The following is a 55,462-nucleotide window of genomic DNA, read 5'->3' on the forward strand; positions in this document are numbered from 1 at the left end:
CGATCCGGTGCTCCAGCCCGGCGGTGCCGGGGATCGCCCACGGCCGGGCCAGGGTCTCGGTGTCCCGCTTGAACGGCAGGAACGTGCCGTCCTCGCCGTTGGGGGCGGTGGTGAACTCCTGCGAGATGTCCGGCAGGTCGGACACCTCCGGCAGCCGCCACGGCTCGGAGCCGTTGGCGAGGTAGCCGTCGGAGAGCAGCATGACCGGGGTGCGGTACTTGACCGCGATCCTGGCCGCCTCGATGGCGGCGTCGAAGCAGTCGCTCGGCGACATCGGCGCCACGACCGGCACCGGGGACTCGCCGTTGCGGCCGTACAGCGCCATCAGCAGGTCGGTCTGCTCGGTCTTGGTCGGCATGCCGGTGCTCGGCCCGGCCCGCTGCACGTCCACGATGATCAGCGGCAGCTCGGTGGTGACCGCCAGACCGACCGTCTCGGCCTTCAGCGCCACACCCGGGCCGGAGGTCGTGGTCACGCCGAGCGCGCCGCCGAACGCGGCCCCGAGCGCCGCGCCGACGCCGGCGATCTCGTCCTCCGCCTGGAAGGTACGGATGCCGAACCGCTTGTGCTTGGACAGCTCGTGCAGGATGTCGGAGGCCGGCGTGATCGGGTAGGAGCCCAGGAACAGCGGCAGCTTCGCCTGCACGCTCGCCGCGATCAGGCCGTAGGCGAGAGCCTGGTTGCCGGAGATGTTGCGATAGACGCCGGGCGCGAGACGGGCCGGCTTGACCTCGTAGGAGACCGAGAACGACTCGGTGGTCTCGCCGTAGTTCCAGCCCGCCTGGAAGGCCGCGATGTTGGCCTTGGCGATCTCGGGCTTCTTGGCGAACTTGTTCTCCAGGAACTTGATCGTGTGCTCGGTCGGCCGGTGGTAGAGCCAGCTCAGCAGGCCGAGGGCGAACATGTTCTTGGAGCGCTCGGCGTCCTTCTTGGACAGGTCGAAGCCTTCGAGCGCCTTGACCGTGAGCGAGGTCAGCGGGACCGCGTGCACCCGCCACTCGGCCAGCGAGTCGTCCTCCAGCGGGTTGGTCGCGTAGCCGACCTTCTGGAGGTTGCGCTTGGTGAACTCGTCGGTGTTGGCGATGATGTCCGCGCCTCGCGGCAGGTCGCCGAGGTTGGCCTTGAGCGCCGCGGGGTTCATCGCGACCAGCACGTTGGGTGCGTCGCCGGGGGTGAGGATGTCGTGGTCGGCGAAGTGGAGCTGGAAGCTCGACACGCCGGGAAGGGTCCCCTGCGGGGCGCGGATCTCGGCCGGGAAGTTGGGCAGCGTCGACAAGTCGTTGCCGAACTCCGCCGTGCCCGCCGTGAATCGGTCGCCGGTGAGCTGCATGCCGTCGCCGGAGTCGCCGGCGAACCGGATGATCACGCGGTCGAGTTGCTGGACCTGCTTTGCCACAGCCGCTCAGTCCTCCTCGACGCGCCGGGGCGCGGTTGCATTGGGCGCGTTCTCTGTTTCCATGCTAGATCCTCGAAAGGGTCACGCGTTTGCAAGCCGCTGAACGCGGGTAAACGCGGTGGGAGTCAGGGTGAGATCGGAGAACGTCGACGACACAGCCCGGACGCGAGCCTGCAGAGGTCGACATGCAGGCGGGCGAACAGGACGGTACGGGTCACGAGCGCCAACTATACGTCCCTCCGACACATGGCCTAATTCAGGGGCTGCTTGCGTGACGGCTCACTCCCTGACCTGTACAGGCGTCCGGCCTGCATGCCGGCAGCTCCGTACAACTCTGGAACGGTGACGAAGGTGTAACCCTTCCCGCGCAGCCGCTTGACGATGTCCGGGACCGCGGCCACGGACTCCTGGTGGATGTCGTGCAACAGAATGATCGCACCCGGATGCGCGCCGCGCACGCTTCTGTCCACGATGTCCTGGGTCGCGCCGCCCTGCTGGTCGAAGGCGTCCACGTCCCAGGTCACCAGCGGGAAGCCCTGCTCCCTCGCCACGTTGCGCAGCGTCCCGCTCACGGCCCCGTACGGCGGCCGGACCAGCGTCGGGGCCTGGCCGATGGCCGCGGCCACCACGTCACGGGTGCGCTCCAGCGAGTCGGCGATCTTGGCGGTGCCCGGCTTCGACAGGTCCGTGTGCGACCAGCTGTGGTTGCCGACGAGGTGGCCCTCGTCGCTCATGCGGCGCAGCAGGTCCGGCTGGGCGGCCGCGTTGCCGCCGACGACGAAGAAGGTCGCGCGGGCGTCCTCGCGCTTCAGGCTGTCCAGGAGCTCGGCGGTGTGGGGGCCGGGGCCGTCGTCGAAGGTCAGGGCCACGCACTTGGTGGCGGCGCAGTCGACGGTGCCGGCGCGGCTGCTGGCGGCGGGGGAACGCGGCGGCGCGGCGAACGGCCCGCCGGAGGTGTTGTCGGGTGTGCTGCCGGGCGTGTCGTTCCGCGGGCTGTCCGGCCCGTCACCAGCTGCGGTGGCGGTCAGTGGCGCGGTGCCGGTGGCGCGGCCGCTGTGGGCGGTGCCGTCGAGGGTCGCCTGCTGGGCCCGGTGGCCGAGCTCCGACAGCAGCGGAGCCGCCCGCCCCGCGGGCACGGCCACGGCGAGCCGGCCGAGCCCGCACGGCGTCAGCTGGCAGTCGTCGAACTCGACCACCAGGTCCCCCGCGCGGTTGAAGGCCATCGAGTCGAACTGGTCGTCGTCGGCCGTGACCGCGTCCCGCTCGACCTGCGCGCCGCGGTCCTTGAGCTGCTCCTTGACCAGCGTCACCAGCCGCCGCCTGGCGTCGTCGCCGGCGAGCAGGGCGGTGGAGCCGGTGGTCCTGCCGGAGCGGGGGTCGTACCAGAGGGTGCGGGTGGAGTTCTCCCAGCGCGCGCCCGTGAACTCGCCGGTGCGCAGCCGCACCGCGACCGCCTCGGGGGAAGCGGCGGCGAGCTGCCATTCGACGTTCAGCTCGGGCCGCGGCTCGGAGATCTCGTCGCCGGTCCGCGTACGGAAGTCGTGAAGCTGCCGCCGCGCCTGCTCGCGCAGCGTCTGCGCGAGCGCGGGCGCGCCGGCCAGCGCGGGATAGGTGATGTGCACGTAGCGCGGTCCGCGGGAGGCGTGGCCCTCGGTGAGCGTCTCGGCGGACAGGCCGGGGACGGCCGCCGGGTCGACGAAGTCGATCAGCGTCGGCTCTGCCGGGACCAGGACGTTCCGCTCGGGGCCGGCGGCGGCGGCGAGGCCGCATCCGCCGGTCGAGAGGGCCAGCAGAGCGATTCCGAGGACGAACCGCTTGTTGTGCATGAGTGTCACACTATGGTGCTGATCATCCTCTTTGGGGTGATTTGTAGGGAAGTGGCGGGGACTTTGACGGGTCTTGGGTTTAGCCGGCCTTCTGACGGACGCGGGCCCTGAGTTCCGTGGACGAGGGCCCTGGGTTCCGCGGACGCGGCGGGCTACGATCGCGATATGGACGGCTATTTCGGGTCGTACGTGCTGGTCGCCGCGCTGTTCGCCATCGGCGTCGCCATCGTGGCGGGGGCCCTCATGGCCAACCGCCTGCTCCGCCCGACCCGTCCCACGCCCGAGAAGCTGACCACGTACGAGTGCGGGGTGGACCCCGTCGGCGAGGGCTGGGCGCAGTCGCAGGTCCGCTACTACGTCTTCACCTACCTCTACGTCGTCTTCGCCGTGGACGCCGTCTTCCTCTTCCCCTGGGCCACGGTCTTCGACGCGCCCGGCTACGGGCTGACGACGCTCGCCGAGATGTTCGTCTTCCTCGGCTTCATCGCGCTCGGCATCGTCTACGCCTGGCGCAAACGCGTCCTCACCTGGACCTGAAGTCCCGGGGTCACCTTTGCGGCGCGGTCGATCCGCGCGAGAATGGATGACATGGCAGCGACGGATCTCCCGATGCCCACCGTGGGCCCGGTCTCGCGGCTGGCGCCCAAGCCGATGCGCTTCGTGCTCAACTGGGGCCGCCGCTACTCCCTGTGGGTGTTCAACTTCGGGCTGGCGTGCTGCGCCATCGAGTTCATCGCCACCTCCATGAGCCGGCACGATTTCATCAGGTTCGGGGTCATCCCGTTCGCCAACGGGCCGCGCCAGGCCGACCTAATGATCGTCTCGGGCACGGTCACCGACAAGATGGCGCCCGCCGTCAAGCGTCTCTACGAGCAGATGCCCGACCCCAAATACGTCATCTCGTTCGGCGCCTGCTCCAACTCCGGCGGGCCCTACTGGGACTCCTACTGCGTGACGAACGGCGTCGACCAGATCATCCCCGTCGACGTCTACGTCCCCGGTTGCCCGCCCCGCCCCGAGGCCCTGCTCCACGGCATCATGAAGCTGCAGGAGAAGATCGCCGGCGAACGGCTGAGCGACCGCTACGTGTGGTCCAGGTCCCACGGGGAGGAGGCGTGAGCGATCTTCTCGCCCGCCGTTTCGGCGATCGGGCGACCAGCACCGAGTCCTACGGCGAGCTCACCGTCGACGTCGCCCCCGCCGACTGGATCGAACTGCTCACCTTCGCCCGCGACGACCTCGGCCACGTCTTCTTCGACTGGCTGACCGGCGTCGACGAGCCGCCCGACACCTTCGTGATCGTCGCCCACGTCTACAACCCGGCCGCCCACGAACGCCTGCTGCTGCGCACCTCCGTCCCGCGCGCCGACCCCCGCCTGCCGAGCGCCGTCGGCGTCTACCGGGGGGCCGACTGGCACGAGCGCGAGACGTACGAGATGTTCGGCGTCGTCTTCGAGGGCCACCCCAACCTCGTGCCGCTGCTCCTGCCCGACGGCTTCGAGGGCCATCCGCTGCGCAAGGACTTCGTCCTCGCCGCCCGCGTCGCCAAGGCGTGGCCCGGCGCGAAGGAGCCGGGGGAGTCCGGCCACGGCGCACCGAGCCGCCGTAAGACCCTGCCGCCGGGCGTACCCGCCGATTGGGGCACGCCGCCCACCTGACCCCCGCTGGGAGCCGCCCGATGCTGCTGCACGTGGTGTTGAGCTTCGCCGTCATCATCGTCGTGTTCCTGGTGCTGCCGCTCATCGTCGGGCAGACCGAGCACAAGGTCATGGCCCACATGCAGTCGCGCCTCGGCCCCATGTACGCCGGCGGCTTCCACGGCTGGGCGCAGCTCATCGCCGACGGGGTGAAGTTCGCCCAGAAGGAGGACGTCATCCCGGCCGCGGCCGACCGCCGCGTCTTCATGATCGCGCCCGGGGTGGCGCTGGTGCCGTACCTGGTCGTGCTCGTCGTCATCCCCTTCGACCGCGACTTCGTGGCCGTGGACCTCGACCTCGGGCTGTTCTTCGTGCTGGCGGTCATGGGCGTCGGCGTGCTGGGCGCGATCATGGCGGGCTGGGCGTCGGCGAACAAGTACTCCGTGCTCGGCGGCATGCGCGCCGCCGCCCAGCTCATGTCGTACGAGCTGCCGCTGGTCCTCGCCGCCTCCTCGGTCGCGATGGCCGCCGGCACGCTGTCGATCCCCGGCATCGTCGAGGCGTGGCAGTGGTGGTGGCTGCCGTGGCAGGCGGTCGGGGGCGTGGTGTTCTTCGTGGCCGGGCTGGCCGAGCTGCGCCGGCCGCCGTTCGACATGCCGATCGCCGAGTCCGAGATCATCATGGGGCCGATGACCGAGTACACCGGCATGCGCTTCGCGCTGTTCATGCTGGCCGAGTACGCCGGGATCGTCGTGCTGTCGTTCCTGACCGCCGTGCTGTTCCTGGGCGGCTGGCACGGGCCGTTCCTGCCGGGGTGGCTGTGGACGCTGCTGAAGGTGTTCGCGCTGGCGTTCGTGGTGATCTGGCTGCGGGTGACGTATCCGCGGCTGCGTGAGGACCAGTTGCAGAAGCTCGCGTGGGTGGTGCTGGTGCCGCTGGCGTTGGGACAGCTCGCCCTGACCGGAGTGGTGAAGGTCCTGCTCTGAAGCCTTCCGCCGCTTTCGGACGTACCATCCTGAAAAGAGGACGAACGAGCTGGACTGGGGGGTGAAACCGCCCCCGACGATCATTGACGTGCACGGCTCACGGGCCGGCACAAGACGGCTCAGGGGGTGGCGGCGAGGTGCGCGAACTCATCCCGGCGACCGGCGCGACAGCCAGGAGCAGGCGTCCCCGACTCTCGATGACCGCCGACGCGGGCACCCTGACCGTCACCGACCGCGCCTCCGGCGAGACGGTCCAGGTCAGGCCCGCCACTCTCTACCTCTACCACTACGAGCGCCCCGGCTCCGAGAAGCTTTATGGCGTGGCCGCCCTGGACGCCGACGGCCTCGTCCTGCTCGACCTGCCCGGCGGCTGGCACGCCCCCAGCCTGAAGGAGTTCGCCGCGCAGGCGGGGATCCCGGTGTCGGGGAGCCGCTACCAGAGCCCCGCCCACATCGGCGCGAACCTCGCGGCCCGCGCCCCCGGCTGGCGGCGCTTATCCGGCCTGCCCCGCCGCCGCCGGTTCACGATGGGGCACAAGGTCGCGGTCGTCGGCGCGGGAGTGGCCGGCCTGGCCGTGATGACGATCCTGGCCGTCAACGGGATGTGGTTCGCCTGGCGCGGTGTGTCCACCCTGGGCCGGATCCTCGTCGAGCTGCTGGAGGTGAAGTGGCTGTTCCTCGCCTTCTTCAGCCCGCTCCTCCTGGTGATGCGTCCCATCACCGGGCGGCTGCACCGCCGGCGGGTGGGGCAGGGCTCGATCGTCGGCCCGCCGTCGGGGCCGTACCTGGTGGGCCGGCAGCCGAGCACCCTGGAGGTCGCCGGGGGCGGGCAGACCCTCGCCACCCTGCGCCGGGGCCGCGCGCCCGGCCAGGCCAATGGGCTGCTCCTCTACCGCCACGAGGACCTGACCGGCCTGTTCATCCTGGACAGCCTCGGCAAGGCCCTCCACCACCTGCCCGGCCCGTGGCCGACGACCGACCTCGACCGCTTCGCCAAGCGCAACGACCTGACGCTGGCCGTGCACGGGTTGACGCACGACGAGTACAAAACCCTCGCCAAATCCACCAACTCCGGCACCCCCTGATGCCGGCCCCTGACACCGGCCCCGCTCTGGGTCCGTCGCCCCCGCCCCCGCCCCCAGCTTGGGCCGCCCCCAGCTTGGGCCGCCCCCAGCTTGGGCCGCCCCCAGCTTGGGCCGCCCCCAGCTTGAGCCGACCCCAGCTTGAGCCGACCCCAGCTTGAGCCGACCCCGGCCGCCTTCAGGCGATGATGGCCAGCATCACATCCGAAGCCGACGGCCGTTCGTCCGGCCGCTTGTTGAGGCACGACCCCACGATCCCCCGCAACCCCGGCGGAAGCGGCGACAGATCCGGGTGGACCGTGAGCACCCGGTTGAACACCGCCGGCACCGTGTCCTCCCCGAACGCCGGCCGCCCCGTGGCCGCGAACATCATCGTCACCGCCCAGCTGAAGACGTCCGAGGCCGGCCCCACGGCCTCGCCCGTGAGCTGCTCCGGCGACATGTAGGGCGGTGTCCCCACCATCTTCCCGGCCGTCAGCGTCACCTGGTCGAGCCCGCGCGCGATGCCGAAGTCGATCACCCGTGGCCCGTCCGGCCCGATGAGCACGTTGCTCGGCTTGAAGTCCCTGTGGACGACGCCCGCCTTGTGGATGGCCGCCAGCGCACCGGCTGTGGATAACGCCAGCCGCGTCAGCCCGTCCTCGTCCCGGGGCCCGTGCTTCTTGACCAGCTGCTCCAGCGAGGGCCCGTCCACGAACTCGCTCACGATGTAGGGGAACCGCCCGCTGATGTCGACGTCCAGGACCCGGGCCGTGGAGAACGTCGCCACCCGCCGTGCCGCCTCGACCTCACGGGCGAACCTGGCCCGTGCCGTCTCGTCCACAAGGTCGTGCAGCACCTTGACGGCGACCCGCGTCCCGTTGGGCGCCGCCGCGAGGTAGACCGCTCCCTGCCCGCCCCGCCCGAGCGACCTGAGAACCCGATAGTGCCCGATCCACTCGGGCTCGCCGGGCCGGCGCTGGTGGGTGGGCTCGGTGCCGCGCTGCTGAACGTTCATGGGCGGCGGCGTCGGGTGCTGGCCGCCCATGCCCGGAACGTGCCGTTGATCTCCCATGACCGGCATGTGCCGCTGACCGCCCATAGGGGACACCTGCGTCGGACGCTGATGCAGGGGCGGATACATCGGTGGACGCAGCCGCGCCCGGACCATCCTCGGCACCAGCACCGCCGAATGGACGACGCCGCCGAACCACGCCACGACCAGCCCCAGCGACACCAGGAACTCGAGCGGCTGCGGGATGTCCTCGATGTTGTCGTACGAGAGCGCGCCGATCACGAAGGAGCCGATGCAGACGAGGTAAACCGAGGCGGCGACGGCCTGGAGGGCACTCCGCAGCCAGTATGCGGCGAACCCGATGGTGAACGGGGTCGCCAGCCCGCACGTGAACAGAGGCAGGCAGGCCCACACGACGGCGGCCGCCCACGCCCCTCCGCTCGGACGGACTGCTTGGCTGTGCTGCATGGCGGGAAGACTATCGCCCCGTCGTGGTTCATACCGGGCATGCGCTCAGCTTGTGGATAACCACCCCTCATTCTGTGGATGGCTGTGGAAAACCTGTGGACAACGCCCCCGCTCATTCACGTGCGCGCCCACTTGCGCCATGATGTTGAACATGGGGCGAGTACCAGGAGTGGGACTGGTGAAGGGACTGTCCATCACCCTTCGCCACATGCTGCGCAAATCCGTGACGCAGCAATACCCCGAGGTCAAGCCCGCCCTCCCGCCCCGCAGCCGAGGCGTCATCGCCCTGGTTGAGGAGAATTGCACCTCTTGCATGCTGTGTGCCCGGGAATGCCCGGACTGGTGCATCTACATCGACTCCCACAAAGAGACCGTCCCGGCTCCCGAAGGCGGCCGCCCGCGCCAGCGCAACGTCCTCGACCGGTTCGCCATCGACTTCGCCCTGTGCATGTACTGCGGCATCTGCATCGAGGTCTGCCCCTTCGACGCGCTGTTCTGGTCGCCGGAGTTCGAGTACGCCGAGGGTGACATCCGCAACCTCCTGCACGAGAAGGACCGGCTGAGCACCTGGTCGCAGACCGTACCGCCGCCGCCGTCCCACGACCCGGGCGCCGAACCCCCGAAGGAGCTCACGGCCGCTCCCCGCCGCCCCGCCGGCCGAGCCACCCCAGGCACCCCCACCCCTGCCGACCGCCCCGCCCGCGAATCGCGCGCCGCGAAGACGTCACACCCGCCCACACCCACCGACACGCCCGCTCCCTCTCCCGGCCCGGCGACACCACCGCCCGCCGTCACTCCCGAAGCTCCCTCCGGCGCCCTACACGCCGAAACGGCCCCGCCCCAGCAGCCGGACGCGGGTACCGGCGGCACAAGCACTGGTGGCACGGGCACCGGCGGCACAGGCACCGCAGGCGTGGAAGGCCCGCAGTCGCCCACCGCTGCCCAGCCGCCCACAGCCGCTCCGGCTCCGGGCCCCGAGCCCGGCCGCCAAGGCCAGGAGGCGGAGGCAGGCACCCCGGGCAGGCCCCAACGCCCCCGCCGCGCCATGTCCAACGTGCGGGGCATCCGCCCGCCCGGCACCCTCCCAGCCCGCCCCGCGGGCGATACCCCCGCCACCCGAGCCGACGACGCGTCCGCCGCCAAAGCTGCTGCCGCCCCGTCGTCCTCAGGCACTTCCCCTGCCGAGGCTCCGCCCCGACCTGCCGCTCCGCCTGCTCGCCGCACGGCGGCGGAAGGAGGCGACGAGGAGCCCCAGGGACCCCAGCCCACCGGCGAGCCGTCATCCACAGGCGGTCCGACCGAAGAAGAGTTGTCCACAGGTTCGGGCGAGACGCGATCGAAGCCCGATCCGGAGGAGCAGACTGCTGCTCCGAGCCCGCGCCGGCGCCGGATGGCCGACCCCCGGTCCATCCGACCACCCGGCAGGCTCGGCCCTGACGAGCCGAAGGAGCCCGAGGAGGAGTCGTGACCGAGGCGGTGCCCTCCTACCTGTCACCCACAGGGCAAGAAGTCGTCTTCTTGCTGCTGGGCGCGGTAGCGGTCGGATCGGCGCTGCTCGTTGTCACGACCAGGCAACTGGTCCATGCCGCCCTCTGGCTCGTGGTCTGCTTCGGCGCACTGGCGGGCTGCTATCTCGTGCTGACGGCCGAGTTCGTGGCCTGGGTGCAGGTGCTCATCTATGTGGGCGCGATCGTGGTGCTGCTGCTGTTCGGCATCATGCTCACGCGCGCCCCGATCGGCCGCTCCGCCGACCTCGACAGCGGCAACCGCGTCGTCTCGGCCGTGGTCGCGCTCGCCACCGCGGCCATCCTGGTCACGGTCGTCATCGACGGCTTCCGTACGGCCTACACCCCGCTCGATCCCGGCGCCGGCGCGGCGAAGGAGCTGGGTGCGAGCATCTTCGCCACGTGGGTGCTCCCGTTCGAGGCGCTGTCCGTCCTCCTGCTCGCCGCGCTGATCGGCGCGATCGTCCTGTCCCGTACGGACATTCCAGGCGGTTCGCCACCGATGGGCCCGGCACCGCCGACGGGCCCGGCGCCCCCGACAGGCCCGGCCACCGGCAGGGCCGATCCGCCTGCCAGAGGCGACCCCGCGCCACCTGACCGCCCATCCGACCAGACGAGCGGGGGCCACTAGTGCACATCGTCTATCCGGCGGTCGTCTCCGCGCTGTTGTTCTCGATCGGTGTCTACGGCGTGCTGGCCCGCCGCAACACGATCCTCGTGCTCATGTCGGTCGAGCTGATGCTCAACGCCGTCAGCCTCAATCTGGTCGCGTTCGACGTCTGGCTGGCGGATCGCCTGCACAGTGGTCAGGTCCTCACCCTCTTCGTGATCGTGATCGCGGCGGCCGAGGTCGGGCTGGGCCTGGCCATCGTCCTGGCGCTCTACCGCAACCGCCGTACGGTCGATCTCGACCACCTCCGCGCCCTGGCCGAGCCCGCGACCGCCACCGGTCCCGAACAGGAAGATTTAGGGGCGGGCGGCCTCACCGGCACGGCCCGGGAGTCGCCGCAGCCGGTCAACGTCGCCGTGCCTCAGGGAGCGGCGGAGGAGCGCCGAACGGCAGGAGGAGGAGAAGCCCAGGCTGAAGGGGGCGGCGGGGGCGGGCAGGCTGTCCGGCGAGAGAGGGGCACGCCGTGACGACGTTCCCGCTGATGGCCGTCCTGTTGCCCTTCGTCGCCGCCTTCGCGGGCCTGCTGCTCAGCCGCCGGCCGCATCGCCCCCCGCCCGCATCGTCCGGTGCCAGGGCGGCCGACAGGCAGGCCGGCACCCGGGCCGCCTGGATCGCGATCATCCCCACCGCCGTCTCCGCCGCCCTGGCCGCCTGGCTCGCCTGGGACCGAGGGTTCGCCTTCCTCAACAACACGGGCTCGGGCGCGCCGACCGGTCACACCTACGGCACGATCATCACCGGCGGCATCCCGATCTCGCTGACCCTCCAGGCCGACAACCTGTCCGCCCTCCTCGGCGTCCTGGTCACCCTCGTGGCCCTGGCCGTCCAGGTCTACTCGGTCGGCTACCTCGCCGACGACCCCCGCTACCCCTCCTACAGCGCGTTCATCAGCCTGTTCACCAGCGCGATGCTCCTGGTGGTCTACGCGGGCGACCTCCTGGTCCTGTACGTCGGCTGGGAGATCATGGGCCTCTGCTCCTACCTCCTCATCGGCCACTGGTGGGAGGACAGAGGCAACTCGCGGGCCGCGGTGAAGGCGTTCCTCGTGACCCGGCTCGGCGACGTCGGCTTCCTGTTCGGCATCTTCGTGCTGGGCTCGGCCGCGGGCAGTTTCCGCGTCGCCGACGTCCTGGCGAAGGTGCCGGAGATGTCCCAGGCGACGCTCGTGACCGCCACGCTGCTCCTGCTGGCGGGCGTGGCGGGCAAGAGCGCCCAGGTCCCGCTGCACACCTGGCTCCCCGACGCGATGGCGGGCCCGACGCCGATCAGCGCCCTCATCCACGCCGCCACCATGGTCGCCGCCGGCATCTTCATCGTGGCGAGGCTCTTCCCCGCCTTCCTCGCCGCGCCGCCGACGATGGACGTGCTGGCGGTGCTGGCCGCCGTCGGCATGCTGGGCGCGGCCCTCGCCGCCCTGGCCCAGGACGACCTCAAACGCGTGCTCGCCTACTCCACGGTCAGCCAGCTCGCTTACATGGCGGGCGGCCTCGCGGCGGGCTCCGACACGGCGGCGATCTTCCATCTGGTGACGCACGGCGCGTTCAAGGCGCTGCTGTTCCTCTGCGCGGGCGTGGTGATCCACCACGTCGGCTCCAACCTCATGACCCGGATGGGCGGCCTGCGCCGCGAGCTGCCGATCACGTTCACGACGATGACGATCGGCCTGGCCGCCCTCATGGGCATCCCGCCGGCCAGCGGCTTCTTCAGCAAGGACGCGGTAATCGCCGCCATGGACGACGCCGTGACCGCCGGCACGCTCACCGACGCCGCGGCCCTGCTGCTGTACGGCTGCGCGCTCGCCACGGTGGCCGTCACGGGCGCGTACGCGACCAGGGCCTGGCTGCGCACGTTCTTCGGCCGAGCCAGGGCGGTGCCGGTGCCGCTGCCCGAGCCGCCGCCGGGCACGGCCCACGTCGTGGACGTCACCGAGGCCCCGAGGACGATGCTCGTCCCCGTCGTCCTCCTCGCCGTGCCCGCCCTCCTGCTGGGCCTGGCCGGCGGGCTGCACATGGAGGTCGGCGTGGCGGCCGTCGGCGTGGTGCTCGCGCTGCTGGGCGCCGGAGCGGTCTACGCGTTCTGGCGCATGGACCCGCTCGCCGACCCGGCCCGCCTGCTCGGCCCGCTGCGGGCGCCCTGCGAGCAGGCGTTCTACGTCGACCGGGGTTACGCCGCGCTGTTCGTCCGCCCGGTCCTGGCCCTCGCCAGGCTGGTGGTGCGGACGGACGACACGGTCGTGGACGGCGCGGTGCGCGGCTCCGGCCGTACGGTGCGCGGCCTGGCGGGTGTGCTGCGCCTGGCCCAGAACGGCAACGTCCAGCTCTACGTGAGCGGCCTGCTCGCGGGTGTCCTGCTGATCGCGGTGGGGGCGGTGGTGTTCACGTGACCGGGGTGGTGTTCGCATGACCGGGACGGGATGGCTGCCAGTCGCGCTGCCGGTCGCGTTGTTGGCCGTGCCGCTGCTCGGGGCGCTCGGCCTCGTCGTACTCCCGCACGTCCTCCGCCCGGTGCTGCGCGCGTACGGGCTGGTCCTGTCGGGTGTGACGCTGGCGCTGGCCGCGCTGCTGGTGGCGACGTTCGACTACGAGCGGCCGGCGAGCCCGCAGTTCGAGCTGGACGTGCCGTGGATCCCCGGCCTCGGTCTACGCCTCCACCTGGGGATCGACGGGATCTCGTTGCCGCTGGTCGCGTTGACGGCGCTGCTGACGTTCCTGTGCTTCGGTTACCTGTCCTGGGGGCGCGCCCGCGCCGGCGAGTTCCTGCGTGCCCGGCCGCGGGCGCTGGTGTTCACGTTGCTGGTGCTCGAAGTCGGCATGATCGGCACATTCCTCGCCCTCGACCTGCTGCTCTTCTTCGTCTTCTTCGAGATCGTGCTCGTCCCGATGTACTTCCTGATCGGCATCTGGGGCGGCGAGGGCCGGCGGGCCGCGTCGATCAAGTTCATCCTCTACACCCTGCTCGGCTCGGTCGTGATGCTGCTCGGCCTGCTGCTGATCTGGGCGCAGACCGGCACGTTCGACATCGAGGCGCTGGCCGCGGCCCACGGCAGCGGGATGGCCAGATCGGTGCAGATCCTCGCGTTCGTGGCGATCGGGATCGGCCTGGCCGTCAAGACCCCCATGTGGCCGCTGCACACCTGGCTGCCCGACGCGCACACCGAGGCGCCCACGACGGGCTCGGTGCTGCTGGCCGGCGTGCTGCTCAAGATGGGCACGTACGGCTTCGCCAGGATCGCCATCCCCGTCCTGCCCGAGGGCGCGCTGGCCGTCGCGCCGTGGCTGGGCGCGTTGGCCGTGGTCGGCATCGTGTACGGCTCTCTCGCCTGCCTGGCCCAGCGCGACCTCAAACGCATGATCGCCTACTCCTCGGTCGGTCACATGGGCTTCGTCCTGCTGGGCTTCGCCACGCTCACGCCCACCGGCATCAACGGCGCACTCTTCGCGAACGTCGCCCACGGCCTGATCACCGGCCTGCTGTTCTTCCTGGCCGGCGCGATCAAGGACCGCTACCACACGGCCGACATGACGGCGCTCGGCGGCGGCCTGCTGGCCACGCTGCCGCGCCTGGGGTCGGTGCTGACGTTCGCCGCGGTCGCCTCGCTCGGGCTGCCGGGGCTGGCCGGGTTCTGGGGGGAGATGCTGGCGCTGCTCGGCGCGTTCCGGCCGGCGGACGGGCTGCCGCGCGGGCTGTTCCTGACCTACATGGTGATCGGCGGGCTGGGCGCGGTGCTGACGGCCGCGTACTTCCTGGTCATGCTCTCCCGCGTCACCCACGGCCGGCCGCCGCCACTCCCCGCCGAAGCTGAGGCCGAGGCCGTGGCCGAGCCCCGGGTCGTGGAGAGTCTCGCCGCCCGGCCCGTCGCCACCCTCGCGCACCGTGACGTCCGGCCGTACGAGTTGCTCGCCTGGACCCCGCTCGTGGCCCTCATCCTGCTGTTCGGACTCTGGCCGGGCCTCCTGCTCTCCCTCACCACCCCGGCCGTCCACACCCTGCTGGGAGCCCTGCCATGAGCCAGCAGATCGACTACTTCGCGATCGCGCCGCCGCTCGCGCTCGCCCTCACGGCCGCCCTGGTGCTCCTGCTGGACGTGTTCCTGCCGCATCGCCCCCGTACGCGGGCCGCGCTGGGCCTGGTCACGTTGGCCGGCGTGCTGGTGTCCCTGGGCTTCGTCCTCGCGCAGGCGATGACGGGCCGGACCCTCGGCACGTTCTGCGTCCCGCCCGCCCTGGCCGGGTCAGGAGGCCCGGCCCCGTGCTCGTATGTCGTGGACGGCTTCACGCTGGTCCTCGCTGGCCTGGTGCTGGCCTCCGCCGTGGTGATCGTGCTGATGTCGATGACCGAGCTGGCCGACGGCGGCATCCCGGCAGGGGAGTGGCACTTCCTCCTGCTGTGCACCCTCGTGGGCGCGGTGACCCTGCCCGCCTCCCGCGACCTGGTCATGCTCGTGGTCGCGCTCGAACTCGTCTCGTTGCCGGTCTTCGCCCTCACCGCGCTGAAACGCTACGACGGCCGCGCCTCCGAGGCCGCGGTGAAGTTGTTCGTCGTGTCCGTGGTGTCCACGGCGGTCATGTTGTTCGGGGTGTCCCTTCTGTACGGGATGACCGGCACCGTCCACCTGTCCGGCCTGGCCGCGCAGGTCCAGGCTGTGACCGGGGTGCCGGTCGTCACGGTCGGGATCGTGCTCGTCGTCGCCGGGTTCGGCTTCAAGATCGCCGCGGTGCCGTTCCACGCCTGGGCGGCCGACGTCTACCAGGGCGCCCCGGTCCCGGTGGCCGCGTTGCTGTCAGTGGTGTCGAAGGCGTCCGGGTTCGCCGGGCTCATCCTGGTCCTCGCCACAGCGCTCCCCGGGCAGGCCGGCACCTGGGGCCCCGTCGTGGCGATCCTCTCGGCGTTGACCATGACGGCGGGCAACCTGCTGGCCCTGCGCCAGCGCTCCGCCGTACGCCTGCTGGCCTGGTCCTCCGTCGCCCAGTCCGGCTACGTCCTGGCCCCGCTCGCCGTCACCGGGACGATCGGGGCGCAGGCGGCCGTCGGCGCGTCCGTCGCCTACCTCGTCATCTACGCGGCCATGAACCTCGGCGCCTTCGCCGTCGTCCTGCTGGTAGCCAGGACAGCCGGGCGCAACGAGCTCGACGACTACCGCGGCCTCGCCTTCCGCAGCCCGGCGGCGGGTCTCGCGCTCGCGTTCTGCCTGGTCTGCCTGGCGGGGCTGCCGCCGGGCCTCGCGGGGCTGTTCGCCAAGGTGTTCGTGTTCCGGGCGATCGTCGAGGGCGGGCTGGGCTGGCTGGCGCTGGTCATGGCGGTCAACACGGTGATCGGGCTCTACTACTACGCGGTGTGGGCCGCCCGCCTGTTCACCCCGGCCGCGCGCTCGCTCACCCTCCGCGCCGCACCCGCGCTCTGGCCCGCGATGGGCCTGGCGGTGGCGGTCGCGATCGTGTTCTCGCTCGCCCCGCAGCTCGTCCTCGACCTGACCGGGTTGTGAGGCTCGCGGGGTCGCGCTCCGCCCTCGGCTGAGCACGCCGGGGAACGAAGAGCCGGGTCGTCTTCGTTGGAGGTGGTGAACCCAGAGCACGAAGGGGGAGCCTTGCACCACAACGGTCTGCGCACAGCCGTCCTGCTGGGCGGCATGTCGGCGCTGATCCTGCTGGTGGGCGCGTGGTTGGGCGGTGGCGCCGGTGTCCAGATCGCGTTCGTTCTCGCCCTGGTGGGCAACGGCGTCGCCTATTTCTTCTCCGACCGGATCGCGCTGTCGGCCATGCGGGCCAGGCCCGTCAGCGAGGTCGAGCACCCCACCCTCTACCGGATCGTCCGCGAGCTGAGCACGCAGGCCCGGCAGCCGATGCCGCGGCTCTACATCTCGCCGACCGTGCAGCCCAACGCGTTCGCGACCGGCCGCAGCCCGCGGCAGGCGGCGGTCTGCGTCACGTACGGGCTGACGCAGCTCCTCGACGAGTCCGAGCTGCGCGGCGTGATCGGGCACGAGCTGTCGCACGTCTACAACCGCGACATCCTCCTCTCGTCCGTGGCCGGCGCGCTGGCCACCATGATCACCTGGCTCAGCTACCTCGCGGTCTTCTTCGGCGGCTCCGACGACGACGAGGGCCCCGGCTTCCTGGGCGCGCTGCTCATGATGGTGCTCGGCCCGGTCGCGGCCGGAATGGTGCAGATGGCGATCAGCCGCACCCGCGAGTTCCAGGCGGACGAATCGGGCGCCCGCCTCACCGGCGACCCGCTCGCCCTCGCCTCGGCCCTCCGCAAGATCGAGCTGGGCGCCCGCCGGCTGCCGCTCCCCGAGAACAGCCGCCTGACCTCCGCCTCCCACCTGATGATCGCCAACCCGTTCGCCGGCTCCGGCATCGGCCGCCTGTTCTCCACGCATCCGCCCACGTCCGAGCGGGTCGCGCGGCTGGAGCGCATGGCCGGATACCGGCGATGATGGGGCGCATGCCGCGATTAACCGAGGCCGAACGCCGCCTCTGGAACGCCTTTCCGACCGGCGAGCTCGTCGCCCTCGGCCCGGCGACACCGAGCAGGCCCGGCACGCCCCCCGGCGGCAACGCGCCCAAGGACGGCGACACCTGGGGCGCCGAGCGGACGATCCGGGCCAAGGTCATCGCGTCCCTGCTGCTCGGCGCCCGGGAGACGACCGCCGGCGCGGTCCCGGCGGTCCGGCTGCGCGGGGCCCGCATCACCGGCCAGCTCGCGCTGCTCGGCGGGACGATCCCGTACGAACTGGCCCTCAGCGGCTGTCACCTGGACCAGCCGCTCCAGCTCATGGGCAGCACCACCCGCACCATCCGGCTGACCGACTGCACCTTCCCCGGCCTGGGCGGGAGCGGCCTGCGCGTCGCCGGCCACCTCAGCCTGTCCGGCTCGAACATCACCGGCACCGTACGCGCGGCCAGGGCCGTCTTCGAGAGCGGCCTGTGGGCCTCCGGCACCAAGATCGTCAGCGACGACGGCGAATGGGCCCTCTACGCGAACGCCACCGTCGTCGACTCCGGCCTGTTCTTCCGCAACTCCGACTTCACCGGCGGCGTCAGCCTGGTGGGCGCCCGGCTGAACGGCGGCTGCTTCATGGAGGGCGCGACCCTCCGCAACCCGGGCAAGGACGCCCTCGCCGCCGACAACGTCGTGGTCGAGGACGTGATGCTCCTGACCGACGATTTCCGGGCAGAAGGCTGCGTACGCCTGCGCGGCGCCCGCATCAACGGCCGCTTCGCCCTGGGCGGCACCGTGACCAGCCCCGACACCCGCTACGCCCTCCACCTGAGCCACATGGAGATCCGCGAGGCGACCCTCATGCCCACCGCGCCCGTGGACGGCGTCGTCACCCTCGCGCACAGCAAGCTCGGCACCCTGCACGACGACCCCGACACCTGGCCCGCCAAGCTCCGCCTCAACGGCCTCACCTACGAACGCCTGCGCGGCTCCGGCGTGAAACGCAGGATCGAATGGGTCACGAGGGACCCCGAGGGCTTTCGGCCGCAGCCGTACGAGCAGCTCGCCGCCTGGTATCTCAGCGACGGCAACGACGCACTCGCCCGCCGCGCCCAGCTCGCCAAGCTCCGCGCCCGCCGCCGGACGCAGGGCCTGGGCGGCCGGATCTGGGGCCGGCTGCTCGACGCCGCCGTCGGCTACGGCTACCGGCCCTGGCTGGCCGGCATGTGGTTCACGCTGCTGCTGGCGATCGGCACGGCCGTCTTCGCCGTACAGCCGCCCCGGGCGATCAAACCCGACGAGAGCCCGCATTTCAACGCGTTCGCGTACGCCTTCGACCTGCTCCTGCCGCTGCCCGCCTTCGGCCAGCGCGAGGCGTTCGACCCGATGGGGTGGACGCAGTGGCTGGCGTACACGCTGATCGTCGCCGGCTGGATCCTCGCCACCGCGCTGATCGCCGGCGCTACCCGAGTTCTCCGGCCGCAATGATCTTTCGTACGATGTCCGCCAGGTCCTCCGGGAAGTACTTCTCCTCGGTGCTCTCCAGCTCCGCCACGCTCCACCACCGGTAGGCGGTCGTGGTGTCCTTCTCGATCTGCTCCATGTGCTCGAACGACACGGCGGACGCCGCCTCGGCCACCCGGATCGCGTAGAAGGTCTGGTCCTGGGTGATGGTGTACCCGCCCCAGTCGAAGGTGATGGTGATGGTCCCGTACGGGCCGCGGAGGTCGCCGGCGTCCGCCCGGATCCCGACCTCCTCGAACAACTCCCGCACCGCCGCCCCGACCTCCGTCTCGCCGTCCTCCACGGCTCCGCCGACCGTGAACCAGAACGGTTGGTCGGGGCGATCCGGGTCGAACCCGTACAGCAGGAGCACCCGATCCTGCTCGTCGAAGGGGAGGGCACGTGCCGTGAACCGGCGCAGGGGGATCTTCGTCACATCCTGGAGCTTACGGCGACCCGGTGCGGCGCGAGAGGGGCCGTGGGCGGGCTGTGGCCGGGCTGTGGGCGGGCTCTGCGGGCGGGCTCTGTGGGCGATGGCGAGGCGGAGGGCGTGCGCCGCCCGCCCCGCCGCCCCGACGAGATGCCTCGTGTCGACCCGCCGACACCGTGATCGCCCACCAAGGACCTTGACCGAGGACAGCCGGATCATGACCGCCGGATCATGACCGATGAACTCCATGACCCACGACCCCCACGACCGCACGCCATCCTGCCCAACCGGCCACCCTCACCGCGCCACCGCTCAGCCTCGGTGCCGTCCCGCAGCCGGCGCCAGCCGCATCATTACCGGTAGTTCACGAACTGCAATGCGATGTCCAGATCCTTGCCCTTGAGCAGTGAGATGACATCCTGCAGATCATCCTTCTTCTTCGAACTGACCCGCAGCTCCTCACCCTGAATCTGGGCCTTGATCCCCTTCGGCCCCTCATCCCGGATCAACTTGGAGATCTTCTTCGCGTTCTCCTGATCGATGCCCTCCTTGAGCCCGATCATCATCCGGTACTCCTTGCCGGACAGCTTCGGCTCCCCAGCATCGATGATCTTCAGCGAGAGCCCCCGCTTGACCACCTTGTCCTTGAAGACGTCCAGCGCCGCGTTGGCCCGCTCCTCACTGTTCGCCTTGATCTCGATGTTGTTCTGCCCGGACCAACTGATGCTCGCCCCGGTGCCCTTGAAGTCGAACCGGTGCCCGATCTCCTTGACCGTCTGGTTCAGCGCGTTGTCGACCTCCTGCCGGTCGATCTTGCTGACGATGTCGAACGACGAATCAGCCACAACACCCACCCTCTCAGCTGCGAAGTCCTCTAAGGATCCGACCACCCGGACGTACCCCTGTGCCCGGCGCACCGACGCGCATGATGCACCTGAGCCTGGACACGCCCGTACACGCGGACCCAGCGACCGAGCCTAGCCAGCATCGCCGCCCCATGCAGTCCACCGCCCCCGCCCCACCACCCCGTCCGACGCAACCCGCCGCGAGAACCCGCCCCAGGACAAACCGGTGTCACGTACACCTCCGAAGTCCGCTATCCTTCTGTGTGTCGCCGCGAGAGCGGAAGACAAGGCAGGTTGCCCGAGTGGCCAAAGGGAGCGGTCTGTAAAACCGTCGGCTCAGCCTACGCAAGTTCGAACCTTGCACCTGCCACCAGCCGTAACAGCAGGTCAGAGGCCCTTCGGGGCCTCTTCTGCGTTTCCGGAGTATGCAGCCAGATGCAGCCCTGAGCGGCCGTTTGTCGGCGGTCACGGGATATACGCGGGATGGATCCGGGGACGTTTCCCCAGGTCGCGGCCCATGATCCGGAGTATGCGCGGGATGGCGTGGCCCCTGCAACGCCGAAAGGCCCCGGGGAAACCGGAGCCCTTCGAGTGGTGCCGTTCGCGATCTCATGCGGTGAGCACGTCCGCGATCCGCTGGTTGACGATGTCCTCCTGGCCGTCGATGCACTTGGCATAGACCCTGAGCAGGACGTCCACCCCGTGGCCGGCACGGGCGGCTACCTCTGGAGCCGGTACGCCGCCGTTGAGCCAGAGCGAGACGGCCGCATGCCGCAGGTCGTACGGTCGCCGCGCGAGCGGTGAGGCAACCTGAACCGGTGTGAGGGCGAGGGTGCGGGCTTCCTGCCAGACCTCGGTGTAGGCCGTCGAGGCGACCACGCCGCCGCGTTCACTGCGGAACAGCCGCCCGTCTGGAGCTACGCCGAAGTCTTCGATGTGTTGCCGAAGGATCTTCACCAGTTCCGGAGGGATCGGGATCCGGCGGACGTCATCCTCACCCCGATGCTTGAGACCGCGCAGCTCGTGAGCGTCCCCGGTGTCGGTCCATCGGCGGTTCACCTCGGGTCGTGAGCTGTCGAGGGTGAGCCGTCCCCAGCCGTTCGCCGGGAGGTGGCAGTCCTGTTCGCGGAGACTGACCGCCTCGCCGGGGCGGAGGGCGGCGAAGTACATGCAGGCGAACATGGCCATCAACCGTCGGCCCCGCCCCTTTCCGTCGCGCTGGCGCTTGCCCACGTAGGTGAGCGCCACGAGCAGTTCTCTGGCCTGGCCAGGGTTGACCACGACCCGCGGATCCACGGTTTCGGTCGTCTTCGGGGCCTTCCATTTGATGCGGTGCAGCGGGTTGGACGGCAGCTCTTCCAGTTCCACCGCGTACTCGAAAACGTGGTGAAGGACAGCGCGCTTGCGCCTGATCGTGTTGGCGCCGGCCTGCTGGCCGTCGAGGCGGAGCGCGAGGGCATCGAGGGCAGGGCGGACGGCTTTGGTCTCGTTGAGGTCTGTCATGTTGAGCGATGCCGCCTCCAGCCAGCGGACGGCTCGCGCGATGTCGGCAGGCATGGCCGGCCGCTTCCCTTCGGGCAGCAGCACGTAGTGGCGCAGGGCCTTGCGGAGGAGCGCGGCATCCGGGCGTCCGGCCTTCTCCGTCGTCAGCGCCGGGAGAGCCGTCGCCAGGGCGTCGGACATGCTGTCTCGGCTCTTGGCAGCCGCGTACGGCCAGCGCGCCTCAACGTACGCCTTCACGAAGTCGAGGACCGTCCGTGCGTCCTTGGCCTTGGTCATCGACTCGGGGAGACCGGTCTCCAGATCGAACGCCTCACCGCGTCTCGCGGCCTGCCGTAGGTCGGTCAGGAAGCTCTCGCCGAGGGCCTTGGTCTTGTAGGTCTTGGACTTCTGCCAGCCGCCGACCTTCCAGCGCACCTCATAGGAGGGTGACTTGCTGGACTTGTTCCGCCGGATCTCCCAGAACTTCACGTCGTACGAGGTTGTCATGCGGCGCTCCTGAGGGATTCGAGCCAGGCTTCGAGGTCGCTGCGGTAGATGCGGAGTTCGCCGTTGGGCAGGCGGATGCCCTTGGGTGCTTTGCCGATCTCGCGCCAGCGGTAGAAGGTGCGGCGGGAGATCCCGCCGAGTTCGTCGAGGACCTGGGCGACGGTGAGAAGTTCGTCCCGTCTGCTCATGCCGCCATCCCGGTGGGCTCAGTTGCCGAAAGATCTTGACCGGCTGCTCTGGCCTCCAGCTCTCTGAGGTGGGCTCGCCACCGTTGGCGTTCGGCCACGGTGCGCAGCAGGCGTACGGCGAGGGGAGGCACGTTGGCGTCGCCGGCCGGGACTGGCCGCCAGATGTAGCGGTGCGGGTCGGTGGGCTCGTCGGCCTGGCCGAGGGCTTCCAGGACCCAGGTACGGCGGTCCTGCCGATGCTCGGCCAGGGTCTTGTTGGACCACTTGCGCGAGACCAGGACACGGCGCCCGGCGTAGCCGAGGTGATCGGGCTTGTGGGCCTTGCCACGGCACCGGCCAGGCTGCATGCCGGACTTGGCTCCCTTGGGCTGGACGCCGTAGCGGAGCCAGTTCGGGCAGGTGGGCGAGCAGGGTTCGTAGCGGAGAGCGTCGAGCATGCGGTCGGCGTGCTCGCGTTGAACCTGGCCGCCGTCGAGGGCGTCGCCGAGGGACTTGGTGAGGTACTTGGACAGGTAGCGGATGCACTGGTCGGCGTCCGGGGTGCCGGCCAAGACGCCTTGGACATCGACTTGCTCGCCGAAACGGATCACATGCAGTGGTTCGACCTCCTCGTCCAGCGCGTCGAGGGCTTCGTCCCAGGTGGGCAGAACCTCCCCGGTGGCCGGGTCGAGGTAGCCGCCCTGCTCGTCCCAGACGGGCAGGTGGTCACCGTCGAAGCGCACTTCGTCAGCCTGTGGCCACCAGACCTGGTGGTAGGTGGCAGCGGCTATCTGCTTGATCTCCGCGCGCGGAAGGGTGCCGCGAATAGCCATGTGCAGGTGCGGGGCGAGCCGCTTCTGAGGCTCCACCGAGGCGAAGTACTGCACGTCATAGCCCGCGACCCGGCGCAGGTTCTGCACGAAGCGGTCCACGAGCTTGGAGAAGTGCAGCGCGTCCCGAGCCGCCCGCCGGTAGTCGTAGGCGTCCGGGTCGACCGGGATGCCGTCACGAACCTTGCCGTACGAGGGCAGGGTGAGCGTCACGAACAGCGACGGCCGGTAGACCTTCCCGTCCGTGCCGTGGAAGGTGCGTCCCAGGGTGGTGTGAGCCATCTTGCGCTTGGGCAGGTCCGGCGCATCCTGCCGCCGCCGGGTGGAGCGGGAGCGCTTGGCGGCGGTACGGCCGAGGACGTTGCCGCGCATCCCGGCGGCGTTGATCTCCTCGTCCAGACCGCTGATCAGCTCGTCCAACTCGGAAGTGTCGTCGCCGGCCTTCTCGGCGGCTTCACGCTGGGCGTGGACGTCGGCGCGGAACTCCACCAGCCAGCGCTGTTCCTCGTCCGGCTCGTTCGGCGTGATGACGGGTTCGGCGTCGAGGTGCCAGCCCTCCCGGCACTGAGCCTTACGGAGCTGCTTGTTGCGCTTGGCGCACGGCGGGCACTTGCTGTCGAAGGTGGCCCCGCACGGGACGTCGATGATCTCCCAAGTGCCGGTGTGGGTGTCGAGGCGCTTGAGCGGGATGGGCCGGATGCAGACGCCGTGCTGCTTGGCGACCTCCAAGAGCACATCCCGGGCCATCGGCATGGCCTGGCGGACGGCCCGAGGAAGGGCGCGGTCGTGGGCATGAGTCATGCGGCCTGCCCGTGGTAGGCGACCATGGCGCGGATGTCGGTGTCGGAGACGTAGGCGGCGCGGACACGGATCGGTTCGGGCGAGGTCTCCAGGCGCATGTAGGCGACGCCCGCGCCCAGCTCGGGCACTGGTGAGATGTGATCGGCCAGGGCGCCCCGGTCGCGTGCGCCGTCGCCGAGGACCATGTCCACCTGCTCGGACTCGTCCAGCCGCAGGGCGATCTTGTCGGGGAAGAGGTTGCGGATGTTCATGACCTCCTTGCGCGGGTCCTGAAGTGCGGCCATGACGCCGACGCCGACCGAGCGGCCTTGCGTGGCGAGCGTGGCCAGGGCGGCGGAGGTTCGCTGCCGGAGCTGACGGTCGGGCTGGTAGGCGGTCAGGAACGCCACCTCGTCGACGATCACCAGGACGAACGGGTCCTCCACGGTGGGGGAGTGGGAGCGCTGGAGGCCGGCGAAGCGGGTGGCGCGCTTCTGCATGACGCTGACCGCCTCGTCCAGCAGGTCGGCGCACTCGGCCGGGTCGGCGGCGTACCGGCCTTGGAAGAGCTCTCGCCCGAAGGACAGTTCCATCAGCTTGGGATCGAGCGCCCAGACCTCGCACCGGCCGGCACGCATGGCGGGGAGCAGTCCGCGGATCGTGTCCCAGAGGAAGGAGCCCTTGCCTGCCCCGGTCGCGCCCGCGATCAGGACGTGAGTGCCGTGCACCTTGAGCCGGAGTGGCTTGCCGTCCTCCTGCCTGCCGATCTCGACCGGCCCCACGGTTGGTTCGTCGGGGATGGGCAGTGCCGGCATGGGGGCGGCGAGTGGGTCGGTGCGTGGGAAGGTGATCAGGAGCCTGCCGCCTTTGAGGAGCGCGATGCGGCAGGAGGCCGCGCCGAAGCCTTGGGCGAGGTTGTCGATGCGGTCGGTCCAGTCCTTGACCGCCTGGCCGCCGAGCATCCGGACGGTGACCCGGTCGGCCCAGCCGTCACAGGTGACGCGGAGCAGGCGCGGCATGTAGACGTGTCCGTGGACGCGCTTGGCCAGGCCGGAGACGTCCATGACGGACTGCCAGTGTCGGCGGTAAACCGACATGAGCCGCCACCAGGCCAGCAGTCGCCAGCCGACGAGCCGGGCGAAGGAGCCGGGCGCGGTGCAGGCCCAGGCGAGCAGGGACAGCACGGCGAAGCCGAGCGTGGATGCCGCGGCGGGCCAGCCATAGACGTTCCAGATGATGCCAAGGGTGACCGGGATGGCGACCGCGACGGGATGACGCCAGGTGGTGCGGACGAGGGCGGCCAGGAAGCGCCAGCCGTAGACGATGAAGGTGACGAGGGCGGGTGTCTTGAGCACGGCCGGGCGGAAGACGACGGCCGTGTCGGGCGTGGTGGAGACAAGATTGCGCGCCTCGTCTCCAGGCAGCCGCTTGAACATAAGCTGGGAACCTCTCGTGATGTGGAGTCGTGGGAGAACCGAGGGGCCGCCGGAAGTTGCCGCTTCCAGCGGCCCCGCCTCATGTCAGACCGCCGGGTCGGTGGCGTCCTTGTCGTCGGCCGTCTGTTCGGCGTGCAACTGCTCGCAGTCGGCCAGGTAGCGAGCGGCAGCGGTGAAGATCTCGCGAGCGGTGGCCAGATCGGCGTCGGTGACGGGACCCGCCCCGGTGGTGGAGATGTGCACGTTCGCCTCGTGGGAGCTGAACTCCAGGTACGGGCGCGGGTCGCTGAGCAGCAGTCCGGCACGGACCTTCAGGTGCGGCGTGTGGAAGGAGACGCCGACCTGCGGCGCGGACTCCGGCCTCATGGACAGGGTCAGGTAGGTGTAGGGGCCGAGCGTCACGCCGCGACCCCCTTGCCGTTGGGCAGCCCGTAGAAGCTGCGCTCCAGCGAGCGGGCGAAGCGCGATGCCTCTCGGGCGAGTTGCCGCGCGAACTCCAGGTCCTCCACCGTGACCGGCCCACTGGTGGTCACCAGGACGGAGGTGGCGCCGAAGTCGAGCGCCAGAACGGGCTCACGACGTGGGAACGGGTGGTTGAGGGTGCGGGCGGCGTGCCCGGTGGTCAGCCGGATCACGCTGTTGCGCGGGGTACGGCGTCGGGTCATCAGGCGGCGTCCTTTCCTGCCTTGGCAGTGGGCTGAGCGGTCGGGCGGGGTGCGTGCATCTCGCGGACCTTGATTGAGTACGCGAGACGGCTGGCAGCGTTGACGTACGGCGTGACGGACATGCCGTCGAACTCGACCGGCGTGAACGGCAGCCCCGGCATCGGCTGCGGGGGCACCGGCTGGACCGGCGCGAGGATCTTGACCGCCACCGTCTTCTGGGCGGGCTTGAGGGTCGGGTCACCGTCCATGACCGCGACCTGCCAGACCAGCTCACCGGTCTGCTTGTCGCGGGCCTGCACGAACCGGCCGTTGGACGAGGCGTCGAAGTCCTTGACGGGCTCGACCTCGCCGACGACGTAGCAGCCGTGCGGGAAGACCATGTCGAAGGTGACGGGGATGGGACCTTGCAGAGCCATAACAGCTTCCTCTCTTGGATGACAGGCACTCGACCTATCAAGTAGCTAGACCGTAACCCTCCGTAACTTGCTAGGTCAAGTGGCTAGGTAGGAGGTGACGGGCGTGTCACCCATCCGATAGACAGTCGTCGAGGTCAACCAGCCGGACATTCCAGGAGGCTCTAGTGCGAACCATGCGGTTGGTCACAGCCGGGGTCGTGGTGATCCTGCTGGCAGGATTGTTCGTCCTGGCCATGAACCCGGTGTGGCGTGATGACGCCCGGCTCCAAGCCTTCTACGAGCGCGTGGTCGCCTACCCGCTCCCACCGAACACCCGAGACATCTTCCCCATGGATCGTGATGTGGTCTTCGGGAAGAACCTGGTGGGAGGCGGCGGCTCCTATTGCGACTACCGTGTCCGCCTCACGCTGCAGACAGCACTCACGCCGCAGGAGATCCGCCGCCACTACGACCATGCCGCGATCGCTGGAGCCGAGGCGAAAGCAGAAATCTCCTTGTACTTCAGAGAACAGGATCCCGCTGGTGGTCGCAGAGTCATCCTCGAGGCGTACGACTCCCATGACTGGGACTGGGATTGGCGCTGCTATTGACGCGCAGCTAGGAGCCCTGGTGGTTCTACATGATCGGATAGGCGTCTTCCAGCTCATGACGATCAGCGGGCAGCAGAACCTCTACGACAGCCAAAGGCCGGCCGGAGGCATCACGCACCGCACCGAAGACCGCCAGGATCGGCACGTTCTTCGGCATGCCCAACTGCTTGGCCTCCCCGGCCGAGGGCATGCGCGCGGTGATCTGCTCCACGATGTGATCGAAACGCACGCCCTTGCGCGCATGAAGATGCTCCCGAAACCCCTGCCGCAACGGCTCCCCGCTGGTCAGATCCGTCCCCTCGGAAAGCTCCAACGGCAACCACAACGCCACCAGCTCGGTCGGCTCACCCTCACGCACGATCAACCGCCGCCGCACGAACACCTTGCTCTGAGGCTGCACGCCGAGCAGGATGGCGATGCGATTTGGCGCGGCGACGGCACCCACTTCGACGATCTCACCCGCCGTGTCGGTCTCCGGCTTGGTCAGGTACGCCTGCCCCGGCCGCTTCTGCTCGATCGACGCCATCGCCGGCCGCCCGCGCACGAACCGGCCCTTGCCCTGCTGCGACTCGATCCAGCCCTGCTCGCGCAGCACCCGCAGCGCGGCGACGACAGTAGGACGGGAGACGCTGAACTCCTGAATGAGCTGGTTCTCGCTCGGGAGGAGCGTGCCCGGTGGGTAGTCTCCCGACTCGATGCGCCTCTGGAGAGTCTGCACAAGCTGCGCATACTTAGGCGGCACGGACTCTAGCGACATCATGACCGTCCAACAGCCGACAAGTTGTTTTACCAAGTTTGAGCGTATCCGGCTCGCCACTCTCTGTCCATGCGGTTGGCGACACCGGAGCCGCGAACGCCAGATCCGGCAGGCAGCGCAGCGGCGGCTGGGAAGGTTGCCGCGGTGGCGGTCCCTGCGACTGCCTGCCGGAGAGAGACGCGACGAGACACAGCAGCGGCTCCACCCCCCTCCGAGAAGAACCGTGCCTGTCCCGCCGCGCCCCGTCATCACCTGGCGATGTACTCGGCCAGGACGTTCGCCGCACCCGCCGGATCGTTGGTCGGATGCCGTCGCTCGGCGTTCTGCCAGGAGTAGTAGGCCCCGCCGTACCCGACGAACACCCACACCGGCAGACCCGGCTCCGGCTTGTGCACCATGAGCGCACTGTTGTTGTCGCGCAGCTCGGCATTGACGCCGAGAGCCACGAGCCGGTCACGCAGCCGGACGAGCATGTCCCCCTCGTCCTGAGCCTGCATAAAGCCGGCCGCAGCCGCCTGCATGATCGAATTCATCTTCCGCTCCCTTCGGCCTGGCCGCCGCCGAGGCAGTCGAGACACTGCCGCTCCTCACTCGAAAGCTGATCTCCGCTGTCGTCGCCGATGAGGAGCGCACGGCGCGAGTTGCGCAGCTTGATCCCGCGTCCCCGGCAAGTGGGGCAGGGCGACGTCTTGCATGTCTCGTCTGGCCGGGTCACCGTCGCCAATCTCCTCGTTCATCCGGCGTTCCCTGTGGCGGGAGGCCGCGTGACGTACCGTGGTTGATTGATGACAAGTCCACCGGCAACCGCGTTCGAGCAGGACCCCTGATCGGCCCCCTTGTTTCCCCTTTCGAGCCCCCAGCCGGGAGGAAGACCCGAAGATGCCCGACTACATCCCGAACGTTCGCCTCCGCGCCTGGCGCAACGAAAGGCACCTGTCACGGGCCCAGATGGCCGACCAGGTCAACGCCACACCCATCGGCATCGCCGAAAGGCTGACGTGTGACGAGGAGCGCGTACGCCGCTGGGAAGCCGGCGAAGTCCGATGGCCACGCACGCCATACCGATTGGCGCTCACGCAACTGACCGGGCTGGAGCCGGAAGCACTCGGGTTCTCCCAGACCAAGCAGACCGGCAGCCGCCTCATTGAGGCCCACGTGATCCCCGCCGACGCCCTCCACGCCGAGGCTGACCTGTACGGCACCATGGAACTCGCCCAGCAGCTTCAGGCATCCGACGTGGGAGCCGGAACCCTGGAGGCCCTTGCCGAGGCCGTCGATCTCCTGTGCCGCGCCTATCCCGTCGTACCCGCAGGCACGCTACGCGACCGCACCCAAAAGCGCCTGGCACAGATCAACCGCCTGCTCGCTGGTCGCCTCACCCTGGCCCAGCATCGCGAACTGCTCGTCATCACCGGCTGGCTCACCGCCCTGCTGGGCTGCGTCCACTACGACCTGGGCGAGCGAGAAGAGGCCGAAACCGCCCGACGCGCCGCCTTCGAGATGGGCCGCCAAGTCGGACACGGCGAACTCATGGGTTGGGCACACGAGATGTCCGCCTGGTTCGCCCTTGTCGAGGGCCGCTACGAAGACGTCGTCACCGCCGCTCGCATGGGCCAAGCCGTGGCCGGCACCAGCAGCGCCATGGTCCAACTCACCCTCCAAGAAGCCCGCGGCTTGGCCCGCATCGGCGACCGCCGCGAAGCCGACCGCGCACTGACGCGCGGAGCCGAAGTACTCGGCAGCTTGCCCATGCCCGAACACCCGGATCACCACTTTGTGTTCGACCACGCCAAGTGGGTCTTCTACGCCGCCACCTGCTATACCTGGCTCGCCGACGACGACCGTGCTGAAGAACACGCCCGTGAAACCATCCAGATGCACACCCGTCCAGACGGCACGTCCAACGCCCCGATGAGAGTCGCCGACGCGCGCATAGACCTTGGAATTGTCCACGCTCGACGTGGCGATCTCGACGCGGCTGTTGATGAGGGCCTAGCTGCCTTCGAGATTGACAGGCGATCCCTCACCGACCTCGTCAATCGGGCTGGAGATCTCGATCGAGTCCTACGGCAACGCTATCGACGAGAAGCGCTCGCGATGGAATTTCATGACCGATTTGTGACTGCACGGAGGGCCCTCTCGAACCGTCGTCCAGATCTACTCGACTAATCTCTGGAAATCGAAGGCTCCGCTTTCGTCACGATGGGAAATGCTCGTCGATCAGCACTCCTGTATGGGCCTCCACACGTAAGCTCACCCACTGCCTGCGGCCGATCGCGCCGCCCCATACAAGCAAGCCTTACATCATCCACGCAGGTCAAAGCCCATAATGGTGGCTCCACATCAGGCATACAAGCGATGAGGCCGCTCATCGAGTGCGACGTTTGCGGCAATGGGGATGTAAGCGCCACGCTTCGTAGAGATGGGAACGCTCAGCAGCTCCGGGGCCAGAATGGGCCGTGTAGCAGACCAAGTACGCCCATGCTCGTACAGAAAAAGTTCAAAACACTCGACGAGACTCAGAAGCTCTTCTGAGCAGACAACCAGAATCTCGCCGTCAACGCCGAAACCTGTCAGTGGCTTCTGCGATGCAACCTCCTTTAATGCTCGTTGCAATTCATCTCGTTCTGACACTGGCCCGTCATGAAGAAAAATGCTCGACACATCGATCAATTGGTGAGGGTTGCGCAGCACCACGGGGTTAACATCCCTCAAAAGCGACACCGCGAGGCGCGGCTTTGGGCCCGACGGAAAACGCTTCACGTACTGCTTGAACATCGTTTTGGGATACTTGACGGCTCTCAGCCGCAGGATCGTCTTCTGCATCTCATCGCTGGCAGCCAACCGCTCGCTTAGTTGATCGACACCACGTTTTAGGAGCACTTCAGGCCGTACTATCGTTCGATAGGCATCTACATACTTTGGATTCAGCTCAACGCCAATTCCACGCCGAGCTAGACGCTCAGCTTCGACTACAACCGTTCCTGATCCAGCGAATGGATCGAAAACGACATCGCCGGGATCGGTGCTGAGGAATAGGATTCTTTCGACGAGATCCGCCGGCAGAGGGCACGCATGCTGTACGGCAGAGTTGGCCCATGTCCCCTGAGTGGGTATGGGGATCTCCCAGACGTTGGTGGGCGTCTTTCCTTGCGGATTATAGCGCTCCGGATACTGCACCCACCATTTTGCCAATTCTGTCGTCTCGCGCAGGCGATGCAAGTGGTATTTATATTTATCAGACTTCACCAAGAAGAGTACATACTCAAATATGTTGCGTAGACGACCGCGCCCTGACCAGGGACGCGTCTTATCCTTCTGCCAGACGATGACATCCCTCAGAGTCCATCCTGCACGTGAAGCCTCGCGGGCAAGGTCGAACGGAAGAGGGCGGACGGCGCTAGGCTTCTTGGACTGATCGTAAATAGTGTCGGCAATCAGCCACAAAGAACCATCGTCGGCGGTATTACTATATATGTCTCGAAAAATATGATGACAGTCCGCTAGGTATTCTTCATAACTTTGACCCCAGCCAACTTGACCGGACGCCTTATAGTCAATCAGGTCAGCATACGGCGGCGAGGTGATCGTGCAAGTGATCAGCGGGCGATCTTTGGTAGGCAGAGGCCCCAGGGTCGCAGCTATGTCACGTGCATCCCCTACATGCACTCTGTAGTACGGATCGAGTTCGCGTACTTCCCCCACTGGGCCACCCCTCTCCACCGCCCGCTAGTGGTTGCCTAAGCATAAGGCTTCCGCACAGGGAGATCTACTGCCGAGAAGAAGATCATCTGGATAGAACAGCAGCTCGCTAGGATGATCCACTACAGCAGGACGAGATCTCCATCTTCAGTGACGCGCCCGGCTCCTTGAAGAACCGTCCCGAGCCCGTCCGTAAGCACTGTGTGAGGAGTGGAAGCAGCTCGTGGATCCCGCACAAAGTCCATGATCCACGTGGCCATCGGCGCAGTGTTGCCTGCTTCCCCGCCATACCGGAGATTGTGTGTTACCTCAACTCGCCACCCCATGGTGTACACCCGACGAATGATTTGGGCAGGCACAAACGCCATCAGAATATGCTGTTGGTCTACTCTTTCGCAGATGTGCATAGCCACAGGAGGCTCCGCATTGATTCTTCCATAGAGAGGATCTCCGAATAGCCGTTTGCACCCCTGGTCGTAAGGAGGACATAATGTGCACTGCTCCGCCAAAAAACGTTGTGCGGCAAGTTGTGTATCGCCCGGCCATCGAACTTCTCCCTGAACCGTAAGCAGAAGGGTCCAGTCATATGGAGGGCTCTGAGCCGTTTGTAGGGTCGCAATTTTGACAACAGCTTCCAGGATAGGGAAGACTCCATTCCTAAAAAGAAAGCTGTCGTTGAAATCCAAATTTATGACTGCGGCAATGAAAGGATCTTTGCCTTGTCCTGTTGGAAACACAATAGGACTGGATCCGTGAAGTCGGCTATAGATGTCGCTCTGGAGAATCTTTAGGCCGGGGAAGCTACGCTGAAGTTCCAGCACAGCCAGGCTATCCTTCTCGACAGCGATAACTCGTCGATTATCCTTATCCGCTATGGCTCCTGATTCCGTAGTGGCTATCAAGCCATGGTCGATAAGATGCTTCAGGTCTAGGCCGGCAGCACCTGGCAGGGTCACATAGAATGGGATGTTCGATCCGACTCCGCTCTTACGTCTGCGGACCACGTCTACCCATAGATCACGTATTGTGGACTTTGCTGGCCGCTCTGCTGACATCGCATGATCAATTTGTCTTGGGGGGGACACGTTACCCCCGCAACCGTTTGGTGAGCTCTTCGATGAACTTCTGCGCCGCCTCCTTGGAAAGAGTCTCGTTTGCTACTTCTAGAACGATTTCATAGACCTCACTTACGGAATACTTCCTGTTTACGGAGTGAGCGGCTGCCTTAGTGCTTCTTCTAGCGCGTGTGGTACCGCTATCTGCGGGTGCTGCTGGAGGCGTTACTGGGAAAGCATCCTCAATTTTCCTTGCTACATCGGCACCCAATGTATCTTTCACGCGGCTAGCTGCAGCCTTGATGCGGGTAACTTCGGCCGTATTTCGCTCTTTCTGGCGCTGTTCAGAAGGTTTCACGTAAAGTTCTCTGCGGACTTCGCGAATGAAGTCAGACAGTTCTTTATGAAACCACTTTCTCAGTTCGACGTAGGCGGGGTGTGTGTCACGCAAGGTGCGCCGGTCGATGTTTAGGGCATCTTCCAAACGATCGTCTGCATAGATCTCTGCAGATATCCAGCGCTGGAACAAAGTTCCCTCTGCGTGAGGAAAGTCCAGGAAGTTCTTGCTGTACTCGCCTACGGCGGCGTTCCGGATGCGGATCAAAACGCCGTTTAAATCCTCCGGCCGAAGGACACCTCTTTGAGCGTAAATCCAGCCTTGTGCGCCGACATGGTCTCCATCGAGTTCGACTATACGGACGATCGACTCGGATTCGTCCCCTCCTCGAAGAGCGATAGGTTTTAGAAGAGGCGTACCGTCATACTCCACCTGGAAAGCTAGGGCCTTTGCTTGCTCTTCGAACTCGGCGAGACTCGGTCGATGTTCGTCAGGTATCCAGGCCGGCGCATAGGGCACGGGGACGTTCAGCGCGACGCCCAGCATCGTTTGGCTGTAGCCATCCAAAGATGACCAGGAGTTCAGAGATGCCAGCCGAGCAGTTACAGTCTCAGCCTTCAGTCCGTATAGTGAGGACTCTCGGATAGGTGATGTTGGACTTCCTGCGCCAACCAAAATATTTCGTGCTTCGCCGCGGACACGCTTGAGGAATATCTTAGTGTAGTGATCTTCCTGGGCTGTTTGCAGCACTTCGCCGTAATAGTCGCCTTTAGCGTATGCGCTCTCGCCCCCGCGTCGTCGTTGCTCCGGCGGGAGCCGCATCATCTCGAAGTCGATGGTGACATGCAAGAGCTCCGTACTGCCGCGCGTGGTGGAGTAGATTTCCATCTCTTCACAGAGCTCATTGGCTGCGATGAACCCGATACCGATTTTGCCGATCTTGGGACGCCCGGAAGCCGTATACTCGGAATCGTCTCGCTTGTGCGACTCGCTGATTCGACTGAAATGGCTCACGAATTGGCTCTGCGTCATGCCCTCGCCATCATCTTCAATGATGATTCGATCGGCGTCAGGCTTTACCATGACGCGAACAATTGTTGCATCCGCGTCGTAGCTGTTGTTAATGAGCTCTTTCAAGCAGGCCGCTGGCGACTTATACAAGCCCGAGCTTAGATCGTCGATAATGCGGGAACCGACAGTGATCTCGCCCTTGAACTGGGTGCCGTGCTCAGGAGCGGGTTCGCTTGCGATCGTCATGGACGCCCCCTATCCCTCTCGCGGCGGCTCTGTCTGAAAGCGAGCGTAGCGTCTTCTATGGATCTAGGGGAGATGCGGCGGGCTGGAAGAGATTCTCTCATGTCTACAGTGTTCCCCGATTCTTGTATTCGAACACCCATCCGGATCTCGTAGAGGTGCTCCGCATGTGCGGAGGCTCTCAGATGTGTCCCCCTACAGAGGCCGTGGGTCAGGCCTCAATCGTTTCGCCCGGCAGCGCACCAAGCTCGTATCCCGAGTTCATCGCCTACGGGCATGCCGAAAGATACACCTGAAACCGGCATGTCTCGGAAAAATTGCCCCGACCTCAACGGAGTTAAGAGCCTTGCCGAATTGCCCTCATAGGGATCAAGCGGCGGCGCGGCGCGCCGCCGCACCTCCGGCCCTCCGCCCGCCCGCCGTCCGGGCGTGCGGCCTGGGGGCCGGTCCCGGACGGCGGCGGGACACCGGGCCGGCCACCGTACGCCGCCCCCGCCGTACGGGCCGAACGCGCCGACCAGGGTTGCCGCGCCGCCGCACAGATGCCGCCCTACGATCGCCACTGCATGGCTGGCCAACGTATGTGCTGGGGGCGATCGAAGGTCCAGGGCTTCGTTCCTCAGCCCTGGCCCACCGTATTTCCTGTGCGCGGGTAGTGGTCATCAGACGGTAGGAGGCAAGCCGGGCAGTACCCCAGGCGCGAGTCGCGGATCTCTGGCAGCTTTCCGAGCCTGGGGCGGGAGTAGATACAGCGTTGCCGATTGAGATGCAGATGTTCGGAGCCGTACGGCATCATGACGGATATGACCCATCTCAGCATCGAGGAGATCCGGGAGCGCAAGCGATGGGTCTTGTCCGTGATGGCGGAACAGGGCGGAGACTTCCTCCGGCTACCGCCTCGCGATCAGCCGTACACGTGCCCATGCTGCTTCCATCCGACCCTTCAGTACCGCGGGGGTTTCGGGTTCTGCGAAGAATGCTGGTGGGAGGACGACGGACAGGATGATCACAACGCTGATGTCGTCATGGGTGGCCCCAACGGGTCGGCCAGCTTGACCGAGGAGCGGCGGCGCTACCGAGAAATGCGGGGGCTGCCGCCGCTGGAGCTGTGACAGCAACGGCCACGAACGATGGCCGATTGGCTGGCTCCGCCTCGCGGGATATACGCGGGATCGTGCTTCCTGTAGGCGATGTCTGTGAGGCCTTCCCAGAGGTCAGGGGCCTGATGCAGTCAGGAACGTCGACCCGCTGTAAAACCGTCGGCTCAGCCTACGCAAGTTCGAACCTTGCACCTGCCACACGCAGTTAGCGCAGCTCAGAGGCCCTACGGGGCCTCTTCTGCATTTCAGGGATGTGCAGCCGAATGCCGCCGTGAGCGGCCCGTTGTCGCGGGTCCCGGAATATGTCCGGAATTGATCATGGGCGTTTCCCCTGGTCGAGGGCCTTGATCCGGAACATCCGCGGGTCGCGGGGGCGTGGGAACGCATAGGGAACGGCGAAGGGTCCCGGTGGCGTTCCGGGACCCTTCGGGGTAGTGCCTGGTGATCATGCGGCGAGGCTGACGTGCGTGCGAGAGATGATCTAGGCTGGGCGCCCCCATCTACGACCACATGGCGGCGATCTTGCTTCCGTTATCGGCGATTCCCCCGCGCTGGGGGGTGCCCTTGCTGGCTGTGGGGGCTCTGGCGGCTCCCGCCTTGCGTACTTTCTCGTTGTACTTCCCCGAAGGGTCGACCTACTCAACGGAAGTCTTTGTCTGCCCCTTAAGTTCCGAGCTAGTCCTTACGGATGTCGGCTGGCTGATAGAGATCAACTGGCGAACCATCTCTGCGGAGCTGAACGGCTGGCCCACCGCGGTGATGGCGCTTGGATTGTGTGCAATTCTCGCTCTTCGGGGCAGGTGGGGCATAGCCGCCGCGTGGCTGACGTCGGTGCTGTTCGTGGTCATCGCCGGGGTGTTCACCATCCCCTACGCCGTTGAGATCATCTCGGACGGCTGTACGGACACGCTCCGCTTCGGCGGTTGGGAAATCGTCGAGTCCGGGCCGATCCTGCACTATTTGGCGGGCGCAGTGCTGGTTGCGTTCTTGGCGCTGATTCGTCGTGAGGAGATGGGCTGCAGTCCCGCGCTCAGGGGAACCTTGCCGTAGCCTTCGCCGTCTATGGGCAGTGCAAGCCCGGAAGGGTCCCAGGCGAGGTTCCAGGACCCCTTCGACGTCGTGCTGGACGATCACGCGGCGAGGGCGTCCTCAATCCGCTTGTTGGCGATCTCCTGTTGACCATCGAGGCACTTGGCGTAGACCCTGAGGAGCACGTCCACGCCATGTCCGGCTCGCTCGGCTACATCGGGGGCTGGTACGCCCGCGTTGAGCCCAGAGGGAGACGGCGGCGTGTCGCAAGTCGTAGGGCCTGCGGGCCAAGGGAGAGGCGACCTGGGCGGGTGTTAGCGCTGGCGCTCGGGCGTCCTGCCAGACCTCTATGTAGGCGGTCGAGGCCACGACCTTGCCGCGCTCGCTGCGGAACAGCCGGCCATCCTCGGCCACGCCGAACTCTTCGATGTGTTGCCGAAGGATCTGGACCAGCTTGGGCGGAATGGGAACCGGGCGGACGTCGTCGCGGCCCCGGTGCTTGAGGCCGCGTTCCTCGTGGGCGTCTCCGGTGTCGGTCCATCGGGTGTTCACTTCTGGGCGGGAGACATCGACGAGGATGCGGCCCCAGCCGGTTGCCGGAACAGGGTGAGCGTGACGAACAGCGATGGCCGGTAGACCTTGCCATTGGACGCGTGGAAGGTGCGTCCCAGGCTGGCGCTGGTCATCTTGCGCTTGGGCGGATTACGACGGTTCGCAAGCGAGGCTCCATGGTGGCTATTGAGCCGACGCGGGAGCCGTATGACGTGCCGGTCGGAGCCCGCGTGATCGCTCGCATGCCGACTCCGGACGAGCGGCGGGACCTGGCCACGTCGGGGGAGTTGCGCGAGTTCGGCGGGATGCCTGAAGGGGTGCCGGTCTTCGAGATCGTTCCCGGGCCTCGCAAGCATCGGCGAGTGCTCCGTGGTGACCGTATCGAGTTGATGGTTCGTGGACCTGAGAACAGCGAGTAGCCCGGCGGTTTCTGCGGAATACTGCGGCAATCTGCGGATCAGGTTGGCGTGCGTAGGAGGCGGCCTAACTGGGCGGCGCGCCTGCGTTCCCTCCTTTCGAGGAAGGATTCTGCGGATTGATGCTCTGGAACCTTGGGCTTCGGCTGTGGCCTAGGGTTTTCCGTCGGGCAGGTAGTTCGAGGACCTGAAGTGGCTGAACCGTTCCGGGTTGGTTGGAGGCCCAACAAACCCGGAACGGTTCACCTATTCCGCCACCGTTACCGAGGCGAAGGCGTTGACGATTCGGTGGTCGGAGCATGCCTTGTCGCGGTTGGCGCCGCAGATGTACCCGATCGGCTGGGAGTCCTCCCGGTAGCTGGTGAGCTTGTCGGCTTCGGCGAACACGAGGTCCACCTTGCCCGACTGGCCGCACGAGCCCAGGGTGTTGCTCTCCGTGGTTTGCTCTCCCCAGCCGGGGCAGATCGGGTCCTCATCGTCGAGCTCGTGATATCGGCCCTGGTTACCGGCGTTGTTCACTGTGTTGACCGTGGGCGAGTACCAGCTGTCGAGCAGGGGGCTGTGCGGCTGGATGTTGAAGTCCCCTGCGATCAGCACCGTGTCGCCCTGGGCGCGGTATCGCTCGATGACGGCGTGCACGTAGCCGAGCTGCGTCGCCTGGGAGTCCTTGACGTAGGTGAGGTGGGTGGTGCAGAACCGCAGGTGCGGTCGGGTGGCGACGGGCGCGCAGAGCAGCTTGCGTTGCTTGTCTTCGGCCGCCTGCGGAAGAGTGAACCGGTCGGTGGGGCCGAGGGCGAAGCGGCTGAAGATCGCGACACCGTAGCCTTTGCCGGCGCAATAACTTGAGTCGTCGGCCGGGGTCATCCGCTCGTAACGGGCGAAGTTGAGCGGATTCTGGGGCCAGCCGATTCTCTGCAGGTAGTCGATCACCGCGCCGTACTGGTTGTGGCACATCTCGTTGACCGACACGAAGTCGGGGTTGCGAGCGCTGATCGAGCCGCCGATCGCCTGGATGATGCCGTTGGTCGTGGAGCCGAGATGCTTGCTGTGGCCGGCGATGTTCCAGTGCCAGATCTGGTACGTCGTGGCCGTGCTCATGTGGGCGTGGGACGGCGTCATCGTCGTCACGGCGATCGTGACGGCCGTCGCCATCACTGCCCAAAGCCGTCGCGAGGCGCCTCGCCATAAAATAATCTTCATGTGAGCAAATGTGCACCACCTCTCCCCGTCGCGGCATCGGTCATGTAACAGATTTTCCTGCGGACGTCCCCGGTGACCATTTATGACGGTGCGAAGAGCACCAGATGGTCGTGGCGCTGTCCCGAGGGGAGCGTGCGACGGCTGGATGGTGCACAAGCTTGCTCCGCACGCCTTCAAGTCCGACTACGGGCATGGCGGTGATGGCGGGCAGGCTCCGCTTATCCCCGACGACCCCCTGCATTACGCTCAGCGCAGCTGGCGCTCGGCAGGCAAGATCCTCGCCGTGGGACTGATCGCATGGTGGCTACCCGTGGCCGCGGTCGCGCTGCTCGCCGCATTCCTGGTGGCCTCCAACCAGCCCGGAACGGTTCAGCGGACGAGATCACCGTGCAGAGGGCCATGCGCAGGGCGGCTCGCAATCATCGACGTGATGCTGCGTGCTAGCCGCCATTGGCTCGTCGACGAGGCACTCAGGGATTACCTGCTGGCCCCGTACGTCTTCAGCTATCGCTCCGGGTGTTCGGACTTCCACACCGGCTACTGGAAGCGTTCCGAGCGTTTCGGGAACTGTCCGGCGACCGTCGTTACCTGCTTGTGCTGTACGCCAATGTGCGTCAGTTCTCTGCCTCGGTGTCCCTCCCCATCCGTTCCCACGACAGCATTCTTGGTCACGGAAGCGCAGGTCAGAGCGTTCTTGCGACGGCACTGTAAAACCGTCGGCTCAGCCTACGCAAGGTCGAACCTTGCACCTGCCACATATGAAGGATCATGGTCCGATGCCTCGCGGCCTGTATGGGCAGCGCGCGTCCGGGCTGCCCTGGCTGCCTCTGGCGGGCGGCGCGTGGGATGGTGGCAAATGAGCCAGTGCGCTATCTGAATGCCGAAGATCCGCTGGCGGTCGCGATGGTCAAGGGCATACACCGTGGCGATGCAGGCAAGCTGCGGTGGTTGCTGGCGGAGCATCCCAGCCTGGCCCTGATGTTAGAGTTCGCCGGTCAAGATCACCGTATCGCCCGTTCGCGAGATTAGCGCGGTGGGCGGTTGGAGCGAGATCGCTTCGGCGCGGCGTGGGCCGTAGGGTGAGGCGCCTCCTGGAGCCCGGGGTTGAGAAGTCGGTGTCGGGGGCCCGGAATACGGCGAAAAGAGCCAGGGGTGTCGGTTTCCGCTGGTCAAGGGCTGGTCAGTAGGTAGCGGCGACTACTGGTCGCGCGTCAGGTATTGCCATTTGGTCATGCGGTTTCGCAGGTCGAGGGTGTCGGCGTTGCCGGAGTAGGTGCCGTTGCCACGATGATGGAACTCACCCGTTCCTCGTTTGCCGGCATCGAACCAGGCTCGCTCGCCGCGGAGAATCCACAGGTTGTAGTCGTCGACGAGCCTGTCATCGGCCACGGTGCATTCGATGTTGGCGAAGCACTCCTGAACAAGAGGCGCTCGGACGACAGCCGCAGGTGTGGGAGTGAAGCCGAACTTCCCCCATTTGTCGACGTCGCGGCCGGAGGTGTTGCCGACGTCGGTCACCTGTTCGGCCAGGTTGATGGAGGGGATGGCGATGACGCACTCGCCGGTGGTGCGCAACGCGTCGTAGCTGTGATCCCACGGGCCAAGGATCAGCCCGATGAGCGCACCATGCGCGATCGGCATGTTGAAACCGTTGGTCATCAGGTTGGCGCGCTCGCCGTCGAAGGTGGACACCATGATGACCGGCCCGGGCTCGATCAGCCGATGCACGAGGTCCAGCGGGTATTCAGGAGAATCCTGTGGGGCTCATGTCGGACCTTTCATTGTGGGCGAGCGGGGGCCGATGGCTGGTCGGTGCTCGGTCATCGGCCTCCCTTCTCGGGGTTGCCGCTTGGGCTAGACGGCCTGGGCGGTGGGCAGGATGGTGATCTCGGTGAGGTTGACGTGGCGGGGCACGGCGGCCATGAAGGCCACGGTCTCGGCGATGTCGCTGGACTGCAGGACGTCGATCTGGTCGATCAGGTCGGCCATGAGCTTGGTGGCATCGGGGTCGGTGACGTGGTCGGGCAGCTCGGTGTCGACCATGCCGGGCTCAATGGTGGCCACGCGGACGTTCTTCGGGCCGAGCTCCACCCGCAGCAGCCTGGTGAAGTGGCTGATGTAAGCCTTGGTGCCGGAGTAGATCGAGAACTTCTCAAGGATCCGGGTGGCGGCGATAGAGGAGGTGGTGATCAGGTCGGCCGGCTTTCCCGCCTCGGCGGCGGCGCTCAGCTGCGGCAGGAAGGCGCCGATGACGTTCATCACGCCGGTGATGTTCAGGTCGATCTGGCGCTGCCACTCGTCGAGTCGCAGCTCATCAATGGCGGAGATCAGCTGGACACCGGCGTTGTTGAAGACCAGATCCGCTCGCCCGAGCTGCTCGGCGACCTGGCCGGCGGCGTCGTGGACGGCTTCGCGGTCGGTGACATCGACGGGCAGCGCCAAGGCGACCCCGCCAGAGGCTTGAATGCTGTCAACGAGGGTGTCGAGCTTGTCCTTGCGCCTGGCCATGACGGCGACCTTGGCGCCGAGCTGGGCCAGGCGTTGCGCGGTGGCGGCGCCGATGCCGCTGGAGGCGCCGGTGACCACGGCCACGCGGCCGGCGAGCGGAGTACCGGTGAGCAGAGCAGACATGAGTCGGGCCCCTTCTTCTGGTGGAAGACTTCTTGGGATCGGTGACGGTCGGTAGTGGTGTCTGACGCCACGGATGAGCTCAGTGCCGGTCGACCGCGAAGTCGGTCCCGGCGACAGCGCTCTCCCATGTCCCGGGCTCTGTCCGTAGGCGGAGAGCTCAGTACTACGTACGGGTCAGGCGGCGTCGTCGTGCGCGGTGGCCGCCGACTTGTCCCGCCAGGCGTTCAGGTCATGGTGGATCTGCTCGAGCTTTACCTGCAGCCGATCGATGGTGTCGGGCCCGAGGTACAGGTGCCGGGGCAGGACGGTCTGGCCGGTGACCTCGTAGATCAGGGCCGCGCTCTTGACGGGGTCGCCGAGCTGGGTGTGGTTGGCGTCCTGAGCCCAGTCGAGGGTGACGTGCGCGGGGGTGCCGTCATAGTCGGCGATCCGCTCTCGCGCCAGCGACAACGAGCTGGCGTCCAGGAAGTCGGTGCGCAGCACGCCCGGTTCGACGACCATGGACTGGATGCCGAACGGCGACATCTCCGCGGCGAGGGCTTCGCTGATCCCGGCGACGGCGAACTTGGAGGCGCTGTACATGCTGACTCCCGGCTCGCCTTCGAATCCGGAGCGCGAACCGATGTTGACGATCTTGCCCGAGCCCTGGCGGCGCATGCCGGGCAGCACGGCCCGGGTCATGTTGATCAGGCCGAACACGTTGAGATCGAACAAGGAGCGGGCCTCGTCGTCGCCGATCTCCTCCAGGGCGCCCAGCAGGCCCCGGCCGGCGTTGTTGACCAGCACGTCGATGCCGCCGAAGCGGTCCGTCGCGGCCTGGACGGCGGCGGGGATGGCACCGCTGTCGGTGACGTCCAGGGCGACGGCGAGGACCTGGTCGCAGGTCTGCAGGTCCCCGGGGAGCCTGCCGGGGTTGCGGACCGCGACGACCACGTTGTCCCCGCCCTTGAGTGCGGCTCGGGCGATCTCGGCGCCGAGGCCGCGGGAAGCACCGGTGATGAACCAGGTAGCCATGATGTCGTCTCTTCCCTATGTGTGTCTCTTGTGGAGAGTTCCGGCGGAGTCGGGTCCCGCCGCTGACAGATTCGAGTCTGTGCAGCTCACGGGCAGGGATGAAGGCCGGGACTTTCCTGGGAGTAACACACCTAGGATGAGATCGTCGGGTGAAGGCCGAGCTCGGACAGGAGGCGGTACGAGCCGGGCGTGTGCTTGGGCCACCTCTCTGCTGCGGTGCGGTGGGAGCGGTCAGATCACGTCGTTTTTGTGCAGCATCCTTGCCGTCGAGGAGCGCAGTCGCTCGAACGCGGCCGCGGTCGCCGAGGCGGGCTCGGCCTGGTAGACGACGAGTTCCTGGTGCGGGGCGCCGTTGACGGTGAAGGCGGAGAACCGGATGTGCAGGTCGCCCACGCGTGGGTGCCGCAGGTGCTTGCCCTCCTGCGTCTTCGACTTCACCTCGTGGCGGGCCCACAGCTCGGCGAACGCGGGGCTGGCCGAGCAGAGCTCGTCGACGATCTGGTTGATGCGCGCGGACTCCGGGTCGTGCCCGTAGGCGGCCCGCAGCTCGGCCACGCAGGAGTGCGCGACCCGCTCCCAGTCCTGATAGAACTCCCGCCCCGCGGGATCGGTGAACACCATGCGCGCCAGGTTGTCGGCGGCGGCGAACCCTTCGTGCAGGGCAGTGGCCATCGTGTTGGCGGCCAGAATGTCCAGGGCGGGGCCCAGCACGAACGCCGGCGAGGTGGACCAACTGTCCATCAGCTGTAGCAACTGCGGGCTGACCTGGTCGGTGGTGGCGGCTCGGCGCCGAGCAGGCGGCCGGATCAAGCGGTGAAGGTGCTCGGTGGCCTCCTCATCCAGGCTCAGGGCGCGCGCCACGGCCTCGACCACCTGCGGCGAAGGGCTCGTCTCCCGGCCCTGTTCGAGCCGTACGTAGTAGTCGCTGCTCATGCCCGCCAGCATCGCCACTTCCTCACGGCGCAGACCCTTCACCCGGCGCCGCCCATACTCCGGCAGGCCGACGTCCTGCGGTTTGAGAGCCTCGCGACGAGCTCGCAAGAACTCCCCCAAAGGTGTGCTTTGGCTCATTTGACCAAGCTATGGGACCCATGCCCGATGAGTCACAACATGGAGGGGTTGGTCTTTTCCTAGGAAAAGTACGCCCTGGCTGTGGTGATCCCTTTGCCGCCGCTCTCGCCTAGCCTCCATGCCATGGACGGTGCCGACACGAGCAACGCCTTGGGGCAGTTCCTACGCCGCCACCGCGCGTTGACACGCCCCGAACAGGCGGGGTCACAGCCACTGGGCCGCCGCCAGGTGCCCGGGCTACGCCGTGACGAGGTCGCCAGGCTGGCCGGGCTCAGCACCAGCTACTATGCGCGACTGGAGCAGGGCAGGCAGCGACATCCTTCGCGGCAGACGGTCGCCACCCTGGCGCAGGCTCTGCGGCTGGACGAGCTGGCCGCAGCCGAGTTGTACCGCCTGGCCCGTCCGGTCGTTCGCCGCCGGCGCCCGGCGCGGGTAGAGCGGGTAGCCCCAGAGGTACTCCGGCTCATGCACGGCTGGACGGACGTCCCCGCGTACGTTCTGGGCTGGTCGCAGGACGTGCTGGCGCGCAACCCGCTCGCCGGTGCCCTGCACAGCCGGTTCGCCCACGACGACAACATGCTGCGCATGATCTTCCTCGATCCCGCAGGGCGAGAGTTCTTCCGTGACTGGAGTGAGACGGCCTGCGCAGCCGTGGCCGAGCTGCGCGAGATCGCGCTCATGGTGCCCGACGAGCGAGGCCTGGCCGAACTGGTGGGCGAGCTGTCCATCAAGAGCCCGCAGTTCCGGCGATTGTGGGCGGAGCAGAGGTCCGGAGAGACCGTGCGCCGCAGGATCCGGCTCTCCCACCCGGAGGTCGACGAGTTGCGCCTGAGCAGGGAGGTCTTCCTGATCGCCGGTGCGCCCGGTCAGCGGCTGGTCACCTACCAGGCCGAGCCCGGCTCGCCGTCCGCGGACGCGCTGGCCCTCCTGGCGACCCTGGCCGCGCCGGATCTCGGCGAGTCCGGCCCGTCCGCGTAACTTCTCCAGGCCGCGCCCGCCGTCGCGACGGTGTGCCGTCGATGTCAGGGCATGCATGCCCTTGATCTTGTGCTGAACACGTCTTCCACCCTGGGTGCGGCACTCCCAGGAAAACAGCGGCCTTCTTCGCCCTGGGCGACGTGGACAGACTCGGACCTGCCAGCGGTGGAACCCCACCGCAACCGACGGAGAGAAGGCCCCATGAACGCCGACACGACCCTCGACCAGCTGCGCCGCCAGGACGCCGATCGCGATCGGCGCGTTCTGCTGACCGGTGCCACGATCGTCACCATGGATCCCGATCTCGGCGTTCTGCCCAAAGGGGATCTACTCATCCAGGGCAGCGCCATCGCCGCCGTAGCCCCTGACCTGCGCACCGCCGGCGCCGCCTCGGGCGCGGTCGTCATCGACGCCACTGGCACCATCCTGGCCCCCGGCTTTGTCGACACCCACCGGCATGCCTGGGAGGCGCAGCTGCGCCGGATCATGCCCGACGTGAACGACCTCGGCGAGTACGTCAGGTCCACCCTGGCCGACATCGCTCCCGCGTACCAGCCGCAGGACATGTACGTCGGGACGAAGCTCGCCGCCCTGACCGCCATCGACGGCGGCATCACCACGATGCTCGACTTCTCTCACAACTCGCGCACCGCCGCCCACTCCGACAGTGCTATCGAGGCCTTGATCGACACCGGCATCCGCGGTGTGCACGCCTCCATGCGGCCGCACTTCGGCGACTGGGACGGCCAGTGGCCAGGTGACCTGAACCGGCTGCTCGACAAGTACTTCTCCTCGAGCGACCAGTTGCTCACTCTGCGCCTGGCGGCTCTGGCCACCGATGAGATCGCCGGCCCCGATCTCGCCTACGGGCCCGACTTCGCCCGTGTCGCGCGCGAGCTCGGCATCGGCGTCAGCGTCGACGCCGTCTTCGGCATCCCCTCCTCCCAGGCCATTTTGCGCTGGTCGGCCGATGGGCTGCTCGGCCCGGACGTGACGCTCATCCACAGCACCGGCTTGACCGCCGACGCCTGGCGGGCCATGGGTGACTCGGGCACCACGGTGGCGCTCGCCCCCACCTCCGAGGCGCAGATCGGCCTGGAGACCGCGATCCCCGCCATCGACGAGGCGCTCGTGGCCGGCATCCGCCCCGGTCTGAGCATCGACGTCGAAGTGGCGCTGGCCAGCGACATGTTCACCCAGATGCGCGCCTTGCACGCGATCCAGCGGATGCGCGCGGTCAATGCCGCCTACGGCAGTGCCGCCACCCCTCCTCGGATCGGCGTGGCCGACGTCTTGGACTTCGCGACCCTGCAGGGCGCCAAGACCGTCGGACTCGGCGACGTCACCGGCTCGCTCACCCCCGGCAAGCAGGCCGACTTCCTCATCGTCGGAGCCGAGGACCTCAACAACATGCCGCTCAACGACCCGATCGGCACCCTCGTTCTCGGCTCCGACCCGCGCAACATCCAGGCCGTCTTCATCTCGGGCCGAGTGCGCAAGTGGGCCGGCGCCGTCCTCGACGTCGACCCGGCCGAGCTGCGTCAGGACGTGCGCGAGTCCCGTGATCGCGTCCTGCGCGCCGTCGCCCACTGAGGGCGACCCGTACCAGAGCACAACTCACCTACTTCCAGGCACAACGATCACTGAAGGAAAGCGTCCCGACATGCGCACTCCGGAACTGCTCAAGGTCATCAACAACGACGACGTTCGCCCCGTGCTACTGACCGGCGGCACTGTCATCAGCATGAACCCGATGCTGGGTGACTGGGAACAAGCCGACGTCCTGATCGGCGGTCCCGTGATCGTCGGTGTCGGCCCCGGCTTGCTCACCGCCGCCGAGGACGACGGGATGATCATCATCGATTGTGCCGGCTGTCTCGTACTGCCCTCCCGCACCGACTTCGCCGAAACCGGCACCACCGGCACGCTGACCCCAGGCGATCGCGCCGACATCGCAGTGATCAGGATCGCCGACCCCGAAGGCACCCCGAACGGCCCGGCCATCGCCCGCGGCGGCCATCTGGACGTTCTCCTGAAGGACGGCCGCGTGACGGTATGGGACGGACGCCCGGCCAGTGATCCCCCGACCGTCTCCGAGGCCGCGCCGCCTGAGGCCGGCATCGACCACTCCTACCTCGGCCTGTGGGTGGATGAGAACGACTTCGTCCGCCAGCGGTTACTGCCCGATGGCCGCTACGACGAGGCCCGCGGCGACCGTCCCAGCGCCTACCAGGGACGGTACTGGATCAACGGAACCCGCATCGACTATCTCGACGACCTGGGCTTCTGGGCCTACGGAGAATTCCGGGACGGCCAACTGCACCACGCCGGCTACCGGTTCACCCGCCGCTGACAGCCACCCAGGACACTCCGCTCACCGACCAGGAAGGTCACGACCATGAAGACAAGCCTGTTCCTCGGGCTCGGCCTGTCCACCGTGCTGACCGCCGGTCGGGCGTTGATGCCCCGCGTACATCGAAAGTCGAGGGCAACGGTGATCTTGTAGCGAGTGCGCAGAGCTTGATCGTTCCCTATACGTTCCCTAGCGATCAGGGAGAGGGGCCGTGGTCATCTCGATGAGCTGGCTCCTCGGTACGTATGTCTCTCGCTCAGGGGGCGGCGCCCCTGCCACGGCCCATACGGTGCCAGTGATACTCCGGCCACGGCCAGGACTCGGAGATCACTCGGTCCCGGTGATGACACCCCGTGCAAGATCCGGCCACGGGAGGATGGGGGACATGACGCACTACAGCAGGCTCCACAAGGTCGTGATTGATGTGCCGGAGGGCGATCACGACAAGGAACTGACGTTCTGGCAGGAAGCAACCGGTCAGACGTTGACCCCGTTTCAGCGGTACCCGGAATACCACGGCGCCTTCTTATCCGGTGACGTCTTCGCCCTGCTCATCCAGCGACTCGGGACAGGCCCTGCGCGTGTCCATCTCGACATCCACACCGACGACCTGGAGGCGGAGACCGCGCGCCTGGAGGCCCTCGGCGCCCGACGTCTGCGGCTGGTGAACGACCATTGGTGGGTTATGGAGGACCCCGCCGGGCTGCCCTTCTGCGTCATCCCCCAGCCCCCGGGCTCCCTGAACGAGCACAATGCCCAACGCTGGGACGACTGACAGTGTCCGATCCGGACCGGAGCGCCGTAAGTTGCTGGGGGCGATCGACGATCCGTGCTTCGTTCCTCAGCACGGCTCACCGGAAAAGGCGGTTGCGGTCTGTGTCCAATCTGAGGCCTGCTGCGGCCTTTTTCAAGGCACCTTTCGTGATCCGGAACATGCACGGAATGATCTCCAGGACCAGCGTCTTGCCAGGCGGTCGTCACGCAGGTCAGAAGCTGCATCCAGCCGGAACGGGTGACGCCCTGTAAAATCGTCGGCTCAGCCTACGCAAGTTCGAACCTTGCACCTGCCACTAGCAGTAACTGCAGGTCAGAGGCCCTTCGGGGCCTCTTCTGCGTTTCAGGAGTCATGCCGTCGTGAGCGCCCTGTTGTCGCAGGTCCCGGAATATGTCCGGAATGGATCACGAGGCGTTTTCCCTGGTCGGGGGTGTCGGATGGCATCCAATCCGGCCAGGTATCTGCGTCATTTGAAATGGTCATTTTCCGGCGGAGGGAGCAGTTGCCGTGTCTGACGCTGCTCGGTCAGCTGGCGTCGTCGGCGGTTGCAGTGCTATGCCGCAGTAGCTCCACTGACGACCTCCGGTTAGGAGCGTCTCGTTCCGAGGAGGCGCCTGCGGATCGCGGGTGTTCCGAACAGCACGCCCATGACGACGATCCACGCCAGCAGCACGGGGATTGGGTCCCCACCCACCGGCAGTGTGAACAGGAGCACAGCCCAGGCCGCGTAGGCGGCGATGAGCACAGTGACAACGATGCGGAGGGCGCGCATACGTTTCACCATACCGCGCAGGACCTTTGCTAGCGGCGATGCAAGCGGCACCCGCGACAGCACCTGTACGGTTGTCGGCACGTCGGTCCTCGCGGACCCACCTCTATGGCCACTTCGGCTGGCACGTGGCCAGATAGCGCGTCACCTGACACGGGGGCCTTGATCCGGAAGATCTGCGGATCGTGTGGGCGTGGGAAAGTATGTGGAACGGCGAAGGGCCCCGGTGGCGTTCCGGGACCCTTCGGGGCCGTGCTGGGTGATCATGCGGCGAGGGCATCCTCAATCCGCTTGTTGGCGATCTCCTGTTGGCCGTCGAGGTACTTGGATGGGTGGGCGTGAGGGCCAGCTTCCGGGCCTCTTGCCAGACCTCCGTGTAGGCCGTCGAGGCCACGACTCCACCACGCTCGCTGCGGAACAGCCGGCCATCCTCGGCAACGCCGAACTCTTGGATGTGCTGCCGAAGAATCCGAACCAGCTTGGGTGGAATGGGCACCGGGCGGGCATCGTCGCGGCCCCGGTGCTTGAGCCCGCGTTCCTCGTGGGCGTCGCCGGTGTCAGTCCACCGGAGGTTGACCTCCGGCCGGGAGACATCCACGAGGACGCGGCCCCAGCCGGTTGCCGGAAGATGACAGTCCTGCTGTCGGAGCGCCACCGTCTCGCCGGGGCGGAGGGCGGCGTAGTACATACAGGCGAACATGGCCTGAAGCCGACGCTCGCGGCCCCGCCCACCCACGGAGGCGACTGCGGCCAGCAACGCCTCAGCCTGACGAGGATTCACCACCACCGTTCCGGGTGGATTAACCAGGTGCCTCGCAACTCGACCGCCCCTATGCCGCCGGTGCGATTGTTAATGCTGACTGACCCATATAGCGGCATTTCAATGTGTTTCGAGTGCCGCTGATAGAGCAGCCGCGACCTCTGTGACGTTGAGGTCGACCAGGACCTCCCTACCCGCGGTCACGCCACGTTCAGAAACTGCAAGCCCGATCAAAGCCAACGCTCCAGCCTGATCACGAACTCTTTGCTGCTCATGGCTCTCATCGCTGATCTCGTCATATTCGCTGCGCTCCCAGGCGGCGACGGCGGCGGCAGCCAGGTCACTTGGTATGCGCACGGGCAGACGGTTCACTTGGGGTTCAAGCCGCCGTCCGACCTCGGCGAGCACAGTGGCATCGTGACGGTACCTGTCGTATTGCGGGGACTCCCTCATAACTGTGATCGTACTTACTGACGGCGTGCCCGTCGGGTGCCCGATGGGATGGGAATTCAGGGGCAACGACGGGGAGTCACGGGGATGGCCATCAGTGGTGCGCTGAGCTGCGTGTCCGCTGGTGGGGAAAGATCGGCTTACGTCTTTGCAAGCAGGACGTCAGGAGCCCCGTCCTTGGAAGGCTCCTCTACCGGCGCGGCTCCCGCGCGAGACCGGCCCCCAGGCCGCACGCTCGCGCGGGGATGGCCGCGCGGGTGCGGGGCGGAGCCGCCACCTTGATCCTCACGATGGCAATTCGGCAGCGATTCCCCAGAAACGGTTCTAAAACTGACGATCATCGTTGACACCTGGGTCTCCGACCAACTACAGAGATCCACATGTCTCAGCCCAGCCCCCGCTCGATCGTGAGGCCAAGCGGCGCCTGGCGGTCATCCGGCACGTAGAGGAGGTCACGCGGGCGGCGAGGTCAACCGCTCGCATGCCAGTATCCGCGCTATCGGCGAGCGCGCCGTCGCGACCTTGAAGGCATGGAAGGTCCTGACCAAGCTGCGCTGCTGCCCGCATCGCGCGATCACGCTCGTGCAGGCGATCCTCGTGCTGCAACTCGTGGAAGAGGGCCGTTACCCGGGATGAAAAAGGCTCAGGGTGTCGAAGGCTCGGTCCGCGCTCCGTACAAGGGCAAGAACAAGCCCGAGTCCCAAAGCAGGCCAACCGCGCGCCCACACCCGCCTTCGCGGTCCCGGAGAACGCGCGAACGCGCAGCTGAAGAGCTGGAAGATCCTTCGCAAGTTGCAGCCCTTCCACGGCGGGCCATCTCTCTGCAAGGCCGTCGCCGTCCTCCAGGACCGCCGCGTACAGTAGCTCAGGCATCCTGAAGATAAAAAAGGGGTCACTGAGAAATCCGACACGGCGTCGGAACATTGGCCACGCTTCATCGTGAGCTATACGCTCGGCGGCGATCGTGAACCGACCTGTCACTGAGCATCGGAGGCGGCCATGGGGCCTATGAGGAAAATCCTGATTCGGCTTGCTACGGTCGTGACAATAACCGGGTCCAGCATGACGTTCACCGCGGTCGGCGACGCGGTGGCACAACCGGTGGCCCAAGAGCCTTCCCAGTTGGCGCGCCTGGTGGGCGCGGACCTGGGCACCATCTTGTCGATGGTTCCGGCGGTCTTCTGCGGCAACCGGCTGGTCAACTACAACTCTCCTTCGTCTAACTCTCCCACGAAATGCGTCAACGGGGCAGAAAACAGCGGCAACTCCACCAACAGCGGGAATTACCATAGCGAAGGGAATCCCATCAACAGCGGAAACTTCTCGAACGTGAACGGCTCCACGAACAGCAACAACGCCACCGACAGCGGCAACATTGCCAACGGATCCCAGTCCCTGCGGTGACCGGGCGGGTGGAATGAGAGAGTACGTGCACATGACCGGCCTGGCCATCGCCGTTGTCGGCCTGGCGTTCTTCGCCGCGACGATCCCGACTCTGCCCGCCGAATCGTCGACTTACGAGAAGGCGGCCTATGCTCCCGCGAAGAACAAGGGAAACTTGCGAAAGCAGGGCAATTACTGGAGCAAGGGCAGGGCGATCAACAGCGGAAACTTCGTGAACGTGGTCGACTCCTACAAGACCAATAACTCGTTCTCCGGCAGCGCGAACATCGTCAACGGCCCGCAACGCGTCATCGTAAGACGCAGATAGCGTCTGCCCTCGGGGACAAACAGTTGCGCCAGGTGGAGTCCTCTCGACACATGCTCACGCCTATGAACAGTGTGCCCGAGTTCTTCGATCGCGGCTGCCCGGTGACGTCTACTGCTGTCCCCGAGGCGGCGCGGTCGAATGCCCTCAAGGTTGCGAGCCGCGGTCGCCCCGGAGGGCGACCGCCGCCCTGCTCGCTCGAGGCACTTGGCATAGGCCCTAGGAGCATATCCACGCCGTACCCGGCCGGCCCCTCGTGCCCTGATCCCAGTCATTTCCAACTCGCCTTACAGTCGCGATCTCTAATGTCCGTTCACATGAAGAAGATCATGATCGCTGCTGGTGCCGCCCTGACCGTGCTCACCACTGGTAGCACCGCTTCGGCGGAGGAAACCACCGCCGCCGTGGCTCCCGTTCCGGGCGAGGTGTTCATCGACGACGACAACGTCGGCGTCCACCGGGCGGGCCAGGCTGTCATCACTCTGGCCGCCGTCCAACTGCCCGAGGCGGGAAACTACCTCCTGCACGCCAGCCTCGACTTCGCCCAGGATGGCGGCACCCCGCGGAAAACCGGCGCCCGCTGCGACTTCCAGCTGCCGAATGAGCGCCTCGTCTGGTACGGCATGCAGACGTCGATCGTAGGCCCGGAGGAGGAGGGCACCCTGTCGTTCCAGACGGCCGTGACGACCACCGCGCCCGGCCCGGTCAATCTCAAGTGCTACTCATTCTTGAACGGAGGGCCGGACGTCTTCTTCAACCACGCCACCCTCACGGCTCAGTCCGTGCCGAAGATCACACGGTTCTGAGCCGAAGTCGTTCGGCCCGCGTGTTCGAGCTGGTGCAGCTGGGTTACGGAGCCGAGGTCCGAGGTCTTCTCACGTCTCGGCGCGCTGGAAGACGATGGCCTGCCTGTCGGTATGGTGCGTGAAGCTTCTCGGCCGGGGTGATGGTGCAGGCCGGGCAGGCGGCTCAGGTAGTCGAGTAGTTTGCCATGGACCAGTGGGCGAAGGACTGCGATCTGGCTGGTCGGGTGGGGGCCGTCGCCGAGTTTTCGTCGTCAGGACGCAGGAGACGGGGATGGCCACCAACCGCTGAGGGCGCAGCAGACCGGTCCGATCTCGTCGGGCCGGTGAATGACATCGCCTGAGGTGTCCTGGTGGTTTGCCAGGGGGCCGCGCGGCGCTCTCCTTCCAAAGCCCGGCTCGGACTGTGTTGCGCCGTTGGCAGGAACCGCTTGAAGGCCGTGTCGGTGGATGGTGGGCCGCAGGCACGACCCGTGCGTTGGGCACACGTCGATCACGGTCATCTGCTGCCCGGTCCCATCGGTCCGGTGCATCTGCTTCACGGCTGGCTGGCGTTTCCACTGGTCGGGTGCCGAGGTCCGCGCGCCCTGTCCCACCTGCTCCGGTACTTCCGCATGGATCGGTGTGGCCTGACCGGTGATTTTTCCGCGCCGTCCTGGTCTGTACGCCGAGTACCGACACACAGGAGGCTGACGCCATGCGGAAACTGACCTTCGGGATGAACGTGAGCCTGGACGGCTACATCGCCGCACCCGGCGATGACCTCAGCTGGGGCGTGTCGAGCGACGAGCAGTTCCAGTGGTGGTCCGACCGGGTGGGCGCGACGGGCCTGGCGCTGTACGGGCGCAGACTGTGGGAGACGATGAGCTCCCACTGGCCGACCGCCGACCAGCAGCCTGGTGCCACACCGGCGCAGATCGAGTTCGCCGGCCGTTGGCGGGACATGCCGAAGGTGGTGTTCTCCTCGAAGATCAGTACGGTCGACTGGAACACCCGCCTGGTCACCGGCGACGCGGTCACCGAGATCACCCGGCTCAAGGCCGAGGACGGTGACTTCATGGACATCAGCGGCGCCACACTCGCCGCAGCGGCCTCACGGGCCGGGCTGATCGACGAGTACGTGCTGGTCACCGCACCGGTCTTGGTGGGTGGCGGCACGCCGTTCTTCACGGCCCTGGACAACTGGGTGAACCTGAACCTGGTGGAGACCCGGACGTTCCCCGGCGGCGTACTCATGACCAGGTACGAGACCAGGCGCTGAGCACCCACCTCGGATGGGCCCGTGCTTCGGGCCACCCGAGGAAGGGGTGCACGGTACAGCCGAGAAGTGCAGCGACCGGCGGGATCGTCAGCGAACTCCGGCTGCCGCCCGGGCATGCGGGCTGGGGGCGGTCCCGGGCGGCAGCGGCACGGGCCGCCACACCGACCGCCGACCCCGCCAACTCAAGCGCCATGCCGCCGTACGGATACAGCCCCGTCACCTGCGGAGACGCGGTGACGGGCCTCTCGCTCCGCGTCCGGCTGTCCGTGATCAACGGGCGGCCGTCCACGGCGGATACGCGGCTAGGTCTGGGAGGTGTAGTCGCGTACGAAAAGCGCGGCAGCCCCTCTTCCGGGCACTTGGTCAGCGCCAGATGACGGCCTGGGTGCCGCGGCCGGTGCTCCAGTAGTAGGTGACGGAGCCGGCGATCCAGCCTAGGTCGTTGATGTCGAAAGCCTGGGTGCTGGTTACCCGCGCATCCGTGGGCAGCGGTAGGAGGCGGGGCTGGGTGGTGGGGGAGTCCCACAGGGCTGCGAAGTTGTACCAGTCGCCAGCCTTGATGTAGCCGCCGACGATCTGGCCGCGGTCGTTGATGGCGTCGGCGCCGGCGTAGTCGGAGGCATCGGCGGGCAGGGGAAGGGCCGTCATGGAGGAGCCGTTCCAGAAGAAGCCGCGGCGGTGGCCGTCGGCCGTGTCGGAGTTGCCGACCACCTGGCCGAGGTTGTTGATCGAGCTGGGGGCGCTCATCCCACCGAGCGTGCCGAGCTCGCGTCCGGTGCCGTTGTGCCACAGGTACGCCTGGTAGGTCGACAGCGGCAAGCCCTCGTCGTTGACCGTGTAGTTGTCGGCGCCGACCACTTGGCCGTGGTCGTTGACGGCGTTGGCGGTCAGGCCAGGGCGGCGGTCGATGGCGGTTTTGACGTCACCGGACAGCAGGAAGGCTCGATATTCGGCGAAACCGGGCGTGGGCGCGTAAGTGACGGTGATGTGCCCGTTGGCGATCGCTGCGCCGCAGTAGCCGGGGGCGCCGTGCGCGCCAAGGTCGTTCATCTTGCCGTTGTGCCAGAGGAAGGGAGTCCACTGGCCCGAGGGCAGCTCGCTGCAGCCGACGATGCGGCCGTCGTCGTCGATTCCGGAGGCGAAGCTGGTCTCGCCACCGAGCGTGCCGAGGTCGGTCATCGTGCCGTTCTTCCACAGGAACGCGTGGCTGACCCCTGACTCCAGCGGGCTGTCGCCGACGACGTGGCCGCGGTCGTTGATCCCTCGGGCGATGCTCCATGTGCCGCCGAGGGTGCCGAGGTGGACGATGCGGAGGTGCTTCGGACCCGCGGCGGCGGCCGGCGCAGAGGCGAGCGGGGCTAACGACGTGGTCGCGATCAGGGCGATGGCCATGGTCATGGCACGGCGGAGGGATCGGCGCATGTTGAGTCCCTTCGGAGGCACGCACGGGGCGATGTCGTGATCACCCTAAGCACCGCCCAGGCCGACGTTTCTCACGGAATCCTTACGTCCGGCAGGCGTCGCGACTGCTGGAGGTCGTAGGCCAGTTCCTCGGCAGCGGAGAAGGGGCTGTCATTGGACAACACGTGAGGCAGAGTGTTACTGACCTTGATGAAGATCGTTCACTTCAGGCGAGGGGGCCTTTCCTTGGCGCCTTGCCCCCCGTTGTGGCGTATCGTCTGCTCGCCCCGGCGGACGCCGCCTGACACCACATGAGGGAGCTAGTTGCCCGGCGGGATGCGGTAGACGGACACGTGGGAGCGGGACTCCGCGGTGAAGTCTGCTCCCGCCCAGTCGGCATGCCGGCTTTCCAGCTCGAACCCGGCCAGTTGGGCCATGAGGTCGAGCTCTGATGGCCAGATGTAGCGGTGGGGACTGCGGAACAGGCGGGCCTGTCTGCTCGCATCGAACGTGAAGTGGTGTGACACAAGCTGCTGCCGCACGATGTCGTAGGTGTCCAAGCCGATGTAGCCGGGCTCGCTGTGGAAGACCACGGCCTGCTGACCCGAGGGGAGCTTGCGCAGCTCAGGGACCCAGAGCTCGATCACGAAGCGGCCGCCGGGTAGAAGGTGACGGGCAGCGTTACGGAAGCAGGCGACCTGTTCGGCTTGGGTGAGTAGGTTGGAGATCGTGTTGAAGACGAGGTAGACGAGCGTGTATTTCCCGGGAGCCGTCGCTGTTGCCATATCGCCGGCGATCACTGGGATCGTCGCCTCGTCCACCTTCGTACGAAGTTGGTCGATCATCGGAGCTGACAGCTCGATGCCGGTGACGGGCACGCCGCGCTCGGCCAGCGGCACAGCCACCCGGCCTGTGCCGATGGCGAACTCAAGCGCACGACCCTCGCCTGCGAGTTCGGCGAGGCGGTCCACGGTCGGCTCCAAGACCTCGGGGGCGAACATGCCGACGCCCGGCGTGTCATAGCTCTGGGCGGTCTCGGCGTCCCAGATGTCCTCCTGTCGCATGCCGGTAAGGCTGCCAACGGACGCACGGATTGTCGAAGGGTTTTGACCTCGCAGTCGCGGTCGGTCTTCGCAGCTGCGGTAGGCAATGGACCATAGGGCGCTTCGTTCGAGCTGTGCCGCTTCGGGGCCGGACGCCCAGGGCGGAGGATGACTTTCCACGAACTCGCGCGGAAAGTCTGGGAGTCCATGGGGATGACCGACGACCATGTCGGCGTCGTCCAGGCCGGTGCCGGTGGGTGGAGTGTGGCCGTCGAACTGCGGGGTTTCCAGGCGACGCTGGCAGAGCCGTTGATCGGGCTGTCCCGGGGGTGCGAGGTGGTGGCCGTCGGACGGCACGATTATGCCGAGGACAGCTTCGTGTACGCG

General features: G+C 67.2%; 54 protein-coding genes, 1 tRNA gene and 2 pseudogenes (1 of these 57 running past the window's edge). 30 read left to right on the forward strand and 27 right to left on the reverse strand.

What is annotated here, in order from left to right:
• The 3 genes from BMW85_RS10355 to BMW85_RS10360 all read right to left on the reverse strand — a co-directional run.
• The coding region (locus tag BMW85_RS10355) for a 2-oxoacid:acceptor oxidoreductase subunit alpha (RefSeq protein ID WP_143082237.1) at nt 1-1,396 on the reverse strand (1,396 nt) is incomplete at its 3' end.
• 125 nt (nt 1,397-1,521) lie between these two features.
• Nucleotides 1,522-1,614, reverse strand: coding sequence for a putative leader peptide (locus BMW85_RS52495; RefSeq protein ID WP_350778063.1), 93 nt, complete (start codon nt 1,612-1,614; stop codon nt 1,522-1,524).
• A 33-nt stretch (nt 1,615-1,647) separates the two neighbouring features.
• Nucleotides 1,648-3,222 carry a polysaccharide deacetylase family protein gene (locus BMW85_RS10360; protein WP_091079855.1) on the reverse strand — a complete coding sequence of 525 codons (1,575 nt, stop codon included), beginning with the start codon at nt 3,220-3,222 and terminating at the stop codon, nt 1,648-1,650.
• A gap of 165 nt (nt 3,223-3,387) precedes the next feature.
• Between BMW85_RS10360 and BMW85_RS10365 the strand changes: the two genes are divergently transcribed.
• From BMW85_RS10365 to BMW85_RS10385, 5 genes are all read left to right on the forward strand, one after another.
• On the forward strand, nt 3,388-3,759 hold the full coding sequence (locus BMW85_RS10365; protein ID WP_091079858.1) for an NADH-quinone oxidoreductase subunit A: 372 nt from the start codon (nt 3,388-3,390) through the stop codon (nt 3,757-3,759).
• Between the two features lie 51 nt (nt 3,760-3,810).
• Complete coding sequence (locus tag BMW85_RS10370) at nt 3,811-4,341, forward strand: NADH-quinone oxidoreductase subunit B (RefSeq protein ID WP_091079859.1); 531 nt, start codon at nt 3,811-3,813, stop codon at nt 4,339-4,341.
• Entirely contained in the window at nt 4,338-4,880 is a 543-nt protein-coding gene (locus BMW85_RS10375; RefSeq protein ID WP_091079862.1) for an NADH-quinone oxidoreductase subunit C, read from the forward strand. The genes BMW85_RS10370 and BMW85_RS10375 overlap by 4 nt, the downstream gene beginning before the upstream one ends.
• Before the next feature lie 20 nt (nt 4,881-4,900).
• Nucleotides 4,901-5,845, forward strand: a complete 945-nt coding sequence (gene nuoH, locus BMW85_RS10380; protein ID WP_091079864.1) for an NADH-quinone oxidoreductase subunit NuoH — start codon at nt 4,901-4,903, stop codon at nt 5,843-5,845.
• Nucleotides 5,846-5,982: 137 nt separating this feature from the next.
• Nucleotides 5,983-6,930: a hypothetical protein gene (locus BMW85_RS10385; protein WP_143082195.1), complete on the forward strand. Its 948-nt coding sequence runs from the start codon at nt 5,983-5,985 to the stop codon at nt 6,928-6,930.
• Nucleotides 6,931-7,105: 175 nt separating this feature from the next.
• On the opposite strand, the gene BMW85_RS10390 is transcribed toward BMW85_RS10385, so the two are convergent.
• Complete coding sequence (locus tag BMW85_RS10390; RefSeq protein ID WP_091079869.1) at nt 7,106-8,389, reverse strand: serine/threonine-protein kinase; 1,284 nt, start codon at nt 8,387-8,389, stop codon at nt 7,106-7,108.
• A 208-nt stretch (nt 8,390-8,597) separates the two neighbouring features.
• Here BMW85_RS10390 and BMW85_RS50905 point away from each other — a divergent pair, with 208 nt between their 5' ends.
• The 8 genes from BMW85_RS50905 to BMW85_RS10430 all read left to right on the forward strand — a co-directional run bounded on the left by BMW85_RS50905 (nt 8,598) and on the right by BMW85_RS10430 (nt 18,493).
• Nucleotides 8,598-9,857, forward strand: a complete 1,260-nt coding sequence (locus BMW85_RS50905; protein ID WP_245774714.1) for a NuoI/complex I 23 kDa subunit family protein — start codon at nt 8,598-8,600, stop codon at nt 9,855-9,857.
• A complete protein-coding gene (locus BMW85_RS10400; protein ID WP_091079872.1) occupies nt 9,854-10,525 on the forward strand; it encodes an NADH-quinone oxidoreductase subunit J family protein in 672 nt (223 codons plus the stop codon). The genes BMW85_RS50905 and BMW85_RS10400 overlap by 4 nt, the downstream gene beginning before the upstream one ends.
• Complete coding sequence (gene nuoK / locus BMW85_RS52500) at nt 10,525-11,031, forward strand: NADH-quinone oxidoreductase subunit NuoK (protein WP_091079874.1); 507 nt, start codon at nt 10,525-10,527, stop codon at nt 11,029-11,031. Before BMW85_RS10400 ends, nuoK begins: the two co-directional genes overlap by 1 nt.
• The gene (locus BMW85_RS10410) at nt 11,028-12,947 is read left to right on the forward strand and encodes an NADH-quinone oxidoreductase subunit 5 family protein (RefSeq protein WP_091079877.1); all 1,920 of its coding nucleotides are present in this window, start codon (nt 11,028-11,030) and stop codon (nt 12,945-12,947) included. Before nuoK ends, BMW85_RS10410 begins: the two co-directional genes overlap by 4 nt.
• Nucleotides 12,948-12,963: 16 nt before the next feature.
• Nucleotides 12,964-14,571 (forward strand): complex I subunit 4 family protein, encoded by a 1,608-nt coding sequence (locus BMW85_RS10415; RefSeq protein ID WP_091079879.1) that lies wholly within the window; start codon nt 12,964-12,966, stop codon nt 14,569-14,571.
• Nucleotides 14,568-16,046, forward strand: coding sequence for an NADH-quinone oxidoreductase subunit N (locus BMW85_RS10420; protein WP_091079881.1), 1,479 nt, complete (start codon nt 14,568-14,570; stop codon nt 16,044-16,046). The genes BMW85_RS10415 and BMW85_RS10420 overlap by 4 nt, the downstream gene beginning before the upstream one ends.
• Nucleotides 16,047-16,148: 102 nt before the next feature.
• Nucleotides 16,149-17,000, forward strand: a complete 852-nt coding sequence (gene htpX, locus BMW85_RS10425) for a zinc metalloprotease HtpX (protein ID WP_091079884.1) — start codon at nt 16,149-16,151, stop codon at nt 16,998-17,000.
• Between the two features lie 8 nt (nt 17,001-17,008).
• Nucleotides 17,009-18,493 carry a hypothetical protein gene (locus tag BMW85_RS10430; RefSeq protein WP_245774715.1) on the forward strand — a complete coding sequence of 495 codons (1,485 nt, stop codon included), beginning with the start codon at nt 17,009-17,011 and terminating at the stop codon, nt 18,491-18,493.
• Here the strand turns inward: BMW85_RS10430 and BMW85_RS10435 are convergent.
• The gene (locus tag BMW85_RS10435) at nt 18,468-18,944 is read right to left on the reverse strand and encodes an NUDIX hydrolase (protein ID WP_177240593.1); all 477 of its coding nucleotides are present in this window, start codon (nt 18,942-18,944) and stop codon (nt 18,468-18,470) included. The genes BMW85_RS10430 and BMW85_RS10435 overlap by 26 nt on opposite strands.
• Nucleotides 18,945-19,291: 347 nt before the next feature.
• A complete protein-coding gene (locus BMW85_RS10440) occupies nt 19,292-19,792 on the reverse strand; it encodes a YajQ family cyclic di-GMP-binding protein (RefSeq protein ID WP_218155741.1) in 501 nt (166 codons plus the stop codon).
• A 279-nt stretch (nt 19,793-20,071) separates the two neighbouring features.
• On the opposite strand from BMW85_RS10440, the gene BMW85_RS10445 reads away from it, so the two are divergent.
• Nucleotides 20,072-20,156 (forward strand) — tRNA-Tyr (locus BMW85_RS10445).
• A 236-nt stretch (nt 20,157-20,392) separates the two neighbouring features.
• Here the strand turns inward: BMW85_RS10445 and BMW85_RS10450 are convergent.
• The 7 genes from BMW85_RS10450 to BMW85_RS10480 form a co-directional block, all read right to left on the reverse strand.
• Complete coding sequence (locus BMW85_RS10450; RefSeq protein ID WP_091079892.1) at nt 20,393-21,772, reverse strand: tyrosine-type recombinase/integrase; 1,380 nt, start codon at nt 21,770-21,772, stop codon at nt 20,393-20,395.
• On the reverse strand, nt 21,769-21,960 hold the full coding sequence (locus BMW85_RS10455; RefSeq protein WP_091079894.1) for a helix-turn-helix transcriptional regulator: 192 nt from the start codon (nt 21,958-21,960) through the stop codon (nt 21,769-21,771). Before BMW85_RS10455 ends, BMW85_RS10450 begins: the two co-directional genes overlap by 4 nt.
• Nucleotides 21,957-23,570: a replication initiator gene (locus tag BMW85_RS10460; protein ID WP_091079895.1), complete on the reverse strand. Its 1,614-nt coding sequence runs from the start codon at nt 23,568-23,570 to the stop codon at nt 21,957-21,959. Before BMW85_RS10460 ends, BMW85_RS10455 begins: the two co-directional genes overlap by 4 nt.
• Nucleotides 23,567-24,985, reverse strand: coding sequence for an FtsK/SpoIIIE domain-containing protein (locus tag BMW85_RS10465; RefSeq protein WP_091079898.1), 1,419 nt, complete (start codon nt 24,983-24,985; stop codon nt 23,567-23,569). The genes BMW85_RS10460 and BMW85_RS10465 overlap by 4 nt, the downstream gene beginning before the upstream one ends.
• A gap of 84 nt (nt 24,986-25,069) precedes the next feature.
• A complete protein-coding gene (locus BMW85_RS10470; RefSeq protein ID WP_091079900.1) occupies nt 25,070-25,387 on the reverse strand; it encodes a hypothetical protein in 318 nt (105 codons plus the stop codon).
• A complete protein-coding gene (locus tag BMW85_RS10475; protein WP_091079902.1) occupies nt 25,384-25,650 on the reverse strand; it encodes a hypothetical protein in 267 nt (88 codons plus the stop codon). The genes BMW85_RS10470 and BMW85_RS10475 overlap by 4 nt, the downstream gene beginning before the upstream one ends.
• Nucleotides 25,650-26,066 carry a plasmid replication, integration and excision activator gene (locus BMW85_RS10480; RefSeq protein WP_091079904.1) on the reverse strand — a complete coding sequence of 139 codons (417 nt, stop codon included), beginning with the start codon at nt 26,064-26,066 and terminating at the stop codon, nt 25,650-25,652. The genes BMW85_RS10475 and BMW85_RS10480 overlap by 1 nt, the downstream gene beginning before the upstream one ends.
• Before the next feature lie 197 nt (nt 26,067-26,263).
• On the opposite strand from BMW85_RS10480, the gene BMW85_RS10485 reads away from it, so the two are divergent.
• On the forward strand, nt 26,264-26,656 hold the full coding sequence (locus BMW85_RS10485) for a hypothetical protein (RefSeq protein ID WP_143082196.1): 393 nt from the start codon (nt 26,264-26,266) through the stop codon (nt 26,654-26,656).
• Nucleotides 26,657-26,681: 25 nt separating this feature from the next.
• Here BMW85_RS10485 and BMW85_RS10490 read toward each other — a convergent pair whose 3' ends face one another.
• Together BMW85_RS10490 and BMW85_RS10495 are read right to left on the reverse strand one after the other, a co-directional pair.
• Complete coding sequence (locus BMW85_RS10490; RefSeq protein WP_218155721.1) at nt 26,682-27,374, reverse strand: GntR family transcriptional regulator; 693 nt, start codon at nt 27,372-27,374, stop codon at nt 26,682-26,684.
• 287 nt (nt 27,375-27,661) lie between these two features.
• Nucleotides 27,662-27,946: a hypothetical protein gene (locus tag BMW85_RS10495; RefSeq protein ID WP_143082197.1), complete on the reverse strand. Its 285-nt coding sequence runs from the start codon at nt 27,944-27,946 to the stop codon at nt 27,662-27,664.
• Between the two features lie 346 nt (nt 27,947-28,292).
• Here BMW85_RS10495 and BMW85_RS10500 point away from each other — a divergent pair, with 346 nt between their 5' ends.
• Nucleotides 28,293-29,582, forward strand: coding sequence for an NsdA family TPR-like regulatory protein (locus tag BMW85_RS10500; protein WP_091079912.1), 1,290 nt, complete (start codon nt 28,293-28,295; stop codon nt 29,580-29,582).
• 174 nt (nt 29,583-29,756) lie between these two features.
• Here the strand turns inward: BMW85_RS10500 and BMW85_RS10505 are convergent, their stop codons facing one another.
• The 3 genes from BMW85_RS10505 to BMW85_RS10510 form a co-directional block, all read right to left on the reverse strand.
• The gene (locus tag BMW85_RS10505) at nt 29,757-31,118 is read right to left on the reverse strand and encodes a DNA-methyltransferase (protein ID WP_177240594.1); all 1,362 of its coding nucleotides are present in this window, start codon (nt 31,116-31,118) and stop codon (nt 29,757-29,759) included.
• A gap of 119 nt (nt 31,119-31,237) precedes the next feature.
• Nucleotides 31,238-32,071, reverse strand: coding sequence for a hypothetical protein (locus BMW85_RS48270; RefSeq protein WP_143082198.1), 834 nt, complete (start codon nt 32,069-32,071; stop codon nt 31,238-31,240).
• A 130-nt stretch (nt 32,072-32,201) separates the two neighbouring features.
• Nucleotides 32,202-33,764 carry an ATP-binding protein gene (locus BMW85_RS10510; protein WP_091079917.1) on the reverse strand — a complete coding sequence of 521 codons (1,563 nt, stop codon included), beginning with the start codon at nt 33,762-33,764 and terminating at the stop codon, nt 32,202-32,204.
• A gap of 800 nt (nt 33,765-34,564) precedes the next feature.
• Here BMW85_RS10510 and BMW85_RS10515 point away from each other — a divergent pair.
• Together BMW85_RS10515 and BMW85_RS10520 are read left to right on the forward strand one after the other, a co-directional pair.
• Nucleotides 34,565-34,873, forward strand: a complete 309-nt coding sequence (locus BMW85_RS10515; RefSeq protein ID WP_218155722.1) for a CPCC family cysteine-rich protein — start codon at nt 34,565-34,567, stop codon at nt 34,871-34,873.
• 498 nt (nt 34,874-35,371) lie between these two features.
• On the forward strand, nt 35,372-35,911 hold the full coding sequence (locus BMW85_RS10520) for a hypothetical protein (protein ID WP_091079922.1): 540 nt from the start codon (nt 35,372-35,374) through the stop codon (nt 35,909-35,911).
• Between the two features lie 1,193 nt (nt 35,912-37,104).
• Here BMW85_RS10520 and BMW85_RS10535 read toward each other — a convergent pair.
• The gene (locus BMW85_RS10535) at nt 37,105-38,010 is read right to left on the reverse strand and encodes an endonuclease/exonuclease/phosphatase family protein (RefSeq protein ID WP_091079928.1); all 906 of its coding nucleotides are present in this window, start codon (nt 38,008-38,010) and stop codon (nt 37,105-37,107) included.
• 912 nt (nt 38,011-38,922) lie between these two features.
• On the opposite strand from BMW85_RS10535, the gene BMW85_RS49445 reads away from it, so the two are divergent.
• Nucleotides 38,923-39,087, forward strand: coding sequence for a hypothetical protein (locus BMW85_RS49445; RefSeq protein WP_177240595.1), 165 nt, complete (start codon nt 38,923-38,925; stop codon nt 39,085-39,087).
• A gap of 168 nt (nt 39,088-39,255) precedes the next feature.
• Here BMW85_RS49445 and BMW85_RS10540 read toward each other — a convergent pair whose 3' ends face one another.
• The 4 genes from BMW85_RS10540 to BMW85_RS10555 form a co-directional block, all read right to left on the reverse strand.
• On the reverse strand, nt 39,256-39,786 hold the full coding sequence (locus tag BMW85_RS10540) for a flavin reductase family protein (protein ID WP_218155723.1): 531 nt from the start codon (nt 39,784-39,786) through the stop codon (nt 39,256-39,258).
• A gap of 126 nt (nt 39,787-39,912) precedes the next feature.
• Complete coding sequence (locus tag BMW85_RS10545; protein WP_091079930.1) at nt 39,913-40,689, reverse strand: SDR family oxidoreductase; 777 nt, start codon at nt 40,687-40,689, stop codon at nt 39,913-39,915.
• Nucleotides 40,690-40,863: 174 nt separating this feature from the next.
• Nucleotides 40,864-41,703 carry an SDR family NAD(P)-dependent oxidoreductase gene (locus tag BMW85_RS10550; protein ID WP_091079932.1) on the reverse strand — a complete coding sequence of 280 codons (840 nt, stop codon included), beginning with the start codon at nt 41,701-41,703 and terminating at the stop codon, nt 40,864-40,866.
• Between the two features lie 231 nt (nt 41,704-41,934).
• A complete protein-coding gene (locus BMW85_RS10555) occupies nt 41,935-42,774 on the reverse strand; it encodes a helix-turn-helix transcriptional regulator (protein WP_091079935.1) in 840 nt (279 codons plus the stop codon).
• Between the two features lie 123 nt (nt 42,775-42,897).
• On the opposite strand from BMW85_RS10555, the gene BMW85_RS10560 reads away from it, so the two are divergent.
• From BMW85_RS10560 to BMW85_RS10575, 4 genes are all read left to right on the forward strand, one after another.
• Complete coding sequence (locus tag BMW85_RS10560; RefSeq protein ID WP_091080680.1) at nt 42,898-43,752, forward strand: helix-turn-helix transcriptional regulator; 855 nt, start codon at nt 42,898-42,900, stop codon at nt 43,750-43,752.
• A 201-nt stretch (nt 43,753-43,953) separates the two neighbouring features.
• Nucleotides 43,954-45,345 carry an amidohydrolase family protein gene (locus BMW85_RS10565; RefSeq protein ID WP_091079938.1) on the forward strand — a complete coding sequence of 464 codons (1,392 nt, stop codon included), beginning with the start codon at nt 43,954-43,956 and terminating at the stop codon, nt 45,343-45,345.
• A 70-nt stretch (nt 45,346-45,415) separates the two neighbouring features.
• Nucleotides 45,416-46,105, forward strand: a complete 690-nt coding sequence (locus BMW85_RS10570; RefSeq protein WP_091079939.1) for an Atu4866 domain-containing protein — start codon at nt 45,416-45,418, stop codon at nt 46,103-46,105.
• Nucleotides 46,106-46,490: 385 nt separating this feature from the next.
• Nucleotides 46,491-46,880, forward strand: a complete 390-nt coding sequence (locus BMW85_RS10575; RefSeq protein WP_091080682.1) for a VOC family protein — start codon at nt 46,491-46,493, stop codon at nt 46,878-46,880.
• Between the two features lie 586 nt (nt 46,881-47,466).
• On the opposite strand, the gene BMW85_RS10580 is transcribed toward BMW85_RS10575, so the two are convergent.
• Together BMW85_RS10580 and BMW85_RS10590 are read right to left on the reverse strand one after the other, a co-directional pair.
• Entirely contained in the window at nt 47,467-47,733 is a 267-nt protein-coding gene (locus BMW85_RS10580) for a hypothetical protein (protein ID WP_143082200.1), read from the reverse strand.
• 796 nt (nt 47,734-48,529) lie between these two features.
• On the reverse strand, nt 48,530-48,862 hold the full coding sequence (locus tag BMW85_RS10590) for a hypothetical protein (RefSeq protein ID WP_091079944.1): 333 nt from the start codon (nt 48,860-48,862) through the stop codon (nt 48,530-48,532).
• Between the two features lie 465 nt (nt 48,863-49,327).
• Between BMW85_RS10590 and BMW85_RS10600 the strand changes: the two are divergent.
• The 6 genes and pseudogenes from BMW85_RS10600 to BMW85_RS10620 form a co-directional block, all read left to right on the forward strand.
• Nucleotides 49,328-49,495: pseudogene (locus BMW85_RS10600) on the forward strand (IS5/IS1182 family transposase); the annotation flags it as partial.
• Nucleotides 49,496-49,521: 26 nt separating this feature from the next.
• Nucleotides 49,522-49,723: pseudogene (locus tag BMW85_RS50920) on the forward strand (IS5/IS1182 family transposase); the annotation flags it as partial.
• A gap of 198 nt (nt 49,724-49,921) precedes the next feature.
• Complete coding sequence (locus tag BMW85_RS48285; RefSeq protein ID WP_143082201.1) at nt 49,922-50,263, forward strand: hypothetical protein; 342 nt, start codon at nt 49,922-49,924, stop codon at nt 50,261-50,263.
• A gap of 31 nt (nt 50,264-50,294) precedes the next feature.
• Complete coding sequence (locus tag BMW85_RS10610) at nt 50,295-50,570, forward strand: hypothetical protein (protein WP_091079951.1); 276 nt, start codon at nt 50,295-50,297, stop codon at nt 50,568-50,570.
• Between the two features lie 314 nt (nt 50,571-50,884).
• Nucleotides 50,885-51,373, forward strand: a complete 489-nt coding sequence (locus BMW85_RS10615) for a flagellar basal body-associated FliL family protein (protein ID WP_143082202.1) — start codon at nt 50,885-50,887, stop codon at nt 51,371-51,373.
• Nucleotides 51,374-52,067: 694 nt separating this feature from the next.
• Nucleotides 52,068-52,631, forward strand: coding sequence for a dihydrofolate reductase family protein (locus tag BMW85_RS10620; RefSeq protein ID WP_091079956.1), 564 nt, complete (start codon nt 52,068-52,070; stop codon nt 52,629-52,631).
• Nucleotides 52,632-52,994: 363 nt separating this feature from the next.
• On the opposite strand, the gene BMW85_RS10625 is transcribed toward BMW85_RS10620, so the two are convergent.
• Nucleotides 52,995-54,023, reverse strand: a complete 1,029-nt coding sequence (locus BMW85_RS10625) for a hypothetical protein (protein ID WP_177240596.1) — start codon at nt 54,021-54,023, stop codon at nt 52,995-52,997.
• 329 nt (nt 54,024-54,352) lie between these two features.
• Nucleotides 54,353-55,096 (reverse strand): class I SAM-dependent DNA methyltransferase, encoded by a 744-nt coding sequence (locus BMW85_RS10630; RefSeq protein WP_091079961.1) that lies wholly within the window; start codon nt 55,094-55,096, stop codon nt 54,353-54,355.
• Between the two features lie 147 nt (nt 55,097-55,243).
• On the opposite strand from BMW85_RS10630, the gene BMW85_RS10635 reads away from it, so the two are divergent.
• Nucleotides 55,244-55,462, forward strand: the 5' end (the start) of a protein-coding gene (locus BMW85_RS10635) for a DUF6461 domain-containing protein (RefSeq protein ID WP_091079963.1). It continues 264 nt past the right edge of the window; 219 of the gene's 483 nt are visible here — the first part of the coding sequence; the start codon lies at nt 55,244-55,246; its stop codon lies beyond the right edge, outside the window.

Origin of the sequence: Nonomuraea wenchangensis, from assembly GCF_900111685.1 — a bacterium.
Classification (GTDB): domain Bacteria; phylum Actinomycetota; class Actinomycetes; order Streptosporangiales; family Streptosporangiaceae; genus Nonomuraea; species Nonomuraea wenchangensis.

What these genes read in the sequence shown, in the direction of transcription:
- BMW85_RS10520 (WP_091079922.1), top strand. Translation starts at nt 35,372, where the DNA reads ATGGCGGCGATCTTGCTTCCGTTATCGGCGATTCCCCCGCGCTGGGGG.
- BMW85_RS10565 (WP_091079938.1), top strand. Translation starts at nt 43,954, where the DNA reads ATGAACGCCGACACGACCCTCGACCAGCTGCGCCGCCAGGACGCCGAT.
- BMW85_RS50905 (WP_245774714.1), top strand. Translation starts at nt 8,598, where the DNA reads ATGCTGCGCAAATCCGTGACGCAGCAATACCCCGAGGTCAAGCCCGCC.
- BMW85_RS10390 (WP_091079869.1), bottom strand. Translation starts at nt 8,389, where the DNA reads ATGCAGCACAGCCAAGCAGTCCGTCCGAGCGGAGGGGCGTGGGCGGCC.
- BMW85_RS10625 (WP_177240596.1), bottom strand. Translation starts at nt 54,023, where the DNA reads ATGGCCATCGCCCTGATCGCGACCACGTCGTTAGCCCCGCTCGCCTCT.
- BMW85_RS10610 (WP_091079951.1), top strand. Translation starts at nt 50,295, where the DNA reads ATGACCGGCCTGGCCATCGCCGTTGTCGGCCTGGCGTTCTTCGCCGCG.
- BMW85_RS10590 (WP_091079944.1), bottom strand. Translation starts at nt 48,862, where the DNA reads ATGAGGGAGTCCCCGCAATACGACAGGTACCGTCACGATGCCACTGTG.
- BMW85_RS10510 (WP_091079917.1), bottom strand. Translation starts at nt 33,764, where the DNA reads ATGACGATCGCAAGCGAACCCGCTCCTGAGCACGGCACCCAGTTCAAG.
- BMW85_RS10460 (WP_091079895.1), bottom strand. Translation starts at nt 23,570, where the DNA reads ATGACTCATGCCCACGACCGCGCCCTTCCTCGGGCCGTCCGCCAGGCC.
- BMW85_RS10465 (WP_091079898.1), bottom strand. Translation starts at nt 24,985, where the DNA reads ATGTTCAAGCGGCTGCCTGGAGACGAGGCGCGCAATCTTGTCTCCACC.
- BMW85_RS10480 (WP_091079904.1), bottom strand. Translation starts at nt 26,066, where the DNA reads ATGGCTCTGCAAGGTCCCATCCCCGTCACCTTCGACATGGTCTTCCCG.
- BMW85_RS10620 (WP_091079956.1), top strand. Translation starts at nt 52,068, where the DNA reads ATGCGGAAACTGACCTTCGGGATGAACGTGAGCCTGGACGGCTACATC.
- BMW85_RS10370 (WP_091079859.1), top strand. Translation starts at nt 3,811, where the DNA reads ATGGCAGCGACGGATCTCCCGATGCCCACCGTGGGCCCGGTCTCGCGG.
- BMW85_RS10630 (WP_091079961.1), bottom strand. Translation starts at nt 55,096, where the DNA reads ATGCGACAGGAGGACATCTGGGACGCCGAGACCGCCCAGAGCTATGAC.
- BMW85_RS10495 (WP_143082197.1), bottom strand. Translation starts at nt 27,946, where the DNA reads ATGAATTCGATCATGCAGGCGGCTGCGGCCGGCTTTATGCAGGCTCAG.
- BMW85_RS10535 (WP_091079928.1), bottom strand. Translation starts at nt 38,010, where the DNA reads ATGGCGACGGCCGTCACGATCGCCGTGACGACGATGACGCCGTCCCAC.
- BMW85_RS10615 (WP_143082202.1), top strand. Translation starts at nt 50,885, where the DNA reads ATGAAGAAGATCATGATCGCTGCTGGTGCCGCCCTGACCGTGCTCACC.
- BMW85_RS10555 (WP_091079935.1), bottom strand. Translation starts at nt 42,774, where the DNA reads ATGAGCCAAAGCACACCTTTGGGGGAGTTCTTGCGAGCTCGTCGCGAG.
- BMW85_RS10570 (WP_091079939.1), top strand. Translation starts at nt 45,416, where the DNA reads ATGCGCACTCCGGAACTGCTCAAGGTCATCAACAACGACGACGTTCGC.
- BMW85_RS10450 (WP_091079892.1), bottom strand. Translation starts at nt 21,772, where the DNA reads ATGACAACCTCGTACGACGTGAAGTTCTGGGAGATCCGGCGGAACAAG.
- BMW85_RS10365 (WP_091079858.1), top strand. Translation starts at nt 3,388, where the DNA reads ATGGACGGCTATTTCGGGTCGTACGTGCTGGTCGCCGCGCTGTTCGCC.
- nuoH (WP_091079864.1), top strand. Translation starts at nt 4,901, where the DNA reads ATGCTGCTGCACGTGGTGTTGAGCTTCGCCGTCATCATCGTCGTGTTC.
- BMW85_RS10560 (WP_091080680.1), top strand. Translation starts at nt 42,898, where the DNA reads ATGGACGGTGCCGACACGAGCAACGCCTTGGGGCAGTTCCTACGCCGC.
- BMW85_RS10500 (WP_091079912.1), top strand. Translation starts at nt 28,293, where the DNA reads ATGCCCGACTACATCCCGAACGTTCGCCTCCGCGCCTGGCGCAACGAA.
- BMW85_RS10415 (WP_091079879.1), top strand. Translation starts at nt 12,964, where the DNA reads ATGACCGGGACGGGATGGCTGCCAGTCGCGCTGCCGGTCGCGTTGTTG.
- BMW85_RS10515 (WP_218155722.1), top strand. Translation starts at nt 34,565, where the DNA reads ATGACCCATCTCAGCATCGAGGAGATCCGGGAGCGCAAGCGATGGGTC.
- BMW85_RS10455 (WP_091079894.1), bottom strand. Translation starts at nt 21,960, where the DNA reads ATGAGCAGACGGGACGAACTTCTCACCGTCGCCCAGGTCCTCGACGAA.
- BMW85_RS48285 (WP_143082201.1), top strand. Translation starts at nt 49,922, where the DNA reads ATGACGTTCACCGCGGTCGGCGACGCGGTGGCACAACCGGTGGCCCAA.
- BMW85_RS10575 (WP_091080682.1), top strand. Translation starts at nt 46,491, where the DNA reads ATGACGCACTACAGCAGGCTCCACAAGGTCGTGATTGATGTGCCGGAG.
- BMW85_RS10550 (WP_091079932.1), bottom strand. Translation starts at nt 41,703, where the DNA reads ATGGCTACCTGGTTCATCACCGGTGCTTCCCGCGGCCTCGGCGCCGAG.
- BMW85_RS10360 (WP_091079855.1), bottom strand. Translation starts at nt 3,222, where the DNA reads ATGCACAACAAGCGGTTCGTCCTCGGAATCGCTCTGCTGGCCCTCTCG.
- BMW85_RS10430 (WP_245774715.1), top strand. Translation starts at nt 17,009, where the DNA reads ATGCCGCGATTAACCGAGGCCGAACGCCGCCTCTGGAACGCCTTTCCG.
- BMW85_RS10545 (WP_091079930.1), bottom strand. Translation starts at nt 40,689, where the DNA reads ATGTCTGCTCTGCTCACCGGTACTCCGCTCGCCGGCCGCGTGGCCGTG.
- BMW85_RS10420 (WP_091079881.1), top strand. Translation starts at nt 14,568, where the DNA reads ATGAGCCAGCAGATCGACTACTTCGCGATCGCGCCGCCGCTCGCGCTC.
- BMW85_RS10475 (WP_091079902.1), bottom strand. Translation starts at nt 25,650, where the DNA reads ATGACCCGACGCCGTACCCCGCGCAACAGCGTGATCCGGCTGACCACC.